General features: G+C 66.9%; 40 protein-coding genes and 2 pseudogenes (2 of these 42 cut by a window edge). 27 read left to right on the top strand and 15 right to left on the bottom strand.

Annotated elements, in window-relative coordinates:
* Together ACWPN8_RS01250 and ACWPN8_RS01245 are read right to left on the bottom strand one after the other, a co-directional pair.
* On the bottom strand, nt 1–1,687 hold the 5' portion of the coding sequence (locus ACWPN8_RS01250; protein ID WP_492239639.1) for a sensor histidine kinase. The gene continues 209 nt to the left of window position 1, outside the view; only the first 1,687 of its 1,896 coding nucleotides appear in the window; it begins with the start codon at nt 1,685–1,687; its stop codon lies beyond the left edge, outside the window.
* On the bottom strand, nt 1,668–2,348 hold the full coding sequence (locus ACWPN8_RS01245) for a chemotaxis protein CheX (RefSeq protein WP_247872810.1): 681 nt from the start codon (nt 2,346–2,348) through the stop codon (nt 1,668–1,670). The genes ACWPN8_RS01250 and ACWPN8_RS01245 overlap by 20 nt, the downstream gene beginning before the upstream one ends.
* A gap of 377 nt (nt 2,349–2,725) precedes the next feature.
* On the opposite strand from ACWPN8_RS01245, the gene ACWPN8_RS01240 reads away from it, so the two are divergent.
* Both ACWPN8_RS01240 and ACWPN8_RS01235 read left to right on the top strand, forming a co-directional pair.
* A complete protein-coding gene (locus ACWPN8_RS01240; RefSeq protein ID WP_492239638.1) occupies nt 2,726–3,526 on the top strand; it encodes a DUF2076 domain-containing protein in 801 nt (266 codons plus the stop codon).
* 297 nt (nt 3,527–3,823) lie between these two features.
* Nucleotides 3,824–4,021, top strand: a complete 198-nt coding sequence (locus ACWPN8_RS01235; protein WP_492239637.1) for a hypothetical protein — start codon at nt 3,824–3,826, stop codon at nt 4,019–4,021.
* A gap of 27 nt (nt 4,022–4,048) precedes the next feature.
* Here ACWPN8_RS01235 and ACWPN8_RS01230 read toward each other — a convergent pair whose 3' ends face one another.
* Genes ACWPN8_RS01230 through ACWPN8_RS01220 form a run of 3 tightly spaced genes read right to left on the bottom strand, consistent with a single transcriptional unit; the run spans nt 4,049 to nt 10,279 of the window.
* Nucleotides 4,049–5,179, bottom strand: coding sequence for an HD-GYP domain-containing protein (locus ACWPN8_RS01230; protein ID WP_492239636.1), 1,131 nt, complete (start codon nt 5,177–5,179; stop codon nt 4,049–4,051).
* Complete coding sequence (locus ACWPN8_RS01225) at nt 5,176–9,111, bottom strand: PAS domain S-box protein (protein WP_492239635.1); 3,936 nt, start codon at nt 9,109–9,111, stop codon at nt 5,176–5,178. The genes ACWPN8_RS01230 and ACWPN8_RS01225 overlap by 4 nt, the downstream gene beginning before the upstream one ends.
* 4 nt (nt 9,112–9,115) lie before the next feature.
* Nucleotides 9,116–10,279, bottom strand: coding sequence for an FIST signal transduction protein (locus ACWPN8_RS01220; protein WP_492239634.1), 1,164 nt, complete (start codon nt 10,277–10,279; stop codon nt 9,116–9,118).
* A gap of 366 nt (nt 10,280–10,645) precedes the next feature.
* Here ACWPN8_RS01220 and ACWPN8_RS01215 point away from each other — a divergent pair.
* Both ACWPN8_RS01215 and ACWPN8_RS01210 read left to right on the top strand, forming a co-directional pair.
* A pseudogene (locus ACWPN8_RS01215) lies at nt 10,646–12,292 on the top strand (methyl-accepting chemotaxis protein); the annotation flags it as partial.
* Between the two features lie 529 nt (nt 12,293–12,821).
* Nucleotides 12,822–13,112: pseudogene (locus ACWPN8_RS01210) on the top strand (methyl-accepting chemotaxis protein); the annotation flags it as partial.
* A gap of 273 nt (nt 13,113–13,385) precedes the next feature.
* Here ACWPN8_RS01210 and ACWPN8_RS01205 read toward each other — a convergent pair.
* On the bottom strand, nt 13,386–13,577 hold the full coding sequence (locus ACWPN8_RS01205) for a hypothetical protein (protein ID WP_109096229.1): 192 nt from the start codon (nt 13,575–13,577) through the stop codon (nt 13,386–13,388).
* 292 nt (nt 13,578–13,869) lie between these two features.
* Nucleotides 13,870–16,641, bottom strand: a complete 2,772-nt coding sequence (ppc, locus tag ACWPN8_RS01200; protein WP_492239633.1) for a phosphoenolpyruvate carboxylase — start codon at nt 16,639–16,641, stop codon at nt 13,870–13,872.
* A 280-nt stretch (nt 16,642–16,921) separates the two neighbouring features.
* Here ppc and ACWPN8_RS01195 point away from each other — a divergent pair, with 280 nt between their 5' ends.
* Entirely contained in the window at nt 16,922–17,854 is a 933-nt protein-coding gene (locus tag ACWPN8_RS01195) for a hypothetical protein (protein WP_492239632.1), read from the top strand.
* Nucleotides 17,855–18,186: 332 nt separating this feature from the next.
* Here ACWPN8_RS01195 and ACWPN8_RS01190 read toward each other — a convergent pair whose 3' ends face one another.
* Complete coding sequence (locus tag ACWPN8_RS01190; RefSeq protein ID WP_492239631.1) at nt 18,187–19,071, bottom strand: hypothetical protein; 885 nt, start codon at nt 19,069–19,071, stop codon at nt 18,187–18,189.
* A gap of 150 nt (nt 19,072–19,221) precedes the next feature.
* Complete coding sequence (locus ACWPN8_RS01185; protein ID WP_492239630.1) at nt 19,222–20,283, bottom strand: hypothetical protein; 1,062 nt, start codon at nt 20,281–20,283, stop codon at nt 19,222–19,224.
* A 630-nt stretch (nt 20,284–20,913) separates the two neighbouring features.
* Between ACWPN8_RS01185 and ACWPN8_RS01180 the strand changes: the two genes are divergently transcribed.
* The 11 genes from ACWPN8_RS01180 to uxuA all read left to right on the top strand — a co-directional run bounded on the left by ACWPN8_RS01180 (nt 20,914) and on the right by uxuA (nt 32,999).
* Entirely contained in the window at nt 20,914–22,104 is a 1,191-nt protein-coding gene (locus ACWPN8_RS01180; RefSeq protein ID WP_492239629.1) for an extracellular solute-binding protein, read from the top strand.
* Between the two features lie 101 nt (nt 22,105–22,205).
* Nucleotides 22,206–23,273 (top strand): ABC transporter ATP-binding protein, encoded by a 1,068-nt coding sequence (locus ACWPN8_RS01175; RefSeq protein ID WP_492239628.1) that lies wholly within the window; start codon nt 22,206–22,208, stop codon nt 23,271–23,273.
* A complete protein-coding gene (locus ACWPN8_RS01170) occupies nt 23,270–24,172 on the top strand; it encodes an ABC transporter permease (protein ID WP_492239627.1) in 903 nt (300 codons plus the stop codon). Before ACWPN8_RS01175 ends, ACWPN8_RS01170 begins: the two co-directional genes overlap by 4 nt.
* A gap of 12 nt (nt 24,173–24,184) precedes the next feature.
* Nucleotides 24,185–25,018, top strand: a complete 834-nt coding sequence (locus ACWPN8_RS01165) for an ABC transporter permease (protein WP_109096237.1) — start codon at nt 24,185–24,187, stop codon at nt 25,016–25,018.
* Nucleotides 25,019–25,301: 283 nt separating this feature from the next.
* Nucleotides 25,302–26,060: a GntR family transcriptional regulator gene (locus ACWPN8_RS01160; RefSeq protein ID WP_492239626.1), complete on the top strand. Its 759-nt coding sequence runs from the start codon at nt 25,302–25,304 to the stop codon at nt 26,058–26,060.
* 159 nt (nt 26,061–26,219) lie between these two features.
* Nucleotides 26,220–27,734: a mannitol dehydrogenase family protein gene (locus ACWPN8_RS01155; protein WP_492239625.1), complete on the top strand. Its 1,515-nt coding sequence runs from the start codon at nt 26,220–26,222 to the stop codon at nt 27,732–27,734.
* A 39-nt stretch (nt 27,735–27,773) separates the two neighbouring features.
* Nucleotides 27,774–28,802, top strand: a complete 1,029-nt coding sequence (locus ACWPN8_RS01150) for a Zn-dependent oxidoreductase (protein ID WP_109096239.1) — start codon at nt 27,774–27,776, stop codon at nt 28,800–28,802.
* A 72-nt stretch (nt 28,803–28,874) separates the two neighbouring features.
* Nucleotides 28,875–29,900, top strand: coding sequence for a TRAP transporter substrate-binding protein (locus ACWPN8_RS01145; protein ID WP_109096240.1), 1,026 nt, complete (start codon nt 28,875–28,877; stop codon nt 29,898–29,900).
* A 70-nt stretch (nt 29,901–29,970) separates the two neighbouring features.
* Complete coding sequence (locus ACWPN8_RS01140) at nt 29,971–30,474, top strand: TRAP transporter small permease (protein ID WP_109096241.1); 504 nt, start codon at nt 29,971–29,973, stop codon at nt 30,472–30,474.
* Nucleotides 30,474–31,748: a TRAP transporter large permease gene (locus tag ACWPN8_RS01135; RefSeq protein ID WP_109096242.1), complete on the top strand. Its 1,275-nt coding sequence runs from the start codon at nt 30,474–30,476 to the stop codon at nt 31,746–31,748. The genes ACWPN8_RS01140 and ACWPN8_RS01135 overlap by 1 nt, the downstream gene beginning before the upstream one ends.
* Nucleotides 31,749–31,796: 48 nt before the next feature.
* Nucleotides 31,797–32,999, top strand: coding sequence for a mannonate dehydratase (gene uxuA / locus ACWPN8_RS01130; RefSeq protein ID WP_492239624.1), 1,203 nt, complete (start codon nt 31,797–31,799; stop codon nt 32,997–32,999).
* Between the two features lie 27 nt (nt 33,000–33,026).
* On the opposite strand, the gene ACWPN8_RS01125 is transcribed toward uxuA, so the two are convergent.
* Entirely contained in the window at nt 33,027–34,505 is a 1,479-nt protein-coding gene (locus ACWPN8_RS01125) for a sigma-54 interaction domain-containing protein (protein WP_492239623.1), read from the bottom strand.
* Nucleotides 34,506–34,720: 215 nt separating this feature from the next.
* On the opposite strand from ACWPN8_RS01125, the gene ACWPN8_RS01120 reads away from it, so the two are divergent.
* From ACWPN8_RS01120 to ACWPN8_RS01105, 4 genes are all read left to right on the top strand, one after another.
* Nucleotides 34,721–34,936: a con-10 family general stress protein gene (locus tag ACWPN8_RS01120; RefSeq protein ID WP_109096245.1), complete on the top strand. Its 216-nt coding sequence runs from the start codon at nt 34,721–34,723 to the stop codon at nt 34,934–34,936.
* Between the two features lie 187 nt (nt 34,937–35,123).
* The gene (locus ACWPN8_RS01115) at nt 35,124–36,953 is read left to right on the top strand and encodes a sensor histidine kinase (protein WP_109096246.1); all 1,830 of its coding nucleotides are present in this window, start codon (nt 35,124–35,126) and stop codon (nt 36,951–36,953) included.
* A 79-nt stretch (nt 36,954–37,032) separates the two neighbouring features.
* Complete coding sequence (locus ACWPN8_RS01110) at nt 37,033–37,572, top strand: TRAP transporter small permease (protein WP_109096247.1); 540 nt, start codon at nt 37,033–37,035, stop codon at nt 37,570–37,572.
* On the top strand, nt 37,569–38,852 hold the full coding sequence (locus tag ACWPN8_RS01105; protein WP_109096248.1) for a TRAP transporter large permease: 1,284 nt from the start codon (nt 37,569–37,571) through the stop codon (nt 38,850–38,852). The genes ACWPN8_RS01110 and ACWPN8_RS01105 overlap by 4 nt, the downstream gene beginning before the upstream one ends.
* Here the strand turns inward: ACWPN8_RS01105 and ACWPN8_RS01100 are convergent.
* Together ACWPN8_RS01100 and norR are read right to left on the bottom strand one after the other, a co-directional pair.
* Complete coding sequence (locus ACWPN8_RS01100; RefSeq protein ID WP_492239622.1) at nt 38,849–39,115, bottom strand: DUF1488 family protein; 267 nt, start codon at nt 39,113–39,115, stop codon at nt 38,849–38,851. The genes ACWPN8_RS01105 and ACWPN8_RS01100 overlap by 4 nt on opposite strands.
* On the bottom strand, nt 39,112–40,719 hold the full coding sequence (gene norR, locus ACWPN8_RS01095; RefSeq protein ID WP_492239621.1) for a nitric oxide reductase transcriptional regulator NorR: 1,608 nt from the start codon (nt 40,717–40,719) through the stop codon (nt 39,112–39,114). Before norR ends, ACWPN8_RS01100 begins: the two co-directional genes overlap by 4 nt.
* Nucleotides 40,720–40,853: 134 nt before the next feature.
* Between norR and hmpA the strand changes: the two genes are divergently transcribed.
* Together hmpA and ACWPN8_RS01085 are read left to right on the top strand one after the other, a co-directional pair.
* Nucleotides 40,854–42,029, top strand: coding sequence for an NO-inducible flavohemoprotein (gene hmpA / locus ACWPN8_RS01090; RefSeq protein WP_492239620.1), 1,176 nt, complete (start codon nt 40,854–40,856; stop codon nt 42,027–42,029).
* A 504-nt stretch (nt 42,030–42,533) separates the two neighbouring features.
* Nucleotides 42,534–44,711 carry a methyl-accepting chemotaxis protein gene (locus ACWPN8_RS01085; RefSeq protein WP_492239619.1) on the top strand — a complete coding sequence of 726 codons (2,178 nt, stop codon included), beginning with the start codon at nt 42,534–42,536 and terminating at the stop codon, nt 44,709–44,711.
* A 67-nt stretch (nt 44,712–44,778) separates the two neighbouring features.
* On the opposite strand, the gene ACWPN8_RS01080 is transcribed toward ACWPN8_RS01085, so the two are convergent.
* Nucleotides 44,779–45,621, bottom strand: coding sequence for a fumarylacetoacetate hydrolase family protein (locus ACWPN8_RS01080; protein WP_492239618.1), 843 nt, complete (start codon nt 45,619–45,621; stop codon nt 44,779–44,781).
* A gap of 211 nt (nt 45,622–45,832) precedes the next feature.
* Here ACWPN8_RS01080 and ACWPN8_RS01075 point away from each other — a divergent pair, with 211 nt between their 5' ends.
* Nucleotides 45,833–46,759 carry a MurR/RpiR family transcriptional regulator gene (locus ACWPN8_RS01075; protein ID WP_109096254.1) on the top strand — a complete coding sequence of 309 codons (927 nt, stop codon included), beginning with the start codon at nt 45,833–45,835 and terminating at the stop codon, nt 46,757–46,759.
* Nucleotides 46,759–47,412 carry a bifunctional 4-hydroxy-2-oxoglutarate aldolase/2-dehydro-3-deoxy-phosphogluconate aldolase gene (locus ACWPN8_RS01070; protein WP_377807455.1) on the top strand — a complete coding sequence of 218 codons (654 nt, stop codon included), beginning with the start codon at nt 46,759–46,761 and terminating at the stop codon, nt 47,410–47,412. The genes ACWPN8_RS01075 and ACWPN8_RS01070 overlap by 1 nt, the downstream gene beginning before the upstream one ends.
* A gap of 35 nt (nt 47,413–47,447) precedes the next feature.
* On the opposite strand, the gene ACWPN8_RS01065 is transcribed toward ACWPN8_RS01070, so the two are convergent.
* The gene (locus ACWPN8_RS01065; protein ID WP_492239617.1) at nt 47,448–50,981 is read right to left on the bottom strand and encodes an ATP-binding protein; all 3,534 of its coding nucleotides are present in this window, start codon (nt 50,979–50,981) and stop codon (nt 47,448–47,450) included.
* An 88-nt stretch (nt 50,982–51,069) separates the two neighbouring features.
* Here ACWPN8_RS01065 and ACWPN8_RS01060 point away from each other — a divergent pair, with 88 nt between their 5' ends.
* Together ACWPN8_RS01060 and ACWPN8_RS01055 are read left to right on the top strand one after the other, a co-directional pair.
* A complete protein-coding gene (locus ACWPN8_RS01060) occupies nt 51,070–52,137 on the top strand; it encodes a transporter substrate-binding domain-containing protein (protein WP_492239616.1) in 1,068 nt (355 codons plus the stop codon).
* A gap of 211 nt (nt 52,138–52,348) precedes the next feature.
* On the top strand, nt 52,349–54,064 hold the full coding sequence (locus tag ACWPN8_RS01055; RefSeq protein ID WP_492239615.1) for an MFS transporter: 1,716 nt from the start codon (nt 52,349–52,351) through the stop codon (nt 54,062–54,064).
* Between the two features lie 89 nt (nt 54,065–54,153).
* Here ACWPN8_RS01055 and ACWPN8_RS01050 read toward each other — a convergent pair whose 3' ends face one another.
* Nucleotides 54,154–55,338 (bottom strand): calcium-binding protein, encoded by a 1,185-nt coding sequence (locus ACWPN8_RS01050; RefSeq protein WP_492239614.1) that lies wholly within the window; start codon nt 55,336–55,338, stop codon nt 54,154–54,156.
* A 262-nt stretch (nt 55,339–55,600) separates the two neighbouring features.
* Here ACWPN8_RS01050 and ACWPN8_RS01045 point away from each other — a divergent pair, with 262 nt between their 5' ends.
* A protein-coding gene (locus ACWPN8_RS01045) for a hybrid sensor histidine kinase/response regulator (RefSeq protein WP_492239613.1) crosses the window boundary here: on the top strand, nt 55,601–57,671 show its 5' portion. It continues 1,448 nt past the right edge of the window; only the first 2,071 of its 3,519 coding nucleotides appear in the window; the start codon lies at nt 55,601–55,603; its stop codon lies beyond the right edge, outside the window.

Genomic DNA, 57,671 nt, shown 5'->3' with positions numbered 1-57,671 from the left:
AGACGGTCAGGGCGAGCTTCTCGTCTTCGCGCCGGAAGGTCACCGTCACCCGTGCCGCACCGTTGCCGCGATGCTTGACCGCGTTGGTGATCAGTTCGTTGGCGATCAGGCCGAGCGGGGCGGCATGGTCGATGGGCAGGTCGACCACGTCCGACCGCACGACGATGTCGCACATGCTGTCGCCGCCGGATGCGCGCGCCAGATCCTCGCACAGCTCGTTCAGGTAGGTGCCGAACTCGATGGTCTGGAACTGGTCGGCCTGATAGAGGCGATTGTGGACGCGGGCAATCGCTTCGATGCGGCTGCGGGCATCCTGGAAATGCACCCGCACCCCCTCGTCGGGCAGGCTCAGCGTCTGCAGGGTCAGCAGGCTGGACACCAGCTGCAGGCTGTTCTTGACGCGGTGGTTGACCTCGCGCAGCAGCGTCGATTTCTGGCCGACCAGCTTGCGCAGCGCCGCCTCCATCGACTTGATCTCCGTCACGTCGATGTGCATCAGCACGGTGCCGCCGAAGGGGCCCGCCGGCATCGGGGCGGCGAGACAGCGGAACCAATGCTGGTTGTTGGTGACATATTCCGCCGACACCGGCGGCCCGCCTTCGCTCAGCAGCCTGCGCAGGTTGTCCATCACGGTGTCGGCGCGCGGGTCGACGGTTTCGCCCCGGCCGCAATGGTGGAGATAATCATCGCCGACGATGCAGCCCTGGCCGAGGAAGGTCGTTTCCGGCCCGGCTTCGCCCCAGGCGCGGTTGACCGAGACGATGTGGCCGGAGCGGTCGAGCACCGCGATGAAGGCGGGCAGTGCGTCCAGCGTCGCCTTGGTCTGCTCGGCCAGCTGGCGCATGGCGAGCGCGCTGGTCCGCAGCTCCTCTCGGGTGCGGCGGCGTTCGGTGATGTCGCGCAGGATGCCGGTGATGAAGCTGCGCCCTTCCGATTCCCAGCGAGCCATCGACAGTTCCAGGTCGATGTGGCTGCCGTCGCGACGCCGGCCGGACAGCTCCACCGGCGGCGCCGCCATATCGATGCCGGCGGCACCCGGCCCGCTGCCCTCCGCCATGGCGATCCAGTCGGGAGCATCCTCGCCCAGCAGCACCGCGACGCTCTGTCCGATCAGCTCGTCCGGCCGATAGTCGAACTGACGGGTGGCGGTGCCGTTCATCCACTGCACCATGCCGCGGGTGTCGGTGGTGATGATGGCGTCGGGGGCGGTGTCGACGATGGCGCGATAGCGCGCGTCGCGCTGTTCGCGCAGCACCCGTTCGCGGTTCACCGACGCGGTCACGTCGGTCACCTGGATCAGGCAGCGCGCCTCGTTGCCCGCGGATTGCGAATGGGGCGAGGATGCGTGCGACGGCAGGGGACGGATCACCACATTGTGGACCATCCGCCGCCCGTCCGGCAGGCGCAGCGGGAACAGCATGGGGTTCAGCGTGTGCGACAGGACGCCGGGTGCGCCGGTGGCCAGCGTATCGCGCACGGCGATGTGCAGACGCGATTCCCGCAGGTTGGGCAGTGCGTCGAACAGGTCGTGCCCGAGGATCTCCCTGGCCGTCAGGGTGGAGGCCTGCTCCATCCAGCCGTTCCAGTAGAGAACGCGGCAATGGCGGTCCAGAAGCAGGATGCCGGCATCCAGCGCGCCGAGGACATCCAGTGCCCAGGTGGGTTGTTCAGGCAATCTGGGAGCCATGAGACGACGTTCCAGCGGATGTGGGTTCTTCGGCGGCGATGCCTTCGATGAAGGCGTGGATCAGTTGCTTCAGGGACTGGAGGGACGAAACCCCCATCAGCAGGGCGATGTAGCCGCGGATGCTGCGGCTGCGGATGGTGAAATCGATGTAGAGGAACAGCACCAGCTCATCGCCGCTGCCGACCTTGTCCTTGAGGATGTTGGCGCCATCGCCGCGCAGCACCGCCGGCAGCGAGATGGTCAGCCGGTCCTTCAGCGCGTTGGCGACGACGACCAGGCAACCGTTGAGGATGATGTTGCCGATCTCAGCGAGGGCGTCCTGCTCCAGATCGACGATTTCCGCCAGGGTCAGGTCGCCGCCCAGAACCGCACGGGCCAGTTCCAGGCTGTTGGCCTCCGGAAAGATCAGCATGGCGCGGCCGTCGAAGGAGCCCTGGAACTGCTGCTCCACCGCCACCAGCCCGCTGCGCTCGCGCGCGGCCAGGAAATCGGAAGCCTCCTGCCGGCTGACGATGTCCACGGTCGGCACGGACAGCAGAACCTGGTCGTTGACCATGCGGCTGAGATGGGTGGCGGCGCGGCCGACCCCCATATTCACCAACTCGGTCAGCGCATCGCGCTCCAGGTCGGTCAGTTCCACCATCTCTCGGCGCCTGTTCATCTTGGTCTCGGCTTCTCAACCGGCGCCGCCGGGCGGTCGCATCACAAATGTGGCCTATCGATGGGAAAAAAGGCACCCCCGTCAATGTCATATGTTAATTCCGCGACGCCATAGCCGATATAGCCGCCCACTTCCCACAATGGTCAGCCCAGCAATCCACCATCCAAAGACCCAGCTTCGGAACCTTTGGCAAGTCGCTGGGATTTTTGCGCAATATTGCTTAAGACGCGAAACTAAATGACCGGCACGGTGTTGTGGGGCGGGACAGTCCCTCAAGGCGGGGATACCTCACAAGGGACTTGTCCTCGGGGGGATGGCGACTCCACATGTAGGGGCGGCGTCCGCCTGCGATGGGCGCCATGTCTTAGGAGACGTCGATGACCCCCGAGGAACGCACGCTTCTGTCCGACCTGTTCCGTCGCCTGCGCGATGTGGAGTCCCAGCAGACCTCCCAGCCGCGCGACGCCGAAGCGGAGGACTTCATCCGCCGGTCGGTGCAGGACCAGCCGCTGTCGTCCTACTACATGGCGCAGACCGTCCTGGTGCAGCAGCAGGCGCTGACCGCGGCACAGACCCGGATCGAGGAGCTGGAACGCCAGATGCGCGAGCGTTCGGCCCAGCCGGCCCAGTCCGGCGGCAGCTTCCTGTCGAACGCGCTCGGCATTGGACGCAGCCCGTGGGGCCGTGGGGCCGAACCTTCCCCTGCCCCCTCCTATCCGCAGGCGCCGCAGGGGCAGCCGCAGCAACAGCCGGCCGCCGGCCGCAGCCCGTGGGGAGCGGCGCCGGGTGCCGCATATCCGCAGCAGCAATACAGTCCCTCCCCCGTCCCGCAGCCGGGCATGGCGCCGCGCGGTGGCGGATTCTTCGCCGGTGCGGCGCAGACGGCGGCCGGCGTGGCCGGCGGCATGCTGGCGGCGAGCGCCATCTCCTCCCTGCTGCACCATTCGCCCGGCCCCTTCGGTACGGCGATGGCACAGCCGATGGCCGGCGAAACGATCAACGAGACGGTGATCACCAACAACTACTACGGCGACGACCAGGGTCTGCAAAGCGATGCGGGCGGCGACACGGCACAGGATGCCGCCTATGTGCCCGATCCGCCGCCGGCCGACGATGCATCGTACGACGATCCGTCCTTCGACGATGGCGGCAGCGGCGGGGACGATTCCTGGATCTGAGTCCACGGTTGCGGGCCAAGTCCGGTCCGGCCCGCGATTCCGCAGTCTGCGATTGCCTATTGCGTCGCAGACTGCGGCGTCGATGGATGGTCTCCTCCAGACGATCCGAGCCATGGTTAACAGGCCTGGGTTAACAGGTGCGCGATCCGTGAGCGGTGGACGGGGCCGATCACGGCCGCGTGCTTGTACAGTCCTTCACACGCATAAGGTCTTTCCCTGATCGAGAGCTTTACCGTCCTGCTTTGGTATGAGCCTTGCGCCCTTGGTCGCGGTTCAGTTCAAACGGAAACACCATCCATGGCCATCACCGTCACCATCGCCCCCTGCCGCGCCAACCGGTCGTCGAATGGCCGGATGCGGCTGCCGCTTCAACTGCTTGAGATCGCCCAGGCGATGTCGGACGATTGCGACGGGGATCCGATCCATATTCTGGACTCGGACGGCCAGGAGGCTGCGGTGATCGGCCGGCGCGAGGTCGAGATCGAGCTGTTCTGAGGATAGGCGCCACATGGTGCGCGATCCTCACTCCTCGTCCTTGTAACGGCTGGCGATGTCGGTGAACTCGTCCTCCAGGGCGTTGAAGGCGTCGACAACGGCGGGATCGAAATGGCTGCCGCTGCCTTCACGGATGATGGAGGCCGCCTGTTCGTGCGGGAAGGGCGGCTTGTAGCAGCGGCGGCTGATTAGCGCATCGTACACGTCGGCGACCGCCATCAGGCGGGCCGACAGCGGGATCGCCTCTCCCGCCAAGCCCTGGGGATAGCCGGTGCCGTCCCAGCGCTCGTGGTGGCCATGGGCGATCTCCCGCGCGATGCGCAGGAACGAGCTTCCGCCGGCGATGGCGAGGTCGGCCTGCCCTTCGGCGGCGAAGATGGCGTCGTGCCCCAGGGCCGCGTGGGTCTTCATCACCTCGAACTCGTCGTCGCTGAGCTTTCCCGGCTTCAGCAGGATCGAGTCCGGAATGCCGACCTTGCCGACATCGTGCAGTGGTGCCGATTTGTAGAGCAGCTCGATGGTTTCCTCGTCCAGCTGGCCGGCATAACGCGGGTCGCGGCTGAGATGGAGGGCGAGCGCCAGCACATAGTTCTGGGTCCGCCGGATGTGGTTGCCGGTTTCGTTGTCGCGGGTTTCCGCCAGCGAGGCCATGGCGCGGATGGTGGCGTCCTGGGCGCGCAGCAGGTCGCGGGTGCGTTCCGCCACACGATCCTCCAGCTGCCTGTTCTGGTCGGCGAGCGCGCGTTGCGCCTCGCGGAGCGCGATGTGGGTGCGGACGCGCGCCAGCATCACCGGCGGGGAGATCGGCTTGGTGATGTAATCGACGGCTCCCACCTCGAACCCGCGGGTCTCGTCATGGACCTGCCCCATTGCGGTGATGAAGATCACCGGCACGCCGCGGGTGCGGGCGTCGCTTTTGAGCCTCCGGCAGACCTCGACGCCGTCCATGCCCGGCATCATCACGTCCAGCAGGATCAGGTCGGGCAGCGGGTCGCCGGCCAGACGGGCAAGCGCCTGCGGGCCGTCCTTCGCCACGATCAGGCCGTAGCTGTCGCGCAACAGATCGGCCATGACCTTCAGGTTGATCGGCTCGTCGTCGACGATCAGGATGCGCGGCTTGTCGCCGTTCGGCTGTCCGACCGGGGGCGGCAGGCTCATGTCGCGGTCTCTCTCAAATCGCGCAGGCGTTCGCGCAGTTCGGTCAGGGCGGTGGAGGCGTCGTCGAAATCGAAGGCCCCCGCATGACGGTTTACACGCTCGGCTAGGGACGTCACCGGGCTGCCGGCCAGCAGGCAAGCAAGCGCATCGGCCAGATCGCCCGCTTCCGGATCTCCGGCGATCAGCAGGCCGCCCAGCCGGTCGGACAGCGATTGCGCCGCGCGCAGCATGTCGCGCGGAAGGCTGGCCGATGCCGGCGGTTCGGGCATCGGGGTGATGTCCGCAACCGGCCGGCCGAGGCTGCCGATTCCCTCCACCACCCGCGCAAGGGCGTCGGCAAGCCGGTCGAGCAGGCCGTCCTCGACAGCCGGCGGCACCGTCATCGCGCCGGCCTCCACCCGGCCCGCCAGACCGGACAGCTCCATGGCGCCGATGGTGGCCGCCGTGCCCTTCAAGGTGTGGGACAGCCGCAGCACGTCCTTCCAACGGTCCTCGCAAACGGCGGTGGACAGCCGCACCGCCTCTGCCTCATGGGTGGCGGCGAAATCGATCAGGATCCGGCGCAGCAGGGCGAGGTTGCCGTTCACATTGCGCCGGGCGACCGCGAGATCGAGCGGCGGCAGGCTCTCGGGCAGCGCCTGGGCGGCCGATACCGCGGAGACCGCCGGTATTGCGGCATTCCCGGTGGTGGCCGCGGCGGCGCCGCCGATCCCGCGCACCGGCTTCAGCCAGCGGGCGAGTGCGGCGTAGAGCGTCTCCGGGTCGATCGGTTTGGAGACATGGTCGTTCATGCCGGAATCGAGGCAGCGCTCGCGGTCGCCGGCCATGGCGTGGGCGGTCATGGCGATGATCGGCAGGCTCGACAGTTCCAGCTTTCGCCGGATCAGCCGCGTCGTCTCGTAGCCGTCGAGCCCCGGCATCTGCACATCCATCAGCACGAGGTCGAATTTCACCTCACGCAGGCATTGCAGGGCCTCCTCGCCGCTGCCGACCACGGTGGCCTCGATGCCGACCAGCTCCAGCAGGCCGCAGGCGACCTGCTGGTTGACCAGATTGTCCTCCACCAGCAGCACGCTGCGCCCGACCAGCGCCGACAGCTCCGTCGACTGGGCCGGATCGTGCACGCGGCGTGCGGACTCGCCGGGCCGGGCCGCAGCCCCGCCCAGCGCCATCATCACCGAATCGAACATGGCGGACGGCGTCACCGGCTTTTCCAGCACGGCGGTGACCGGCCGGTCGGGACCGGCCGCGCTCGTGTTTTTCAGCGCGCCGTCCAGCGCCCCCTGCACCCCGTCAGTGCCGTAGGCGGTGGTCATCACCACAGGCGGCTGGGCGCCCGGCAACGCGCGCAGGCGGCGCAGCGTCTCCACCCCGTCCAGTTCCGGCATGCGCCAGTCCAGCACCACCAGCTCCACCGGCGGCCTGATGCCGGTCTGTCCTTCCTCCAGCCGGCGCAGCGCCGACAAGCCGTCGCCGACCGATTCGACGGTCAGACCGAAGCGTTCCAGCATGTCGGTCAGAATCGAGCGCACGGCATCGCTGTCGTCGACCACCAGCACGCGGCGGTCCATCAGGTCGCGCGGCAGCCGGTCGTCGGTGGTGTCGCCGGCCGCGACCCGGCAGCGGATGGAGAAGCGGAAGATGCTGCCCTCGCCCGGCCGGCTTTCCACCGACACGGTTCCGCCCATCAGCTCCACCAGCTGCCGGCAGATCGCCAGCCCCAGGCCGGTGCCGCCGAAGCGCCGCGTGGTGGAGCTGTCGGCCTGGGTGAAGGGGCGGAACAGGGCGGCGGCCTGTTCCGGCGACATGCCGATGCCGGTGTCGCAGACCTCCACCTCCAGCCGGTAATCGTCGGCGGTGCCGATGCGCCCGCCGACCGTCACCGCCACCTCGCCCCGTTCGGTGAACTTCACGGCGTTGGAGACGAGATTCAGGATGACCTGACCCAGCCGCAACGGGTCGCCGACCAGCGTGCCCGGCACGCCGCCATGCAGGTCGACGATCAGTTCCAGCCCCTTTTCCCGCACCTTGGGCAGGACGACGGTCGCCACCTCCTGCAACACGTCGCCGATGTGGAAGGGGATCGCCTCGATCGTCAGCTTTCCGGCCTCGACCTTCGAGAAATCGAGGATGTCGTTGATGATGCCGAGCAGGCTGCGCGAGGAGGCATGGATCTTGTCGAGGTAATCGCGCTGTCGCGGCGTCAGCTCCGTCTTCATCATCAGGTGGCTGAGGCCGATCACCGCGTTCATCGGCGTGCGGATCTCGTGGCTCATGTTGGCCAGGAAATCGCTCTTCTGCCGGTTGGCGCGGTCGGCCTCCTCCTTGGCGCGGGCAAGCTCGTCCTCGGTCCGCTTGCGGTCGGTCACATCCTTGTGGATGCCGGTGATGCGGGTCGGCAGGCCGTCGGCGTCGCGGTCCGTCACCTTGCCGGCCGACAGGATCCAGACCCAGGCGCCCGATTTGTGGCGCATGCGGAACTCGACCTCATAGACCGGGGCGCGGCCGGCCACATGATCCTCCAGTGTCGCCAGCACGCGGTCGCGGTCGCCCTCGTGAAGCAGTGCCAGCCAGGTGGCGCCCCTTCCCGCCAGTTCGCCGGGCGCATAGCCGAGCATGCCGAGCCAGAGGTCGGAGAAATAGGCATGGTCCGTCACCGGGTTCCAGTCCCACAGCCCGGTGATGGAGGCGTCCAGCGCCACCGTCAGCCGTTCCTCGCTTTCCTGCAAAGCGGTCAGCATGCGCTGGCGCTCGGTGATGTCCTGGAAGACGGTGACCGAGCCGACGATGCGGCCATCCTCGCGCAGCGGCACCGCGGTGATGGCGATGGGGAAGATCGTGCCGTCGCGCCGGACGAAATGATCGGTTTCCGAGCGGTGGATCTCGCCGCGCCGGACGGTGTTGAGGACGGTGCAGTCCTTGCCCGCGACCGGCCGCCCCTGCCCGTCCTTGTAATGCACGGCATCATGCAGGGTGATGCCGTGCAACTCCTCCAGCGACCAGCCGAGCAGCCGTTCGGCTTCCGGGTTGAGGAAGGTGCAGAAGCCGTTGCGGTCCAGCGAGAAGACGCCCTCGCCCATGCTGTCGGTGATGCTTTGCAGGAAGCGGCGGCTGTCCTCAAGCTCCGCCTCCATCCGCTTGCGCTCGGTGATGTCGGTGCGGATGGCGATGTACTGGTGCGGCTGGCCGTTGGCGGTCAGCTGCGGGACGATGGTCGCCGCCACCCAGTATTCCTCGCCCGCCTTGGTGCGGTTGCAGATCTCGCCGTGCCAGACCTGCCCGTCCATGACGGTGTGCCACATCTCCGCGAAGAAGCCGGAGGGGTGGTGGCCGGAATTGACGATGCGGTGCGACCGGCCGAGCAACTCTTCGCGGGGGAAGCCGCTGATCTGGCAGAATTTGTCGTTGGCGTAGGTGATGATGCCGCGGTGGTCGGTGATGCTGACGATGGCATGCTGGTCGAGCGCGAATTTCTGCTGTTCCAGCGCCCGTTGCGCAGCGGAGCGTTCCTCCACCAGCCCTGCCATCAGCTGGCTCAGCCGTTCCAGGCTGTCGGTCGGGCTGCTGTCGGCCGCATCCGGCAGTTCGGGACGGCCATCCGCCCGCAGCAGGCTGTTGGCGATGCCGCGCAGCCGGCGGATGGCATGGGCCTGCGCCGCCGCCTCGCGCCGCAGGCGCTCGTTGGTGTCGGCCAGCTCCTCCGAACTCAGCTGCAGGCTGCGTGCCCTGAGCGTCAGGTCGCGGTCCGCCTGCTCATAGCTCTGGCCAATGCGGGTGAACAGCGCCGGCAGCGTCTCCAGCATCCGCGCCGCCTCCGCCGACAGACCGGCGGTGCCGGCGAGCGCCTTCAACTCCGCCAGGACGGAGTCTGCCGCCTCGGCGGTCGGCAGGCCCAGCACCCGCTTGAACTGGCTTTGCAGCAGGCGGTGCATGCGGTCAGCGTTCCGTCAGCAGAGCAACCGTCATCGTCTGGTTGTGCAGCCGGCAATCGACCAGATCACGCATCGGCCCGATCTCTCCATAGGAATAGAAGCCGGCCAGCACGGTGCCGGCCCCCATCCGGTCGGCCACCGCCTGCACCTCCTCCTCCACCCGGTCGCCCATCACCAGCTTGCGTCCGACGCAGCTGGTCAACAGGGCGAACCGGCCATCTGCCGCTTCGGCGGCTGGCTCGGCAGCCATTCCGGCAGTCGTGCCGACCGTCAGTGCGCCGGCACTGGCGGCGGAGGCGATCGCGCCGGCCTGCTCCGCCCCGTCGACCAGCCCATCGGTGCTGGCATGCATCAGCCGCAGATAGAAGCCTTCCTCCACCGTGCCGGCCAGGATCAGCCCGCCAGCCGCCTCGTCGATGCCGAGGATGGTGCGGATCAGCCCGACCGAATCATGGTTGCCGTTCAGCAGCTCGAAGGGGAACAGCAGCCCGGATGCCGGGAGGTCGCGGGCATAATCGCCGAGATAGCGCTTGTAGACGTTCAGTGCCGGTTCGCCGTCCAGCTGGAGCAGCAGGTTGCCGACCGCCTTCGTCACCTTGCGCGCCGGCCCGAACGGCTCCCACCCGCCGACGGAACCGAGGCCGAGATGCACGGAATCGCCGTACAGCCCGACTGCCACCGCCCGCGCGTCGGACACGCCGGACGGTCCCAGCACCAGCGTGCGGACGAAAGCACCGCCGTCGCCGGCCAGCCCGCCCGATACCGGCACGCCGGATGGCAGGCGCGACGACAGCCCGTCGATCAGCGCACTGCCATTGACGCCGACGCCGCGGGCGAACAGCAGCACCCCCGACAGGCCCGGCCGGGCGGTCAGCGCCTCCCCGAGCGCTTCGCCCGCGCGCTGGCTGTCGTCGGAGGATGCGATGCCGGCCTCCGTGGCGAAGACCGCGGTGCCCTTGTCGAAGCGGATGGCGGTCGCGATGCAGGAACCGTCGAGGACGCTGTCCCCGGCGATCTCACCCGCCGTGCTGCATCCCACCCTTATCGCCTCGGGGTAGGCGGCAGCCAGCCGGTTGGCGAAGCCTGGACTGTCGAAGATGTCGATGGAGCCGAAAACCAGAACGAGATCGGCGGTCCGCGGAGACAGAATCCGCCCCCGGGGGTGCAAACGCCGATTGCCAGACCCGCATGCCTCTCCCCATCGTCGATGACTTCCAGTCCGAGACTATCATGCAGCTGTGATCGCGAAGAGACTCTATAACGTTGGTGGGCTGCGGATGGTCATAATGACGCATGTTAAGTTCACCATCCGAACAGGGTTTGACGATTGGATTATGACCGGCAAAGGCAGAAAATGAGAGTTCCCCCGTAAGGATCTGTCAACCACACTGCGGTATGGTTGGGCGGCCAAGCAGTGTGGGTCGGAACAATCCCTGGGAGTGGGGGAGCGGTCCGCAGCCGGCGGGAACCAACGAATTGGGCAGAATGGGTGGAAAGCCCGGCCTAGACGCACTTTCCGGGGAGCAGGACGCATATGACGATGAACGCGCGCGACGATACCACCGTGCCCCACCACCCAACAGGTGCCGCAGGCGGCCGCAGGCTGGGCGTGCGCGGCAAGCTTCTGCTCGCCTTCGCCGGCATGGCCGGCATGACGGTCGCCGCCAGCATGGTCGGGCTGACCTCCTTCTCGGCGGTGGAACGGCCGCTGACGCAGATCGTCGGCACCGGCCTGCCGGAGATGGAGCTGGCGAAGCGCCTGTCCGGCGAGAGCAGCGGCATCGCCGCTGCCGCGCCGGTGCTTGCCGCCGCCGAAAGCCAGAGCGAGCGCGAGCGCGTCTATGGCGAGATCATGGGCAACGGCAAGGCGCTGGGCGCCCTGGTGGAGGAACTGGCCACCCACCGGTCCGGCGATCCGCGGATCGGCGAACTGCGCGCCAAGACCCAGGGGCTGATCGCGACGCTGGAACGCGGCAACGCCGCCGCCAACCTGCGCCTGTCCGTCCGCGGCACGCGCGAGACAATAGCGGTCGATCTGGCCAAGTCCTACGACGCCTTCCTCGCCAACCTCGCTCCGCTGACCGAGCGGGCCGGCGCCACGCTGCGCGGCAAGGGCGAGACGCTGGACAGCAGCACCGAGCGTGACATGAATTCGCTGGGCGATGCTATCCGCTCGCTGATCACGATGTATGAGGTGCGTGGCGACTTGGGGCTCGCATCGGAAGCGCTGACGCGCACCGGTGGTGCCGAAACCGCCTTCGCCGTCACCCAGTTCCAGCAGAATTATCTGGAAGCGGCCGCCCGCATGGTCAGCGCCACCGCCCAGATCGGCAGCCGGCTGAGCAAGGAGACCTCCGACGGGCTGGACGCCTTCTTCCTGCTGGGCGACGGCGCCGACGGCGTCTTCGACATGCGCCGCAAGGCGCTGGAACTGCCGGCCGGCAGCGCCGAGCGCGATGCTATCCGCCAGAAGACGACCGATGTCCTGGCCGATGCCGCCCGCCGGCAGGCCGCTCTGCTGGACCAGATGGAATCGCCGCTGATGCGGCTGAAGGCCGAGATCAAGCTGTCGAGCGTCAACATCCGGTCGCAGACCCGTGACTCGATGCAGGATCTGCTGGGGGACGGTCTGGCCCGCTTCCGCACATATCTGGAACTGTCGACCTACGCCGCCGCCACCGTCGGTGCGCTGAACGAAGCGACGCAGGCGCCCAGCGCCGACCGGCTCGCCATGCTGGAAACCCGTTTCACGGCCGCCGCCAAGGCGATGGAGGAGCGGCTGAAGGCACTTCAGGCAGCCGGCGACGACGGGCTGCCGAAGCTGGTGAAGAGTGCCGAGCTGCTGGCCGGCTTCGGCAAGGGCGACAACAGCCTGTTCAAGCTGCGCCGCTCCGAACTCGGCGCCGCCGCGGAGAACGAGAAGGTGCTGGCGGAGAACCGCCAGATCGCCCAGCAGTTCGCCGGCATGGTCGACGGCCAGATCGCCGCGATGAAGCAGGAGGCGGACACTGCCGCCGCCGGGGCCACCGACGCCCTGTCGGCCGGCCGTAAGATGCTGATCCTGTTTGCGGTCGGCAGCCTGATCGGCGCTGCGGCGCTGGCCTGGTTCGTGGTCGGCCGCAACATCGTCGCGCGCCTCAGCCAACTGTCCGATGCCATGCGGGCGATTGCCGCCGGCAACCTGAACGCGCCGATCCCCCCTGCCGGCTCCGACGAGATCGGCGATATGACCCGCGCCCTGATGGTCTTCCGCGACACCGCCAACGAGGCGAAGGCCGCCAATGCGCGGGCCGAGGCCGAACGCGGCCGTGCCGCCGGCGAGCGCCGCCGTGCCATGGTCGAGATGGCCGAGAACTTCGAGAGCAGCGTGCGCGGCGTGCTGGACCGCGTCGCCCGCGCCGCCGGCGAGATGCAGGACATGGCCCAGCGGATGAGCCGCAACGCCGAGGCCACCACCGGCGAGGCGGCAACCGCCGCCAGCACGTCCCAGCAGGCCGAAGGCAGCGTCAAGGCGGTCGCCGCCGCGACGGAGGAGCTGTCGGCCTCGATCCAGGAGATCGGCAGCCAAGTCCACGCATCCAGCCAGATCGCCCGCAAGGCGGCGACCGAGGCCGAGCGCACCGACCGCACGGTGGAGGGCCTGTCGCAGTCGGCCAACAAGATCGGCGAGGTGGTGCAGCTCATCAACGACATCGCCAGCCAGAACCAATTTGCTGGCACTGAACGCCACCATCGAGGCGGCCCGCGCCGGCGAGGCCGGCAAGGGCTTCGCCGTGGTGGCGAGCGAGGTGAAGAGCCTCGCCAACCAGACCGGCAAGGCGACGGAGGAGATCTCCAGCCAGATCCAGGCGATGCAGGCGGTGACCCAGGATGCGGTGGACGCGATCCGCTCCATCGCCGGCACCATCCGCGAGATCAACGAGATCGCCGCCACCGTCGCCGCCTCGGTCGAACAGCAGAGTGCGGCCACCCGCGAGATCGCCCGCAATGTCGGCGAGGCGGCCGACGGCACCCAGCATGTCCGGCGCAACATCGACAGCGTCGCCCGCGCCGCCGCTGAGTCCGGCGAGTCCGCCACCCGCGTGCTGACCGCCTCCTCCACCGTCGCGGATGAGGTGCGCTCGCTGGGCTCGCAGGTCGACAGTCTGGTCAACCGCATGCGGGCGGGCTGACCGGGCCGCCGGGACCGCAAATAGCCAAAAACAGAACCGAAAGAAAAAAGCCCCTCTCCCGTCAGCGGAGAGGGGCTTTTCTCATGCGGAGACCGTCGCTGGTCAGCGCCGGGTCCCGACCGTGATCGGGCGCCAGATCACCGCGGCGCCGGCACCGGCACCGCAGGCGCCGCCGCAGAATTCCTCATGGGTGTCGGTGGCGCCGCCCTGCGTGCCGCGGTTGCCCTGGGTACCGGTGGCCGTCCGCTCTTGATGCGGTTGGGCCATCTGTTGCTGCTGTGACTGAGTGGTCATACCATTTCTCCTCTCGGGGAGGCATGAGGTATCAAAATACTCACCGACGATCAACTGTGATTTTCGGCAGATCTGTCGTGACTTATTTTGGCCTCAACACCAACGGCCGAGTTTTGTTTTGCGATGCCGAAGAGTTGATCGTGCATCGCACAAGAAAAGGACAAGACGGACCAAGCCGTTCGTCCGCAAACATAAAACGCCCTTCCTCGCGGCGGAGGAAGGGCGTTTTTGTCGGAAACCATGCGGCGGAACGTCGCCCGCCGCTGCGTTGCGGCAAGAAAACGGCGGGAGATCAGCCGCTGTTGCGCAGGCCGGCGGCGATGCCGTTGATGGTCAGATGGATGCCGCGGGCGATCTGCTCGCCGCTGTCGCTGGTGCGGTGACGCTTCAGCAACTCGACCTGGACATGGTTCAGCGGGTCCAGATAGGGGAAGCGGTTGCGGATCGACCGCGCCAGCAGCGGGTTCTTCTCCAGCAGGGCCGACTGTTCGGTGATCGCCAGCAGGGCGTCGATGCTGTCCTGCCATTCCGCCCGGATGCGGGTGAAGATGGCGTCGCGCAGCGCCGGGTCCGACACCAGCCCGGCATAGCGCGATGCGATGGCGATGTTCGACTTGGACAGCACCATGTCCATGTTGGACAGCAGCGTGCTGAAGAAGCCCCAATCGCGGTGCATGGCGCGCAGCCGCTCGATCCCGTCGGGATGCTGGGCCAGATAGGCCTTCACCGCCGACCCGAAGCCGTACCAGCCCGGCAGCATCAGGCGGCACTGCGCCCAGCTGAACACCCAGGGAATGGCGCGCAGATCCTCGATGCTGGTCGATTTCTTGCGCGAAGCCGGGCGGCTGCCGATGTTGAGGTTGGCGATCTCGCCGATCACCGTCGATTCCCAGAAATACTTCTCGAAGCCCTCGGTCTCGTAGACCAGCCCGCGATAGGCCTTGAAGGCGTGCTCCGACAGTTCCTCCATGGTCTGGAGGAACTGGTCGGTGCAGGGGGCGGCCGATTCCGGGTGCAGCAGCGTGGCTTCCAGCGTCGCGGCCGCCAGCGTTTCCAGGTTGCGGCGGCCGACCTCCGGGTTGGAATACTTCCCGGCGATGACCTCGCCCTGCTCGGTGATGCGGATGGCGCCCTGCACGGCGCCGGCCGGCTGGGCCAGGATCGCCTGATAGCTGGGACCGCCGCCACGGCCGACCGAGCCGCCGCGGCCATGGAACAGACGCAGCCGCACGCCATGCTTGGCGAACACTTCGACCAGCGCGATCTCGGCCTTGTACAGCTCCCAGCCGGAGGTGAGGAACCCGCCGTCCTTGTTGCTGTCCGAATAGCCGAGCATCACCTCCTGCAGATTGCCGCGGCTCTCCAGGAAGCGCCGATAGACCGGGATCGACAGCAGCCGGTCCATGGTGGCGGCGCAGTTGCGCAGGTCGCCGATGGTCTCGAACAGCGGGGCGATGTTCAGCTCCAGCGCCTTGTCCTTCGGTCGCAGCAGCCCGGCTTCCTTCAGCAGGACGGCGACCTCAAGGATGTCCGACACGCCGTCGGTCTTGGAGATGACGCAGTTCACCACCGCATCAGTGCCGAAGCGGACGCGGGCTTCGGCGGCGGTGCGCAGGATGTCCAGTTCGGAACTGGTTTCTTCGGAATAGTCGGCGTAGCCGGAGGCCAGCGGGCGGTTGGTGTCCAGCTCGCGCACCAGGATCTCGATCCGCTCGTCCTCCGACAGCGCCGTGTAATCGACGTCGGCGTCGGCGAAGGACAGCAGCTCCGCCACCGAACGCTCATGCACGTCGGAGTTCTGGCGCAGGTCGATGCTGGCGAGATGGAAGCCGAACAGGTCGACGGCGCGGCGCAGGTGACGCAGCCGGCCCTTCGCCAGAGCCGCCGAGCCGTTGACGGTCAGCGAGCGGTCGATGATCTCGAGGTCGGCGCGGAACTCAGCCGGCGTCTGGTAGGGCGGCGCGTCGCCCACGGCGTGGCGCGGCGCCTCCAGCCCGTCCAGCGTCCGAAGCGTCGCGGCGACCCGCGCATAGATGCCGGAAATGGCGCGGCGGTAGGGCTCCATCTTGCGGTGCGGCGACGGGTCGGGCGAACGCTCGGCCAGCTGGCGCAGCGGCTCCGACACGTCGATGACGCGGGTGCTGAGCGACAGCTCCGACCCCAGCGTGTGCAGCTCGTCCAGATAGAATTGCAGGGCGCGGGTGCTCTGCATCCGCATCGCCTGACGCAGCACGGGGGCGGTGACGAAGGGGTTGCCGTCGCGGTCGCCGCCGATCCAGCTGCCCATCCGTAGGAAGGACGGCAGCTCCGTCGTCGTCCAGGACGGGTCGGTCTTGCGCAGATGGTCTTCCAGTTGGGCATAGAAGCGCGGCATCTCGCGCAGGAAGGTGTAGTCGTAGAAGGTCAGGCCGTTGGCCACCTCGTCCGTCACCGCCAGCTTGGTGGCGCGCAGGATCGCGGTCTGCCACAGCGTCAGCACGGCGCGCTGGAGCGATTCGAGGTTGGTGTCCTCCTCCTCCGGCGTCATCGGCCCGTGGTCGCGCTCGGCCAGCAGCTTGGCGACCTGCATCTGCACGGTCAGGATGCTCTTGCGCTGCACCTCGGTCGGGTGGGCGGTCAGCACCGGGCTGACCAGCGCGCCGTCGAAGAACTCCTTCAACTGCTGGGTTGTGACACCGGCTTTCGCCGCCTCGTCCAGCGCATGGGCCATGGTGCCGTCGCGCGCGGCCGACCCGGCGAGCGCATGGGCACGGGTGCGGCGGATGTGGTGCTGGTCCTCCGCGATGTTGGCGAGGTGCGAGAAGAAGCTGTAGGCCCGCACCACCCGCGCCGTCTGCGGCGGGGACAGGCTGTTCAGGATCGCCTCAAGCTCCTTGCGGGCGCCCTGGTCCTCTTCGCGGTGAAAGCGGATCGAGGTCTGGCGGATGCGCTCGACGATGTCGAACACCGCCTCCCCTTCCTGGCTGCGGACGGTGTCGCCCAGGATGCGCCCCAGCAGGCGGATGTCTTCGCGGAGCGGCTGGTCCTTCGTCTCGGAACTTTCCTGCAGCAGGATGGCGGACATGGGCGACGGTTTCCTGGTCGAGGATGGACGGATACGGGTCGATGCGCGAACGAGGATGATCATTTTTCGGGCAGGAGGTGCCCCCTGCACGCGAAGTGGTCAGACCATCGGCGACAGCATGCCGATTCTGTCGGAAGTTTCAACCGTCCGTGTGCTGGTGCGAGATAATTTCCATAAGTCGCAGCGCTGTGAAATGCGACGTCGCATATCCCATCTCTGTCCATCTCCCTCCCCAGCTTGGGGACACGACTCGAATGGGCGGTGTGCCGGAGCCAAGCCCATGAAATCCTTTCAATGGCCGGCGCCCGAACCATACTATGGTCCGGTGCCATTCCGAGGCGCCCGCTGTTCCCGTTGCGCCGACCTACAGACCGAAGAGCCAAGGCAAGCGATGAAACCCGTTCCTCCCTTCAAGGTCGCCGGGTTGTTCGTCTGTCATGTCCGTTCCGAACGGATCGAGCGGCATTTCCAGCGTCTCGTCGATCAGACCGGGCACATGATCGACTGGCATTTCATGTTCAATCCGGACAACCGGGCGGAACCGCAAGTCGATTTCGCCTATCGGCCGCCCGAGTCCTGCATGCCGGCCCGCTATCGGGAGATGGCTGCGCATGGCGGCGTGCAACGGGGCTATCTGGACGTGGCGATCATTCCCTGTGTCCTGTCCCTTGATGCCGATTTCGTGTGGATCGTCGAATACGACGTCGATTATTCCGGCGACTGGGCGCAGCTTTTCGATCAGTTCAGCCGGAACGCGTCCGATCTGCTGACGACGACCGTCCAGCCGCTCGCCGCAAGTCGCGATTGGTACTATTGGCAGTCGGCAGCGATGCCGGGGTCGGTCAGTCCTGACCACGTCCACCGGGCGTTTCACCCGATCATGCGCCTGTCCCGCCATTTCGCGCGGACCTATGGGCTGATCATGTCCATCGCCGGCTGGCGCGGCCATTACGAGTTCACCCTGCCGACCGTCGCATTCGCCGGTGGCTTCACCGTCGAAGACATCGGTGGGCAGGGGCCGCTCTGTCCGCCATCCCGGCGCGGAACCAATTACGAGAACACCCCGCAGGACGAATGCCTGCGACCGGGCACCCTGATCTGGCGCCCCTCCTGTCCGCGTTATTTTGCCGAGGACCCGAACGGCTTCGGCCGGAGCAACATGATCCATCACCCCGTAAAGCCCGACGTTGCGGATTGGGACATGCCTGCGTGACGAGAACGCCGCCAAAATTTCCGCCCGATCCAAAAGACACAATCTTGACGGGAACGCCTGGAGCTATGATTATCTTTGCCTCGAAGGGTGGTTCCGCTCAGCCTTCGTTTGAAATCGCCCTATAACTGTAGGAATGGAAAGCATGACTTTCTCCATCGAAACCGCTGCGCCTCTTGGTCCGCCCCCGCCGCCGCCGCCCCCTTCGCCGCTTTTTTCTTGATAACGCCGTTTTTCAACCTGATTTGCCTTGCGCACACAGGTTGAAGTTGTGGGCCATGGTTCGCCATGGCCCCGCAATGCCCGTCCATAGTGGAAGCATTCTCGACCGGCAGTCAGCACGGCGTGTCGATCGCCTGCATCGCCTCGCTCCAACGCCGTCTCGCCAGCATTTGAGCGTCACGGCGTTTCAGCCAGGGGTCCGGCACATAGTTGCCGAGAAACGGGTTGGTGTTGATCTCGAACACCACCGTCCCATCCGGTGTGGTGGCATGGTCCGCGCGGCCATACTCAATCCCGGCGATCTCGAACGCCGGCTTGAGCAAAGGCTCGAACCGATTGGTCGATACGGCATCGAATTCGTCTAAGACGATGCCTTCCGTAAGACAGTCATGCCGGCCATATTTGACCATCCACCGGTCTTCGACGGCGATGTGCTCCACGACGATCCGCTCGCCAATCCGCCAACTGCCCCATTTGGCCCACAGGGTGTCGTTGTACGTCGCATCGACCTTTTCCAGAACGAGAAGGCCGCGCAAAGGCACCCCATCCCGGCGTTGCACGGCAAGAGCCTCGTCGAGTTCGCTTTGGCTGTAGTAGAGCGTATCCGACGGCATCTCATGCTCGTCTTCAAGGCGCAGGAAGACGGGAAAACGCGACGGCCTCGGACGCATGTCCGCCCGATGGACCTCGATGGGATTGCCGGTTTTTTCGTTGAGATTGGTCAGAAGCTCCACACGGCTCATCGCGCAGGCAGGGTCGTTCAAGCAGCGCACGCCAAGATCGCGCAATTTCCGGTACAGGTCGGCGGCCCGTCTCAGGCGGGATGTCGAAAGCCGCTCGAGATCCGCGAAAATATAGGTGGCTCTCGGCAAGGTGGATGCCGCAAGAACCTGGTCGTAACTCAGGCTTTTGATGTCCGGAACCGGCACGCCGAACTGGCCTTCGGCAATGCTGCGAAGTGTGTATTGATGGTCCGGGGTCGTCAGGAGAATGATCATGGAAAAGCCGATGCTGCGTGCAGGAGGTCGGTTGGAAGCATGCCGCCAAGAAAATTACGCAGCCTGCTGACCCGAAGACTGTACATTCGCCCCAATAATAGAATGCCTTTTACCGAGAGACATGCTGCTTCTTGTAGTAACCGTTCCAAATCATGTCAAGTATATGTGGATTCCGCGCTCGAAGTCGATCCACACTCTTGAGATCGCTGTGCCCGGACGGAACAGACTGACCAGCCGATCTATTCTGTTGCGCAATCCGTGATTGTCGCGAGCGAACCGATGCCGGCGCACCACACCTTGCTTGCCGTCCCGGTCGAACAGCGTCAAGGCGCGGGTGTGGGCATCCGCAATACCGTCGACGGAATAGTTTTCCATCCGGACGATCGGCAAGGAGTGTTGATCATGGTGTGGAATCACCAGATCAAGATCGGGAAACTCAGGTGGAACGATGGGGATCAGACCACATGCCAGAGCATCGAACAACCGTTGTGAAATATCATTTTTCAATGGAAGAATTACACTGACCTTGTAGGAAGCCCAGTCGAGCAGCCTCTGTTCCTGGCTGAATGAGAAATACGCAGATCTTTTGTCGAGTCCGAGAGTGAACACATGATCATCAGGATATCGATCCCGATATGACGCGATCAATCCGTTTCTCTCTTTTGCATCCGCATGATTGAAGAAACCGCCATATAGTTTATCGCACCGCCCCGCGGAAACGATCTTCTCTTCCATCGAAGCCAGGAAGACACTGCTCCATTGCGTTATGCAAAGCGGAAGATGCGGCGCTATGAGGGTGGCTGCATTTGCCATGTCCTCATGCGCGAACCAATGAGCAGGGAATACCGCATCGGCGATCATAGCCGCCCGGTTGTTGAGGATGGGCTCATGATGATTGTCCCATGTCCAAAGCGCAACAAACGGCTGCCTTGGCATGTTTTGCAACTTCCAGGAAAATATCTCTTCGCTCTTTAGATGTCCGCACAGAATTACGACATCGAAATCAAATTTTTGATCATCAAAGATTGATCCATCACTGGAAATTTCTAATTTATAATAATGTTCGCGAAAGTCTTCGTCAAAATCACTGGGAAACAAGAATTTGTTTTCCGTGAAGAAAAGAATTTTTAGCTCTACTCTTTCAAGTATGGCCTTCAGTTTTCCAAGGGAGCCATCTATTTTTTCTTGGAATAATTTCGGTATCGTTGTCATTCTATCCCATCCAAACCATCAAGATTCCCCCTGCTCTATCAATTAAATATGGAGCGCGCGGAAAAATATGATATCACCCTCGCGAAAATTAGTTATCTTAATTTTTGGGATATTTTAAATAAGAAACAGAAATATTCTCATGTTTTATTTATATCTTTTCGATTTTATCAAAATATCCTCGACCTCTCTTTAAAATTCTCCACCGACAAACCTTCTGGATTTGAGGTTCTGTTATCGAAGCGAGACAGGACCTCAACCGATATCAAGCCATAGCATATCGGCAGATGAATTTGGAACGCTCATACGTCGACCTGCGGTCGTTTCCACAGCTTGACATTGTGGCGACAGTCCAGTGCAGGAGGCAAAGACAGTCAACGGTCATCGGACAAGGGCTTGCGCGCTCCCCCGCCCTACACGACACGACAAGCTACTACCATACGAGTTTCCGCTTGCGGAGCCGGGACTACCATACTAGCATTTGGCATAGGAACGAATTATCCGCATCTTCCGCGATCCTGCTCTCCGACCGGTTCCGTCAGGCCGCCAACCATGGCTTCCCGGCCGCTTCAGTATGTCCGCCGCAGCTCGAACCACCGCAATTTCAAAACACGCACAAACGGGAGGAAACCTATGATCGACCACGGGATTTCACGACGCGGCTTCCTCGCGGCGTCCGCCGGGACCGCCGGACTCCTGGCGACCGGCCGGCCGGTGTTCGCAGCCCTGCCGAAGCCGGCGAGCCCGGTCACGCTGAATGTGGTGGACGTCGCCGGCAATCTGGCGCTGACCCAGAAGGCCATCGAGAATTACCGCAAGGCCAAGCCCGACTGGGCTTCGCGCATCGTCTTCTCCAAGGCGCCGGCGCCGGAACTCCCCGGCAAGCTGAAGGCGCAGCAGGACGCCAACCGGGTCGACATCGATCTGGTCCTGACCGGCACCGACGTGCTGTCCGCCGGCATCGACCAGAAGCTGTGGGTCAATCTGCTGCCGGACCGCGCCGGCGACCTGCCGAAACTGTCCGATATCTATCTGGAGCCGGCCGCCCGCATGCAGGGTCTCGCCGAAGGCCAGGGCGTGGTCGTCACCTACTACCCGTCGGGCCCGCTGTTCGAATATGCGCCGGAACGGGTGAAGCAGGTGCCGAAGACGGCCGCGGAACTGCTGGCCTGGGCGAAGGCCAATCCGAAGCGCTTCGCCTATGCCCGCCCGGCCAACTCCGGTCCTGGCCGCACCTTCCTGATGGGGCTGCCCTACATCCTGGGCGACAAGGATCCCAAGGATCCGGTCAACGGCTGGGAAAAGACCTGGGCCTATCTGCGCGAGCTGGGCGAGACCATCGAGGCCTATCCGGGCGGCACCACGCCGACCATGAAGGCGCTGGGCGAAGGATCGCTCGACATCATCGTGTCGACCACCGGCTGGGACATCAACCCGCGGGTGCTCGGCGTGGTGCCGAAGTCGGCCGAGGTCTTCGCGGTGGAGAATTTCCGCTGGGTCGCCGACGCCCATTACATGTGCATCCCCAAGGGCGTGTCGGCGGAAAAGCTCGCCGTCCTCCTGGACCTGATGAACCATCTGCTGACCCCGGCGCAGCAGGCCTACACCTATGACGAGGGCTATTTCTATCCGGGCCCGGCGGTGAAGGGCGTGACGCTCGCCATGGCGCCGAAGGAGAGCCAGGACGCCATCGCCGAGTTCGGCCGCCCATCCTATGACAAGCTGATCGCCGACCACCCCATCGAACTGCCGCTCGCCGCCGACAAGCTGGTGCAGGCCTTCCGCCGCTGGGACGAGGAGATCGGCGGGCGCAAGGGCAAATGACGGCGCTCCAGCCGACGACGTGAAACGGAGGGGTCCTCCGCCCGGCAGCGGGCGGCGGGCCCCTCCGAAGACAGCGCCCCATCCAGCCACAGGACCCCGGAATGACCGTCGGAGCCACCACCTTCAAGCAACTGCACCTTCAGGGAGTGAGGCGGGAGTTCGACGCCTTCACGGCGCTGAAAGGGCTGGACCTCACCATCGAACGGGGCGAGTTCATCGCCCTGCTCGGCCCGTCGGGATGCGGCAAGACGACCGCGCTGAACTGCATCGCCGGCCTGCTGCCGGTCAGCGGCGGGCGCATCATGCTCGACGACCGGCGGGTCGACGTGCTGCGGCCCGAAGAGCGCGGCTTCGGCATGGTCTTCCAGAATTACGCCCTGTTCCCGCACATGACCGTGCGCAAGAACATCGGTTTCGGCCTGCGCATGCGCAGCGTGCCGAAGCCGGAACTGGAGAAGCGGGTCGATGCCGCCCTGGCGGCGGTGCGGCTGGAATCGCAGGCGGAGAAGCTGCCGGGCCAGCTGTCGGGCGGCCAGCAGCAGCGGGTCGCCATCGCCCGTGCCATCGTGGTCGAGCCGCCGCTGGTGCTGATGGACGAACCGCTGTCCAACCTGGACGCCAAGCTGCGGCTGGAGATGCGCCAGGAAATCCGCCGCATCCACCAGTCCCTCGGCTCCACCACCATCTACGTCACCCACGACCAGGAAGAGGCGCTGTCGCTGGCCGACCGCATCGTCGTCCTGCGCGACGGCGCCATCCGGCAGGTCGGCACACCGGCGGAGCTTTACGCCCTGCCCGCCCATCTCGATGTCGCCGACTTCATGGGGTTCCGCAACCGCGTCAACGGCGAACTGGTCGGGATGGAGGGCGAGGACGCCCTGCTGAACATCGAAGGCACGGTGATCCGCGGCCGGATGCGTGCCGCTTCCGCCAGCAAGGCGGCAGTCGCCGCGATCCGCCCCGATGATCTGGAGCCGACCGGCACCGACAGCGGCATTCCGGTGCGGGTGGAGGCGGTGGAGTATCGCGGGCGCGGCTTCCACGGTGTCGGCGTCACCGCTTCGGGCACCGAGCTGCATTTCGCCTCCCCCTATCCGTTGCAGCGGGGCGCCGCCGTCCGGCTCGGCGCCGATGCCGGCCGCGTGCTGGTGTTCGGAGACGCGCGATGAGCGCCGTCCTGGAAGGCCGCGCCGAGGGGCCGACCCTGCGCCAGCGATTGGCCGCCCGCGGCATCGACGGGGCGACCCTGCTGGTGCTGCCCTGCGTGGCGCTGATCCTGGGGCTGTTCATCTACCCGTTCCTCTACGGGCTGATGCTGTCCTTCGAGCCCAAGGACGGATCGCTGTTCGGCAATTATGCCCGGTTCTTCAGCGATCCTTTCCTTTACGGCACCATCTTCAAGACGCTGCGTCTGGCTTTCCCGGTGACGCTGCTGAACCTGCTGATCGCCATCCCCATCGCCTTCCGCGTCCGGCTGATGCGGCGCCAGCGTCTGCTGACCACCCTGCTGGTGCTGCCGATCACGCTCGGCACCGTTCTGGTGGCCGAAGGCATGCTGTTCTATTTCGGGCCGCAGGGCTGGTTCAACCGCGCCCTGATGGCGGCCGGGCTGCTGTCCACCCCGATCTCCGTGTTGAACGGCTATTGGGGCGTCTTCATCTCGCTGGTGCTGACCGGCTTCCCCTTCACCTTCCTGCTGACGCTGTCCTACGTCACCGGCATCGATCCGTCGCTGGAGAATGCGGCGGCGACGCTGGGTGCCGGCCCGGCCGCCCGCTTCCGCGAGGTCTTCCTGCCGCTGCTGATCCCCGGCCTCGCCATCACCTTCTGTCTGTCCTTCGTCCAGGCCTATTCGGTGCTGCCGTCGGCGGTGCTGGTCGGCGATCCGGCCGGCGCCACGCGCGTCATCTCCATCGCCGCCTATCAGGCCGCGTTCGAGGAGTACGACTACTCCATGGCCTCGGCCATCGCGATGATCATGGGGGCGGTCCAATTGCTGGTGGTCGTCGCGGTTCTCGGCTGCCGCTCGCTGTTCTACCGCGGCCCCGCCGCGGGCGCCAAAGGCTGAGGAGAGGCGGCAATGCAGAAATCCATCATGTCCCGCCTGTGGGTCTTCGCCGTCTGGGCGGTGATCGGGCTGTTTCTGATCAATCTGATGGGGCTGATCGCCTCGGTGGTGACCTCCTCCTTCGGAACCCGCTGGCTCGGCACCTGGCTGCCGGCGGGCTTCACCACCCGCTGGTACTTCGCCGCCTGGGACGAGTTCCAGCTGGGCGACGTGCTGTGGGTCACTTTCCAGGCGGTCGGGGCGGTGGTCCTGCTGTCTGGCCTGCTCGGTGTCCCGGCCGCCTATGCGCTGGCGCGGCGCGAGTTTCCGGCCAAGCGGGCGGTGATGCTGTTGCTGCTGCTGCCCCTGCTGGTTCCGCCCATCACCTACGGCATCCCGCTGGCGACGGTGCTGTACAAGGCGGGGCTGGGCGGCACGCTGACCGGCGTCATCCTGGCCAATCTGGTGCCCACCGTGCCCTTCGTGGTGCTGGTGATGATCCCCTTCATCGAACAGATCGACCCGCGCACCGAGGCGGCGGCCCGCGTCTTCGGCGCCAACATCTTCCAGATGTTCGTCCATGTGCTGGTGCCGATGCTGATGCCGGGTGTGCTGGCGGCGCTGCTTCTGGTGCTGGTCCGCACCATCGGCATGTTCGAGCTGACCTTCCTGGTCTCCGGGCCCGGCAGCCAGACCCTGGTGGTGGCGCTCTACTACGCTGTGTTCGCCTCCGGCGTCCGGGCGGTGCAGTCGATCGACGCCATGGCGGTCATCTATATGGTGACCACGCTGGTCTGGCTGATCGTCGCCCTGCGCTTCGTCAATCCGACCCAGATCGTCGGCCGCGGCAAGCGTCCGGCGGCATAGGTCCACTGTCCATGCCTGCCCCGTTCAAGGATGCACTGCCAACATCATGATCCTGAACGGGGTTCCCATAATTTCCGTCGGTACTGGCCGGCAGTTTGTTTGTGGAACTCTGGAGGGGTCTCTTTGATCCGGGTGAGCTTTCGTTGAGAAACCCGCCTTGGGCCAAGAGGGTTTGGCGGGAAATACTCTTGCCGACCGCTTGGTATGGTAGTATCCTGATAGACCAGTCATCCGCTCCGGCCCTTCGGGCAGGTTTCGAGGCGCCATAAACCATGACGTGCCGATGCTGAACAAGATCGACGTGGAATCCGGCGAGCCGATCGCGCGGCGCGTGTACCGGGTGCTGCGCCAAGCCATCGTGACGATGCAGTTCCGCCCCGGCCAAGCCCTGTCCGAGCAGGAGATCGCCGACCAGCTCGGCGTCAGCCGCCAGCCGGTGCGCGAGGCCTTCATCAAGCTGAGCGAAGCCGGCCTCCTCACCATCCGGCCGCAACGCGGCAGCTTCGTCGTCAAAATCTCGGTCAAGCAGGTGCTGGACGCGCGCTTCGTGCGCGAGGCGGTGGAGACCGCCGTGGTGCGCAAGGCCTGCGAGACCATCACGCCGGCCGGCATCGCCGAGCTGCGCGACAATCTGAAGGCCCAGTGGGACATCGCCGACGAACCGGTGCCGGTGCGCTTCCTGGAACTGGACGAAGCCTTTCACCGCGCCATCGCCATCGGGGCGGAGTGCGACTATGCCTGGCGCATCGTCGAGGAGACGAAGGCGCAGATGGACCGCGTCCGCTATCTCAGCGTTCCCTATGCCACGCCGATCCGCCGCCTGATCTCGCAGCATCAGGCGGTGCTGGAGGCGATCGTCGCTCGCGACCCGATCAAGGCGGAGGCGGCGATGGGATTGCATCTGCGCGAGATCCTGACCTCGCTGCCCGAACTGGAAGGTAAGTTCCCCGACCTGTTCACCCTTGAGGAGGCCGGAGCCCCGCCGGCAGCGAAGACCGCCTCCAGAAACAGCGGCCGGTCACGGGTTGCCGCCCTGCGCTGACCGCCGCCGCCTGTCCAGTGCTGGCCGCAAGGGAGGACGGCAGTAGCAGGGCTATATGGTTCGACAGGATGACAATCCGGGTTGCCCTTCTCTGCGCTTCTTGACATACTACCATACAAGAATGTGAGCCAACCGCTCGCCTGGAAGGAAATGCTCTCCATGCAATCGCCTGCGTCCACCGTCCCTCCGTCCGGCGCCCCGTCGCGGCGCCTCGGCGCCTCCGGCCTGTCCGCCCTGCCGGCGACGGTGGCCCGGCCCGGCTACGACCGCAACGGCCTCGACATCGGGATCGTCCATCTCGGCGTCGGTGCCTTCCAGCGCGCCCATCAGGCGGCCTACACCGACGCCCTGCTTGAACGGCAGTTCGGGCCCTGGGGTATCGCCGGCGTCAGCCTGCGCAGCCCCGACACCCGCGACGCGCTGGAACCGCAGGACGGGCTCTACACCGTCGCGGTGCGCGATGCGGAGGGGGAGCGGCTTCGGGTGATCGGCTGCCTGCTGGACCTGCTGGTCGCGCATGAGGACCCGGAAGCGGTGCTGGAGCGGATGTGCCGCCCGTCGGTGCGCATCGTCACCCTGACGGTGACCGAGAAGGGCTATTGCCACGATCCGGCCACCGGCGCGCTGAACGAGAGCCATCCCGACATCCGCCACGACCTGGACAACCCGGACAAGCCGCGCACCGCCATCGGTTTCCTGGCCGAGGCGCTGGCCCGCCGCCGCGCTGCCGGGCTGGCGCCCTTCACCGTGCTGAGCTGCGACAACCTGCCGAGCAACGGCGACACCGTCGCCCGCATCCTGCGCCGTTTCGCGGAACTGCGTGACCCGGCCTTTGGCGCCTGGGTGGCCGAGACCGTCGCCTGTCCGAACAGCATGGTCGACCGCATCGTCCCCGCCACCACCGAGGCCGACCGCGCCCGCGTCTCGCAGGCGCTCGGTGTGCAGGATGCCTGGCCGGTGGTGACGGAGCCCTTCACCCAATGGGTGGTCGAGGACCGCTTCCCCGCCGGCCGGCCGGCCTGGGAGACGGTCGGGGTGGAACTGGTCGCCGATGTCCATCCCTATGAGACGATGAAGCTGCGGCTGCTGAACGGCAGCCACTCCACCATCGCCTATCTCGGCTATCTGGCGGGCTACGAGACGGTGTCGGACACCATGGCCGATTCCGCCTTCGCCACGCTGGTCCGCAACCTGATGGACCGCGAGACGGGGCCGACGCTCCACATGCCGCCCGGTGCGGATATGGAGCAGTACAAGGACGCGCTGATCGCCCGCTTCCGCAATCCGGCGCTGCGCCACCGCACTTGGCAGATCGCCATGGACGGCACGCAGAAGCTGCCGCAGCGGCTGTTGAACCCGATCCGCGACCGGCTTGCCGCCGGCTTGCCCATCGACCGGCTGGCCTTGGCCGTCGCCGCCTGGATGCGCTACGTCGCCGGCTCCGACGAGAAGGGACAGCCCATCGACGTGCGCGATCCGCTGGCTGCCAAGCTGGCGGAGATCGCAGCCGCCACGGCCGGCGATCCCGACCGGCTGGCCGAGGCGCTGCTCGGGCTGACCGCTGTGTTCGGCGAGGATCTGCCGCGCGACCAGCGCTTCACCGCCCCGGTCACCGTCGCGCTCAAGCGCCTGTTCGCCGAAGGCGCCCGCGCCGTCGTGGCCGCGTCTGCCTGATCCCGTTTCACCGCTTTCTCTTCAGTAGGGAGTAGTCCCGTGGTTGCCCTGACCGTTGAAAAGCCGCATGTGCTGGCGCTCCGTCCCGAGAACACCCCGTCTGCAGGGCCGGTCAAGGCCGGCGAGGTGCTGGTGCGCGTCCAGCGTGCCGGCATCTGCGGGTCGGACCTGCACATCTACCACGGCTCCAACCCCTTCGCGGTCTATCCGCGCGTGATCGGCCACGAGTTCGCCGGCACGGTCGAGGCGGTCGGCGATGGCGTGACCAACGTCGTTGCCGGCGACCATGTGGTGGTGGATCCGGTGGTGTCCTGTGGCCGCTGCTATGCCTGCCGGGCCGGGCGCACAAATGTCTGCGCCAATCTGGAGGTGTTCGGCGTCCACCGCGACGGCGGTTTCCGCAACCATGTCGTTGTGCCGGCCGCCAATGCGGTCAAGGTGCGGTCCGACCTGCCGATCTCGATCGCCGCGCTGGCGGAGCCTCTGTCCATCGCCGCCAATGTGCTGTCGCGCACCGGCATCGCCGCCGACGACACGCTGCTGGTCTATGGCGCCGGCACGGTCGGGCTGACGATTGTGCAGGTCGCCAAACTGCACGGCGCCCGCTGCATCGTCGCCGACCTCGACGACAAGCGGCTGGAGCGGGCGAAGGAGTTCGGCGCCGATGTCGTCCTCAACTCGTCGCGGGTGTCGGTTCCCGATGCGGTGCGCGACGAGAATGACGGGCTCGGCCCCACGGTGGTGATCGACGGCGCCGGCGTGCCTGCCCTGCTGGAGGAGGCCTGCCGCCTCGCCAGCCCGGCGGCGCGCATCGGCCTGCTCGGCTTCTCTCCCGCCCCCTGCAACATCAGCCAGCAGGAGATCGTGAAGAAGGAGCTGACGCTGGTCGGCTCGCGCCTGAACCGCCGCCTGCTGCCGCAGGTCATCGAATGGCTGGAGAGCGGCAAGCTGAAGCCGGCGGCGATGATCACCCAGGTTTTCCCGATCGCCGATGCGGCGAGCGCCTTCTCGCTGATCGAGACCGACCCGTCCAGCACCATCAAGGTTCAGCTCGACTTCGAAAGCTGATCGCGTGCCCGAGGGCAGCCACCAATCGAAGCAACGGCGGACCCGATCCGCCCAAAATGGAGGGACACCAGGATGAACAGCAAGACCCCGATCTCGCGCCGCACGCTGGCCAAGAGCATCGGCCTCGGCGCCGGCATCGCCGCCGGTGCGACGCTGCTGGGCGGGATCGCCGCCCCGGCCATCGTCCGCGCCCAGGCCAAGACGACGCTGAAGCTCGGCCACCTCGCCAACGAGGAGAATGTCTGGCACAAGGCCTCGCTGGTCTTCGCCGAGGAAGTCGCCAAGCGCACCAACGGCGCGGTCGAGGTCAAGGTGTTCCCCAACGAGCAGCTCGGCAAGGAAACCGACCTGATCAAGGGCATCCAGCTCGGCACCATCGACTTCACCATCACCGGCGAGTCCCTGCAGAACTGGGCGCCGGCCGCCGCACTGCTGGCCGTTCCCTACGCCATCCGCGATCTCGATCACCTCGACAAGGTCGTCACCGGCGAGCCGGGCAAGAAGATCGCCGACGCCATCGAGCAGAAGACCCAGCTGGTCCCGCTGACCTACTTCGCCCGCGGCCCGCGCAACCTGACCAGCAAGCGCCCGATCAAGTCGCCGGACGATCTGAACGGCCTGAAGATGCGCGTCCCCAACGTGCCGCTGTTCGTGTCCTTCTGGCAGGGGCTGGGTGCCAAGCCGACGCCGATGGCCTTCTCGGAGGTGTTCACCGGTCTGCAGAACGACACCATCGAGGCGCAGGAGAACCCGTTGGCGTTGATCAAGTCGGCGAGCTTCTACGAGGTCCAGAAATACGTGAACCAGACGGAGCACGTCATCAGCTGGATTTATCTGGTCGGCGGCTCGAAGAAGCTGAACAAGTTGCCGGCCGAACAGCGCGCCGCCATCATGGAGGCCGCCAAGGCTGCCCAAGCCGCCGAGCGCAAGCTGTTCATCGAGGACGAGGCCAAGCTGGCCGCCGACCTGAAGGCCAAGGGCATGGAGTTCATCGCCGTCGACAAGGCCGCCTTCGCCGAGAAGGGCCGTCCGGCCGTCGTCGCGGCGCTGTCGCCGGAGATCAAGCCGATCTACGACGAAATCCTCGCGGTGAAGTGAGCGGCAGACAAGGCCCTCTCCCGTCCCGGGAGAGGGCGCCCGTCTTCTCCCGAACCGCAAGAGTCCTTCCATGCGCAACGCCTTTGCCGCCCTGGTGTCGGCCGTCTCCGCCCTTTGCCGTTGGGGAACCCTGGCGGCCATCGGCGTCCTTATCGTCGTGGTGACCATCCAAGTGTTGGGCCGCATTCCCGGCTTTCCCTCGCCTCCCTGGACCGAGGAGGTGGCCCGCTTCGCGCTGGTCCATCTCGTCGCCTTCTCCTGTGGCCTCGCGCTGTTGCGCGGCGAGCTGGTGAACGTCGACATGTTCATCCTGCTGCTGCCCAAGCCGATGCAATGGGCCGTCGCCCGGCTGGTCGACGTGGCCATCCTGGTCTTCGCCGTCGCGATCATCCCCGGTGCCTGGGACTATGTCGTCGGCAGCCTGGGTGAGCGGGCACGGTCCATCAACGTCCCGATGATCTGGGTCTATGTCGTGACGCTGATCATCCCGGTCTCGCTTGCCTTCTTCTCGATTGCCCGGCTGGCCGGGCTTGGGCGCGACTCCGCGCCGCCCAGCCATGGGGAAACCGTCTGATGGTCACCGCATTGTTCGTCACCTTCGCCGTCCTGCTGATCCTGGGCGCGCCGGTGGGCATCGCCCTGGGCGGCGCGTCGGCGGTCTATCTGGTCGGCAGCGACATCGACCTCGCCGTGGTCCCGCAGTTCATGTATGCGGGCATGGACAGCTTCGTCCTGCTCTGCATCCCCGGCTTCGTGCTGGCCGGCAACCTGATGAACGGCGGCGGCATCACCGACCAGATCGTGCTGTTCAGCAACCGGCTGGTCGGCCATATCCGCGGCGGCCTTGGCCTCGCCAACGTCACCGGATCGATGGTGTTCGCCGGTATCTCCGGTACCGCGGTGGCGGAAACCGCTTCCATCGGCGCCGTGATGATCCCGGCGATGCGCAAGTCCGGCTATGACGCCCCCTTCGCCGCCGCCGTGACCGCCGCCGCCTCCACCGTCGGCCCGATCATCCCGCCCAGCGTGCCGATGATCATCGTCGGCACCCTGACCGGCCTGTCGGTCGGCAAGATGTTCATGGCCGGCGCCATCCCTGGTGTGCTGCTCGGCCTCGGCATGATGCTGACGGTCTGGATCCTGGCGCGGGTTCGCAATTACCCGCGTGAGCCGTGGCAGGGTTTCGGCGCGCTGGTCCGCGCCAGCCGCGGCGCCTTCTGGGCGCTGCTGATGACGGCGATCATCCTGTTCGGCATCGTCGGCGGCTATTTCACCCCGACCGAGGCCTCCATCGTCGCGGCTCTCTACGCCTTCGTCATCGGTCTGTTCGTCTACAAGGGTTTCAAGCTGCGCCAGCTGCCCGGTATCCTGCTGGAAAGCGCCATCGGGGCGGGCGGGCTGATCCTGCTGGTCGGCCTCGCCAACGTCTTCGGCTGGATCCTGACCAGCGAGCAGATCCCGCAGGCCATCGCCGCCTCGATGCTGGCGCTGACCACCAACAAGTATCTGATCATCCTGCTGATCAACATCCTGCTGCTGATCGTCGGCACCTTCATGGAGACGATTGCGGCGCTGATCATCCTGTTCCCGCCGCTGCTGGCGGTGGCGACCCAGGTCGGCATCGACCCGATCCATTTCGCCACCTTCGCCGTGCTGAACCTGATGATCGGCCTGACCACCCCGCCGGTCGGCGTCTGCCTGTTCGTTGCGGCGAACATCGCGAAGATCTCGCTGGGGGCCATCACCAAGGCGATCTGGCCCTTCCTCCTCTGCAACATCCTGATCCTGTTCCTGGTCTCCTACATCCCGGCCCTGTCTCTGTGGCTGCCGAGCCTGCTTTTCCGCTGATTTTTCCAGATTTCCAAAGCCCCCTCTCTATCCAAGGAGTTCGCAGCCATGGAACAATCCTGGCGCTGGTTCGGTCCCGAAGACGCGATCAAGCTGAACCACATCCGCCAAGCCGGCGCCACCGGCGTGGTCACCGCCCTGCACCACATCCCCTACGGCGTCGTCTGGTCGGTGGAGGAAATCCAGAAACGCAAGGCGATGATCGAGTCCGACAAGGAACTCGGCCTCAGCTGGACGGTCACGGAAAGCCTGCCGGTGCATGAGGCGATCAAGATCGGCGAAGGCGACCTGACCGAACTGTTCGACAATTACCGTCAGTCGATGCGCAACCTCGCCGCCTGCGGCGTGACGACCATCTGCTACAACTTCATGCCGGTGCTGGACTGGACGCGGACGGAACTGGCGGCGGCCCTGCCGGGCGGCGGCACCTCGCTGCGCTTCAACGCCCATGAACATGCCGCCTTCGACGTCTATATGCTGGAGCGTCCGGGTGCCGAGGAGGACCATTCTCCGGAGGTTCTCGCCAAGGCCAAGGAATGGTTCGACCGCTCGTCGGAAAGCGACCGCGCCAAGCTGCTGACCAACATCATGGCCGGCCTGCCGGGTGCGTACGACCGCTACGACATCCCCGGCCTGCGCAAGATGATCGCGCGCTTCAACGGCATGAGCGCCGACGGCCTGCGCGAGACGCTGGCCCGCTTCCTGCGCGAGGTGATCCCGACCGCGGAAGAGGTCGGCATCCGCATGGCGATCCACCCCGATGACCCGCCCCGCCCGCTGTTCGGCCTGCCCCGCATCGTCAGCACCGAGGACGACCTCGACCACCTGATCAATGCGGTGAAGTCGCCCAACAACGGCCTGACCTTCTGCACCGGCTCGCTGGGGGCCGGACAGACGAACAACGTGCCGGCGATGGCGAAGCGCTTCGTCGAGGACATCCACTTCGTCCATCTGCGCAACGTCGCCAAGGATCCGGACGGAATCCTTCGAGGAAGCCGACCATCTGGGCGGCGACGTCGACATGGTGTCGGTCGTCACCACCCTGCTGGAGGAACAGAAGCGCCGCCAGGACGCCGGCAACGACAACTGGCGCCTGCCCTTCCGCCCCGACCATGGCCACGAGCTGCTGGACGACGTCGGCAAGCCGACCCACCCCGGCTACCCGATGATCGGCCGCCTGCGCGGCCTGGCCGAGATCCGCGGCGTGATGACCGCCGTCGCGGCGATGAAGCAGTTGCCGGTGTGATTTGACCTGTCTGAACTGAATGCGCGCCGGCCTCACCCGCCGGCGCGCATCCCCAGACGGGCGAGCTTCTTGTAGAAGGCGGCGCGGGAGATGCCGAGCGCCTGTGCCGCCTCCACCGCACGGCCGCCGCTGGCCGCGAGCGCCCGGCCGAGCAGTCCGCGCTCGAACTCGTCGAAGGCCCGGTCATAGTCCGGCAGAGGCAGCGCTTGCGGTTCCGCCCGGACTGCCGTGCCGGTCGGCACGGAAGGACGTTCAAGCGGAGCGGCCTCACCCAGATCCGGCAAGGCCTCCGCAAGGTCGGCGGCGGTCAGGCGGCGGTTGTCGGTCAGCAGGCAGGCACGCTCCAGCACGTTGCGCAGTTCGCGCACGTTGCCCGGCCAGCGATGTCGGCCCAGGGTCTCGACCGCCTCCGGGGTCAGGCCGCGCAGGGGAAGTCCGGTGCGGGCGGCGATCTCCTGCAGGATGGATTCGGCGATGGCCTCCAGGCCGCCGCCCATTTCCGCCAGGGCCGGCAGGCGGATCGGCAGCACATTCAGACGGTAATAGAGGTCGGAGCGGAAGCGGCCGTCGCGGATCCGCCGTTCCAGATCGACGTTGGTCGCCGCGATCACCCGCACATCCACCTTCACCGGCCGGTCGGAGCCCAGAGGCTCGATCTCCTGCTCCTGCAGGGCGCGCAGCAGCTTGGCCTGGAGCCCCAGTGGCATGTCGCCGATCTCGTCCAGGAAGAGCGTGCCGCCGTCGGCGGTCTTGAAGCGCCCCTCGCGCCCGCGGCGGTCCAGCCCGGTATAGGCGCCGGGCACCGCGCCGAAGAACTCCGCCTCCAGCAGCGTTTCGGGGATCGCCGCCACGTTGACGCCGACGAAGGACCGTCCGCTGCGCGCCGACAGGCCATGGATGGCCTGCGCGATCAGTTCCTTTCCCGTGCCGGTCTCCCCCAGCAGCAGTATCGGTGCATCCGTGCGGGCGGCGAGACGGGCCTTGCGCTTGACCTCCAGGCAGACCGGGCTGTCGCCGACATAGCTTTGCAGCGTGTAACGCGGCTGCCGCCCCTCGTCGAGCCGGCGCTTGGTCGCCGCCAGTTCCGCCTCCAGCCGCGACAATTCGGCCAGCAGGGGTTTCAGCCGGTGCAGGCTGTCGTAGAGAACGAAGCCGACGGCGCCGATCACCGTGCCGGCATCGTCGGTCAGCGGAAAGCGCGAGACCACCAGCCGCTGGGTCCCGAACAGCATCAGGTCGAGAAGGATCGGCTGGCCGGTCGCCAGGATCTGGCGCATCTGCGAATGGGGAATGATCTCCTCCACCTCGCGGCCGATGGCCTCGGCGGGGTCGGAGATACCGAGCATCCGGGCGTATTTCTCGTTGATCCACACGACCCGGGCGTGGCGGTCGACCGCCACAGTTCCTTCGGACTGGGTTTCCAGCGCCTCGAACAGCGAGGGAATCGCCCGGCTGCGCAGCAGCGCCGCGTCGCCCTGCCCCACCTCGGAGAACCGCTCCCGATCACTCACACCCGCCGTCCCCGTTCCATGTCAGAGCAGGCTTACCTTATCGGCCCCTACGTCCGAATCCGCAACCGGCTGGGGCTTGCCACTTCCGGTAAGGCCGCACTGAACCGATGGCGGGGGCGGCGCGACCATCCCACCGACGCCCTGTTCTGATCTGCACCGTTGCGGTTCCGCACGGTGACGACCTTTCGATCATCACACAGGATGGAGAACACATCATGGCGAACCAGAACGAAGGGCGCAGCGCAGGCGGCCAGCACTCCGGCGGCAACTTCAAGAACGATCCGGAGCGCGCGGCCGAAGCCGGCCACAAGGGCGGCCAGGTGTCGGGCGGCAGCTTCAAGAACGATCCCGAACGTGCGTCCGAGGCCGGCAAGAAGGGTGGCGAGCACAGCCACGGTGGCGGCGGCAACAGTGGCGGCAACAAGGAATAAGGAGTGACCGGCTCCACGATCCGGTGAGGTCCGGGCAAACAGCCCGGCTGGGAAAGCGCGCCGATTGCGGCGCGCTTTTCCTTTTTGGCGGAGAAGCTTGCGCAGCTTCGGCGGAAAGGTTCATTCTCTGCACTTCCCATCTGCCGCAACGACCACGGCCGAAGCCCCGACCCATGCACGCTCCGCGATGACCCTTCCGTCAGCCCTGCTTCTGGCCGCGGTCGTCGCCACATTGTGGATCGCAGCGCGCAGTTGGACCCTTCCCGCTTTCCCCGGCCGCACCGATTTCGTGCTGATGCAGTTGTCAGCCGCCTGGTGGTCGACGGCCGTCGCCGTCGAGAGCATGGTGCCGGCGCCAGCCGACAAGCTGTTGTGGGCGGAAATGGCGTGGTTGGGCATTGTCTGCACACCGAGCCTGTGGGCGTTCTTCCTCTGGTCCTACACCAGGGGGGAGCTGCCGGCACGCTGGCGGCTGGTGCTGGTGACGATCGGATTGGCGACCTGGGCGGTGGCCCTGACCAACGACGTCCACCACCTGTTCTACACCGCCATCCAGCCGATCAGCGCGGAGCCGGGCGCCGCCCTGGTCTACAGCCATGGGTTGCTTTTTTACGCCGTCACCATCTACATCTATGCCTTCATGGTGATGAGCATCGTCGTCACCGCCAGCGGCATCCACCGGGCGACGCCGGCCTACCGCACCCATTACCTGGGTTTCCTGGTGGTGATGGCCGTCCCGTGGGCCGCCAATGCCGGTTACGTCTTCGGCAACCTGACCCTGTTCGACCTGGACCCCACCGCCTTCAGCTTCCTGATGATGGACGGGATTTTCTATTGGTTGATCACCCGGCGTCGCCTTTTCGAGCTGTTGCCGGTGGCCCGCGATGCGCTGCTGGACGCGGTGCCGGATCCGGTGCTGGTGCTGGACGGCGACGGCACCGTGGTGGAAGCCAATCCGGCGGCACAGGCGCTTGCCGGCGATCATGCCGCCATCGGACGGCGGCTTGCCGACCTGCCCGGGCTGTCCGCCCTGTCCACCATGGTCGGCGCCATGCCGGCGACTGTACCGGGTCCGCTGACGCTGGACTGCGGCGGCTCTCCGCGCAGCTTCGAGGTGACCTGGGTGCCGCTGACGGCGGGCAGCGGCGGGCGCGAGGTCGGCTGCCTGCTGATGCTGCGCGACGTCACCCACCGCCGCCGGGCCGAGATGAGGCTGGAGGACACCGTGCGCCGCCTCGACCTCGCCCGGCTGGAGGCGGAAGAGCGGCTGATGGCGGAGCAGGAGGCGAAGCGGGCGCTGAACGGCTTCCTGTCGATGGCGGCGCACGAGTTCAAGACGCCGCTCGCCATCATCGATGGGGCGGCCCAGCTTCTGCTGATGGATGCGGAGGTGAAGGCCCCCGGCATGCTGCCGCGGCTTGAGAAGATCCGACGCGCCGTGCGCCGGCAGATCAACATCTTGGAAACCTGCCTTGCCGACGACCGGCTGAACGATCCCGCCTTTGCGTTGCGCCGGGACCGGCTGGCCTTGCCGGCCCTGCTGCGCGCCGCCGCCTCGGCCCAGGGCGACGCCGCACCCGGCCGACGCATCGAACTGGATCTGGACGGCTGCCCGCACTGGGTGGTGGGCGACGGTCCGATGCTGGAGTTGTGCGTCCACAACCTGCTGAACAACGCGCTGAAATACTCCCCCTCCGGCACGCCGGTCGGGCTGCGGGTCCGGGAAGAGGAAGAGGCGGATGGACCGTGGCTGGCGCTGTCCGTTGCCGACCAGGGCATCGGCATTCCGGACAGCGAGCGGAACCGGGTGTTCGACCGCTTCTTCCGCGCGTCCAACACCGGGACGGCGGCGGGGAGCGGTGTCGGGCTGAACATGGTCCGCCGCATCGCAGCACTGCATGGCGGAACCGTGACGGTGGACAGCCGGCTGGGCGAGGGCAGCGTCTTCACCCTGCGGATCCCGCTGTCAAAAGAGACGCTCTGCGAAGAGGGGATGGCCGGCATGCCGGCGGAGTAATCCGGGCGGGAGATCGTTTCTTGCATTGATTGCCCGGTGAAGGGAATAATCCCGCTCCCTTTATCTGGACCCTGGCAATATGAGCGATCACGACCCCACCGTCGTCCGGCCGGTGCCGAAACCCCGCGTCCCCCTGGGCATCGAAGAAGTGCTGGTCGCCATCACCATGGCGGCGGTGGCCCTGATCACCTTCGCCAACGTCGTGGTGCGCTACCTGACCGACGTTTCCTTCGCCTTCACCGAGGAGTATTCGATTGCGCTGATGGTCATCCTGACCTTTCTCGGCGCGTCGGCCGCGGTGGTCAAGGACCGGCATATCCGCATCACCTTCGTCACCGACAAGATGTCGCCCGTCAACCGCCGCCGGGCCGAGCAGTTCGCCATGGCCTGCGTCGCGCTGATGTACGGGCTGCTGACGGTTTACGGCGCCTGGGCCACCTGGGACGATTACCGGTTCGAGGTGACCTCGCCGGCGCTGGGTCTGCCGCAATGGATCTACACGATCTGCCTGCCGGTCCTGTCGTTCGTGGTGCTGGCCCGCACCGTCGGCCGCATGGTGCGCATCCACAAGGGCACGGAGCCGCTTGAGACCGGACATATCCCGGAGGGCGAGCCGTGATCACCACCCTGCTCTTCGGCTCTTTCCTGGTGATGATGGTGCTGGGCGTGCCGATCGCCGCCGCCCTCGGGCTGGCCGGCACCGCCGCCATCGCCTTCGCCCATCTCGGCGTCATCTCGGTGCCGACCAGCGTCTATACCGGCATCGCCAAATATCCGCTGCTGACCATCCCGATGTTCGTACTGGCCGGCACCATCTTCGACCGGTCGGGCGTGGCGCAGAAGCTGGTGCGCTTCGCCACCGCCATCGTCGGCCAGGGCAAGGGAGCGCTGGCGGTCATCGCCGTCGTGGTGGCGATGATGATGGGCGGCATTTCGGGGTCCGGTCCGGCCATCGCCGCGGCGGTCTGCGGCGTCATGGCCCCCAGCATGATCCGCGCCGGCTATCCCCGCCCCTACATCGCCAGCGTCATCGCCGCCGCGGCGGCCACCGACATCCTGATCCCGCCGTCGGTCGCGCTGATCATCTACAGCGTGCTGGTTCCGGCCGCCCCGACCACCTCGATGTTCGCTGCCGGCATCATCCCCGGCACGCTCGCCGGCCTTGCCCTGATCATTCCGGTCTTCTGGCTGGCACGGAAACACAATCTCGGTTCCAAGCTCTCGCACGAGCCGCGCCCGCCCTTCTGGCGCAGCCTGTGGGACGCGTCGTTGGGCCTGTTCGCCAAGGTCATCATCCTGGGCGGCCTGCGTCTCGGCATCTTCACCCCGACGGAAGCGGCGGTGATCGCCGTGGCCTACGGCCTTCTGCTGGGCATGGTGGTCTACCGCACCATCCGTTTCCGCGATCTCTATTCCATGCTGGTCGAGGCGGCGGAAATTTCCGCCATCATCCTGACGGTGATCGCGCTTGCAAGCGTGTTCGGCTGGGCATTGAGCACCCTGTCGGTGATCGACCCCATCGCCGATGCCATCATCCATTCCGGGCTGGGCGAATATGGGGTGATGGCCCTTCTGGTGGTGCTGCTGACCATCGTCGGCACCTTCCTGGACGGCATCTCGATCTTCATCATCCTGCTGCCGCTGCTGATCCCCATCGCCACCGCCTACAAGTGGGACCTGACCTGGTTCGGCGTCATCCTGACCCTGATGATCGCCGTCGGCCAGTTCACCCCGCCGATGGCCGTCAACCTGATGGTCGCCTGCCGGATGACCGGCTGCACGATGGAAAGCACCCTGCGCTGGGTGATGTGGCCGTTGGTCACCATGCTGCTGGTGGTCGTCGCGGTGATCGTCTGGCCGGATCTGGCGCTGTGGATGCCGCGGCAGATGGGGTTCTAGAGGAGGCGGGCGACATCGCGGCTGGTCAGATGCAGGCTGGCCGCGGCGCCGTAGCCGCGCCGGGCGATCTTGCCCGCGGCCGCAGCCTCGAACGAGGCGCGGTGGGCGGCAGCAAAGGCGAGACAGTCTTCCGGCGTCGGTTCCCGCCGGTCCAGCAAGGCACGGAAGGCCAACCGGTGAACGGCGCACCAGCCGCCGTGCCCGGCCGGCCGGAAGACCAGCGCATCGATGTCCGCGTGCCAGGACAACCCCTCCCTGCTCATTCCCGCAGCCCCAGCCGGCGGGCGAGGCGGAACAGGTTGCTGCGGTCGAGCCCAAGCGACCGTGCCGCCTGCGCCCAATTGCCGTCATGGCGGGCCAGATGCTCACGGATCATCCGGCGCTCCAGTTCCTCCACCGCATCGCGCAGCGGCAGTTGAGGCAGGTCCGGCAACGTCGGCTGCTCCGTCGGGCGAGCCTGCTGCACGGACATCGTCGCCATCACGGCGCTCCCCTCCTCTTCCAGCCCCAGATCGGCGGGGGTCAGGGTCAGCACCCCGCCGTCCGTCGGGCGGGCCACGCGGGCGCGGATGGCGCCGCGGCCGATGGCGTGTTCCAACTCACGCACATTGCCGGGCCAGGGATAGGCCAGCATGCGCTGCTCCGCCGCCACCGACAGGCGCAGGTTGCGCAGGCCCAGCCGCGCCCGGTTGCGCTCCAGGAACAGGCCGGCCAGCCGCAGGATGTCGGTGCCGCGGTCGCGCAGCGGCGGCACTCGCAGCGGATAGACGCTGAGCCGGTGATAGACGTCGGCGCGGAAGCGTCCCTCGCGTACCTCCGCCGCCAGATCGCGGTTGGTGGCGGCGATCACCCGCACATCGACGGTGATGTGACGGTCGGAGCCGACGCGCTGAATCTCGCCGTTCTGCAAGGCCCGCAGCATCTTCGCCTGCGCCGCCAGCGGCAACTCGCCGACCTCGTCCAGGAACAGGGTGCCGCCGTTGGCCAACTCGAACTTGCCGCGCCGGTCGGCCACCGCACCGGAAAAGGCGCCGCGCACATGGCCGAACAGTTCGCTTTCCACCAGCGCATCCGGCAGGGCGGCGCAGTTGACGTGGACCAGCGGCCCGGCGGCGCGAGGGGACCGGGTATGCAGCCGTCGCGCCACCAGTTCCTTGCCCACCCCGGTTTCGCCCAGCACCAGCACGACGAGGTCGCTGGCCGCCACGGTGTCGATCTCCGTCAGCAGGTTCGCCATCGCCGGGCTGACACCGATGGGATCGAAGTCGAGGCCCTGCGGCGGATCGTCGAGAATCCGCAGGGCGGTGCCGCCATCGCCAGCCAGGGCGGCACGCCGCTCCGTCGCCGCCGCAAGGTCGGCGGCGAGCCGGGCCCAGGCGGCAATCGCTCCCTCCCACCCTTCAAAACGCCCCTCGTTCAGCGCATCCAGGGTCAGCATCCCCCACGGCCGCCCATCGACGCCGAGCGGCGCACCGACGCAGTCATGGACATGCAGCCGCTGGCGCAGGTCGGGGATCAGCCCGTCATAGGGGTCGGGAAGCTCGCAGCCGGCGGGAAAGCGCAACAGCCCGCCGCCAGCCTCGGCAATCGCCTTCAGGCGGGGATGCTCCTCCAGCTCGAAGCGCCGCCCCAACGTGTCGGGACTGAGACCGCGGGTGGCGAGCGGCACCAGCAGCCCCTCCCCCGCCCGACCGGTTCCGCCGCGGTCGTCACGCCGCAGCAGCGCACAGGCATCGCAAGGCAGATGGCGCGCTATCAGGTCGAGCAGCAACGGCCACAGCCGTGCCGGATCGTCCAGCGCCTGCACCAGCGCTCCAGCCTCTTCCAGCGGGAGCGATAGTGTCGAAATGACCGCATCGTTGTCCATCCGACATCATACCGTGCGCAGTCACTTTGACAACGCAGCTTCCGTGCAGCGCGGATTTCCGCGCTGCGTCGCTTTGGCACAGGGCTTGCCATCTGATTGCGACATCGTGACGCGCAAAAGGATTGCCCCCTCCCATGCTGACGCCTGCCCAGATCGCCGTCATCAAGGCCACCGCTCCCGTCGTCGCCGCCAACGCCAACACGATCACCGGCACCTTCTATCCGCTGATGTTCGAGCGCTTCCCCGAAGTGCGCGCCGTCTTCAACCAGAGCCACCAGCGCAGCAGCGCCCAGCCGGAAGCGCTGGCCAACGCCATCATCGCCTATGCCTCCAACATCGACCGGCTTGAGGTGCTGGGTCCGGCGGTGGATGGGATCGTGCAGAAGCACGTCTCGCTGAACATCACCCCCGACCAGTACAAGATCGTCGGCACCTGCCTGATGGAAGCCATTGGCAAGGTTCTGGGCGATGCTGTGACCACCGAGGTCGCCGACGCCTGGGGTGCCGCCTATTGGCAGTTGGCGGAGCTGCTGATCGCCGCGGAAGAGAAGGAATATGCCCGCAAGGCGGCGTTGACCGGCGGCTGGCGCGGCGCCCGCCGCTTCCGCATCGCGGAGAAGACGCCGGAGAGTGCCGTCATCACCTCCTTCCGGCTGGCACCGGTCGATGGCGGGACGGTAATGGACTTCCACCCCGGCCAGTATCTCGGCCTGCGGCTGACCATCGACGGCGAGACCGTCCACCGCAACTACAGCCTGTCGGCTTCGCCGAACGGCAAGGACTACCGCATCTCGGTGAAGCGGGAACAGCAGGGGCTGGTTTCCGGCTTCCTCCATGACCGCGTGCAGGTCGGCGACGAGATCGACGTCTATCCGCCCGCCGGCGAGTTCGTGCTGCGCGAGGGCGCCGGTCCGCTGCTGCTGATCACCGGCGGCGTCGGTCAGACCCCCGCCCTGCCGCTGGCCGAACAGGCGCTGGCCGCCGGCCGCAAGGTCATCTACGTGCACGCGGCACTCAACGGCTCGGTCCATGCCTTCCGCCGGCAGGTCGACCAGCTGGCCGCCCTGCACGATGCGCTGAAGCCGGTCTACTGCTATGCCGACCCGCAGCCGGGCGACACGCCGCACATGGTCGGCCTGCTGGACGAGGAGCGGCTGGGCAAGCTGCTGCCGCAGGAGCCGGGGGTCGCCGCCTATGTCGTGGGTCCGAAGCCGTTCATGGCTGCGGTGGTCAAGGCGCTGACCGCGCTCGGCCTGCCGGAGTCGGCCATCGTGCATGAGTTCTTCGGCCCGCGCGAGGCGCTCGCCTGACGCACCGCCGACACCGCCTTGCCTCCGACTGGATGGGCCGGCCTTTCCGAAGGCCGGCCTTCTTTCTGCCGGTCCGGCGGACCGCAAGGTCCATGGGGGCCGCATGCGCCCGCCGGTTGTGAGTAAATCTGTTATATCACTAGTTTTATATATGCCGACGACCGGCCTAGATCATCATTCCGGCTTGCGACGGCCAGGCAATGCGCGCTTTTAGTGAAATCCAAACGGGGCCCGACTGGCCGATCATTGCGCTGCGGCATGTTTCGCAGGCCATCACGGAAGAATCGTGGATTCTCCTTATTTCTTTCTTAAGCGGTTTGGCGCTTTCCTAGTCACGGAACGGTCAAATTATTTGCAATTGTTCCTTTTCTGCGACATCGCCCGCCAACCGCCCGCGACCGTCGCAGGCAGGTTCGGTGGAATGAAGGTGCGGCGAGAGCCGGAACGGCCAGCCGCAATGATTTATGGAGCGTCGGTGTCCGAGCACCGAAGGGGGAGGATGGGATGTCGAAGGGTAGCCAGAGCATGACGCGCCACGGCGCACCCGCCAAGGGCGGTGCATGGTATTCCGGACTGCGCGCCAAGCTGATGATCGCCATCGGCGTGGTGCTGTCCGGCACGCTGGTCGCCGCCGCGGTGGCGCTGATCGGCTATGCGAACGTGCGCACCACCATCGACGCCATCGTCGGCGAAGCGGTGCCGGCGATGACCGAGGGCATGGCGGTGGCGCAGCAGGCCGAACGGCTGGTGGCGCTGGCCCCGGCCCTGACCTCCGCCGACACCGCCGCCGCGCGCGAGGCGGTCTCCGCCCGCATCGCCGCCGCGAAGGATGAGTTCAACGTACGCCTGTCCCGGCTGCGGGCCACCGGTTCCGCCGGTGCTCAGCTTGCCGCAATCGAGGAGGCATCGCAGGGGCTGCTCGGCAATCTGGCGCAACTCGACCAGGCGGCTGCCGAACGGGTGGCGCTCGGCGCCGAACGCATGGCGATGATGCCGAAGGTGATGGCGGCCGAAGCGGAAATCCAGAAATTCGCCGCCCCCTGGACCTCCGTCCTCAACAATGACGAGGAGCAGGCCCGCTCCACCCTGGCGGAGCCGGATGCCGCCCCTGCGGCGATGCGCGAGGCGGCGGACACCCTGAACAAGGTGATGGCGCAGAAGAAGCCGCTGGCCATCGTCACGGCGGAAGCCGCCAACATCCGCAACATGCTGATGGAGGCGTCGACCACCAGGGACGACCAGCGGCTGGCGATCATCGAAACGCGGGTGGGCGTGTCGCTCGCCGGGCTTTCCAACAACGCGGAGACACTGCCGGAACGGCTGGCCGCCGTGGCCACCAAGCAGGCGGAACTGCTGAACGGCTTTTCCATCGGCGAAAACTCCATGGTCACCCTGCGCCAAAAGGAACTGACCATCGAGGGCTATTTCACCCAGCTGCTGGAGAGCAACCACGCCCTGACCACCACCCTTGCCAAGGGCATTTCCACCTTGGTGGAGGGCCAGAAGAGCAGCATTGCGGAGGCCAGTACCGCCACCACCCGCATGCTGGACAACAGCCGCCTGACCCAGCTCGCCGTCGCGGTGGCGAGCATCCTGGTGTCGATCCTGGTGGTCTGGCTCTATATCGGCCGGATCGTCATCCGCCGCATGATGGATCTGAAGACCGGCATGGACCGCATCGCCGCTGGCGATTTGGATGCCGAGATCGCGCTGACCGGCAAGGACGAGATCGCGGAGATGGGCACGGCGCTGCTGGTCTTCCGCGACACCGCGCGCGAGGTGGAGACCGCCCGCACCGCCGCCGAGGCCGAACGCCAGCGGGCTGCGGGCGAACGCCGCCAGACCATGCTGTCGCTGGCCGACCAGTTCGAAAACGGCGTCAAGACGGTGGTGGAGACGGTGTCCGCCGCCGCCACCCAGATGCACCAGACCGCCGCCGGCATGGTGGCGACCGCCGACGACACCTCGCGCCGGGCCGGCAATGCCGCCGAAGCGGCGGAGACCGCGTCGGTCAACGTGGATGGCGCCGCTTCGGCCGCGCATGAGCTGTCGCAGTCGATCAGCGAGATCGCCCGACAGGTGACCGAATCGGCGACCATCGCCGCCAAGGCCGCCAATGAGGCCGAGCGTACCGACAGCACCATGCGTGAACTGAACGACGCGGCCAGCCGCATCGGCGCCGTGCTGGACCTGATCTCCGACATCGCCGGCCAGACCAACCTGCTGGCGCTCAACGCCACCATCGAAGCGGCGCGTGCCGGAGAAGCCGGCAAGGGCTTTGCCGTGGTGGCGAGCGAGGTGAAGCAGCTGGCCAGCCAGACGGCGAAGGCCACCGAGCAGATCGCCGGCCAGATCGGCGCCATGCAGCAGGCGACCGGCGAGGCGGTGGGCGCCATCCGCAGCATTGGCCAAACCATCGGCCGCCTGAACGACATCGCCGCCAGCATCGCCGCGGCGGTGGAGGAGCAGGGTGCCGCCACCTCGGAGATCGCCCGCAACGTCCAGCAGGCGGCGGGCGGCACCGCTCAGGCTTCCCATAACATCGGTCAGGTGCGGACCGCCGCCGGCCAGACCGGCCAGTCGGCCCAGGAAGTCCTGTCGGTCGCCCAGGAGGTGTCGAGCCAGACCGGCCGCCTCCAGCAGCAGATCGACCGCTTCCTCAGTCAGGTGAGGTCGGCATGATGCCAGCGAAAGGCCCCTCTTCCCCGCGGGGAAGAGGGGCCTTTCGTTTCTCAGCCCCGAAGTGGCGTCAGCCCTGGACCACCGTCTGGCGCTGGGTGCCCAACCCTTCGACGCCCAGTTCCACCACGTCGCCGGCCTTCAGGAAGACCTGCGGCTTCTGGCCCATGCCGACGCCGGGCGGAGTCCCGGTGGAGACGATGTCGCCCGGCTGAAGGCTCATGAAGCGCGACAGGTAGGACACCAGATAGCGCACGCCATAGACCATGGTGGCGCTGGTGCCGTCCTGATAGCGGTGGCCGTTGACCTCCAGCCACATCTTCAGCGCCTGCGGATCCTCGATCTCGTCACAGGTCACCAGCCAGGGGCCGGTCGGGCCGAAGCTGTCGCAGCTCTTGCCCTTGGTCCACTGGCCCTGCCGTTCGATCTGGAAGGCGCGCTCGGACACGTCGTTGACGATGCAATAGCCGGCGACATGGTCCATCGCCTCGTCTTCCGAGACGTATTTGGCCGTCTTGCCGATGACGAAGGCCAGTTCGACCTCCCAGTCGGTCTTTTCCGAGCCGCGCGGCAGTTCGATGGGGTCGTTCGGGCCGACGATGGCGCTGGTCGCCTTCATGAAAATGATCGGCTCCGGCGGCACCGCCATGCCCGTTTCCGCCGCATGGTCGGAGAAGTTCAGGCCGATGCAGACCATCTTGCCCACCTGCCCGACGCAGGGGCCGAGGCGCGGGTTGCCCTCCACCAGCGGCAGCGAGGCCGGGTCGATGGCCCGCAGCCGGTCGAGCGCGTCCGGCAGCAGAGTGGCGCCGGCGATGTCGTCGACATGGGCGGACAGATCGCGGATGCGGCCGTCGGCATCCAGCAGGCCCGGCTTTTCCTGGCCCGGCGGGCCGTAGCGCAGCAGTTTCATGAAAAACCTTTCCAGATAAGGAGGTTGTCTCCGACAGGACGGCGGTGTTGGCCGATCCTGCCCGGACGGCGTGGAAAGTAAAGGGGGGAGCGAACGAATTGTAGCATTGCTTCACAGATGGGTCGACAAAGCGGCCTGACTGTAGTAAAACTACATTCGGTTCCGATACGCCTCACTTCGCTGCCCCTTCGGCAGCCACTCCGGTCCTCCCATGCTGGACAGCATCGCTTCCTCCCTCGACAGCCTGCGCCGCGCGGAAGCCGCGGTGGCGCGCAGCGTTCTGGCCGATCCCGGTGCGGCGGTGCGCGACAGCCTGGCCCAGCTTGCCGGCAAGGCCGGGGTCAGCGAACCGTCGGTCCTGCGCTTCTGCCGCTCCGCCGGTTTCGGCGGTTTCCAGGAATTCAAGATCGCGCTGGCCCAGCATCTCGCCGCCTCGGCGGCGCGGGAGGAGGCCGGCGACCGCCCGACACCGCTGGTGCGCGATCTTTCCCCCGGCGACAGCGTCGCCAGTGCGGCTGAGAAGGTGCTGAACCGCTCCATCGACGCGCTGGTCCGCCTGCGGGGCCGGCTCGACGCCCTGGCGTTGGAAAAGGCGGCCGGGGTGCTGGCACGGGCGCGGCGGGTGCAGATCGTCGGCGTCGGCGCGTCCGGTGCGGTGGCGCTGGACGCCCATCACAAGCTGTTCCGGCTGCTGCCGCAGGTCACCGCCAGCACCGATGCCCATCTCCAGGCGATGGCCGCCGCGACGCTCGGCCCCGGCGACGCGCTGCTGGCGATCTCCAAGACCGGAACCAGCGACGAGATCTTCGACGTCGCCGCCATCGCCCGCGACGGCGGAGCGACGGTGATCGCCATCACCGCATCGGCGACACCGCTGGCCGAACGCGCCGACATCCGCCTGACCGTCGATGTGGACGAGGACACCGCGGTCCATACCCCGATGGCCTCCCGTCTGGCACAGCTGGCGCTGATCGACGTGCTGACCGTCGCCGTCGGCCTGCAGGCTCCGCCCGGCCTCGACCGCCGCTTGGCCCGCATCAAGGCAGTCCTGGCCGGGCATCACCGCGCGCCGGAGCGGCCGGCTTCCGTTTCAAACTCCGCGTCTTCCGCCACCCGAAGAAAAACCGAGGAATCCTGATGTCCACCACGCAGACCCCGAATGAAATCCTGGACCAGCTCGTCGCTTACGGCGTCGTTCCGGTCATCCGCAACAGCTCCGCCGATCTGGCGCGCACCGCCGTGACTTGGCTGCGCGAGGCCGGTTACGGCACCTTCGAGATCACCATGACGACCCCCGGCGCCGTCGGCCTGATCGAGGAGCTGTCGGCGGAAGGCGGCGCCCTGATCGGCGCCGGCACCGTCCTGACCCCGGCCGCCGTCGCCGACGTGGTGAAGGCCGGCGCCAAGTATGTGGTGTCGCCCTGCGTCGTGCCGAAGGTGGCCGCCGCCTGCCGCGACCATGGCGTCGCCTGCCTGATGGGCGCCCTGACCCCGACCGAGGTGCATGCCGCCATCTCCGCCGGTGCCGACGCCATCAAGATCTTCCCGGCCTCCACCGTCGGTCCGGCGCACATCAAGGCGCTGAAGTCGGTCTTCCCCGGTGTCCGCTTCGTCCCCACCGGCGGCATCGACGCCACCACCGTGGCCTCCTATGTCGCGGCCGGTGTCGCCTGCGTCGGCGCCGGCGGCAAGCTGGTCGATGAAACGCTGGTCAAGAAGGGCGACCGCGAGGGCATCCTCGCCGCCGGCCGCCAGCTGATGGACGCCTATCGCGCCGCCAAGGGCGCGTGAGCGAACCGGCATGAGGCGGGGAGCGAACCCCCGCCTCAAACCCCTTCCAGCACCCCGCGCACCGCGTCCATTGCGGCCAAGCCGCGGCTGAAGGCCGATTCCGCGGTTACGGCCAGGTCCTGCGCCTCCACCCGGCGGCCTTCGCGCATGCCGTCCTCCACCGCCCGCATCAGCCCGACGAAGGCGGTCAGGCCGAAATGGCTGGCGGCACCGGCAAGGCGGTGGGCGATGTCCTCGATTTCGTCGTCGGGGGTGTCGGCGGCGGTCAGGCGGGGCAGCCCCTCCTGGGCCGATTCCAGCAGTAGGCCGCGGATGGTGGCGAAGCGGGCGGGACCGAGGGAGCGGATGTAACGTTCCAGAATCTCCTCGTTCACATCGTCCTCGACCACCCGCGGGCGGGGCGATGCCTCCGCCAAGCTCATCCCAACCTGCTGCTCCTCCTCATCGTCGGCACGCGGGGCGACGGCGTTCGACAGCAGGTGCATAAGCCGCTCCGGGAAAATCGGCTTCTCGATCACCGCATCGATGCCGGCGGCGATATAGCGGGCGCGGTCGGCGGCGAAGACGTTGGCGGTCACCGCGACGATGGGCACCGCCGCACGGTCGGAATCCTCCAGGGCACGGATGCGGCGCGCCACCTCCGGCCCGTCGATGTCGGGAAGGCGGATGTCCAGCAGGATGGCGTCGAAACGCCGCCGGGTCGCCAGTTCCAGCGCGCTTTCGCCGGTTTCGGCAACGGTGATGCGGTGGCCAGCGTCGGACAGCAACCCCAGCGCCACCTCCCGGTTGATCGCGTCGTCCTCCACCAGCAGCAGGGCCAGCGACCGCACCCGGCTGATTGGCAGCAGCCGTCCGGGCCGCGCCGGCAGCGCCGGCTCCTCCACCCGCAGCAAGGGGATGGTGACGGTGAAGACGCTGCCCAGCCCCTCCACACTGTCGACACGGATGCTGCCCTGCATGGCGTCCAGCAGGTGGCGGACGATGGCGAGCCCCAGCCCGCTGCCGCCGAACCGCCGGGCGATGGTCGGATCGGCCTGCTCCAGCTTCTCGAAGATGGCGGCACGGCGGTCGGCCGGCACGCCGATCCCAGTGTCGCGCACGGCCAGACGCAGCATCTCTCCGGCACCGGAACGTTCCGGCCCCGGTTCGATGTCGACGCGCAGAACCACCCCGCCGCGCTCGGTGAACTTCACCGCATTGCCGACTAGGTTCACCAGGATCTGCCGCAACCGTTGACGGTCGACCACCACCAGTTGCGGAACCTCCGGCGCGATGTCGAGGTCGAGGTAGATCCCCTTCTCGTTCGCCAGTCCTTCCACAGTCGCAACGACTTCCTCCAGCACCGGCAGCAGGGCGCAGGGAGCCGGGTCGAGGTCCAGCTTGCCGTCCTCGATCTTGCGCAGGTCGAGGATGTCGTTGACCTGATCGAGCAGCCCATGGCCGCAGCGCATGATCGACATGGCATAGCGGCGCTCCCCGGCATGCAGCTGCCCGGTCAGCAGCAGCCGGCACAGCCCGAGGATGCCGTTCAGCGGCGTGCGCATCTCGTGGCTGACGGTGGCGAGGAACTCCGTCTTGGCGGCGTCGGCGCGCTCTGCCCGGTCCTTGGCCTGGCGCAGCTCCTCACGCGCCCGGCGCGACGCGGTGATGTCGTTGGCGACGCAGATGATGCGGCAGCGCCCGTCGCCCGACCATTCGAAGGGATGGCGCTGCAACGCGAAGACGGTGTTCTCGCCGTTGCGGGGAAGAACCAGTTCCTCCACCCCCAGCGAGCGCATGGATCCCGGATCGCCGCCGGCGAGCGCCCGCCCGGTCTCCGGACCCAGCACCTCGGCCAGCGTGCGGTCCTCGATGTCGGCGCGGCGGGTGCCGAAGCAATCCTCCGCCGCCCGGTTCCACAGCACGACACGGCCGCTGTCGCCGTCCAGCACATAGAGGACGCTCGGTACATTGTCGATCACCGCGTCCAGGAAGGCCTGGGTCCGGCGCAGCAGCTCCTCCGCCTCGCGGCGGCGGGTAATGTCGACGACCGAACTCAGAAGCACCTCCTCGCCCTGGAATTCAAAGGCGATGCCGGACAGCAGGCCCCACAGCCGACGGCCGGAGCGGGTCACCAGTTCGGTCTCCACATCCAGTGCCAGCCCGCTGGTGAAGACGTCGCGGACGAACTCGTCGCGCACCTGCGGGACGTACCAGACGCTGGCGGCGGGGCGGCCCAGCAACTCACCGGCCTCGTCCACCTCGAACAGGTCGGCGGCGCGGCGGTTGACGAAGCGGATCTGGCCATCGGCGCGGCCGGAGATCACCAGCGGGACCGGTGCGGCCTCCAGCACCGTGCGCAGCCACTGCTCGTTGCGGCGCAGCGCCTCGCTCTTGTCCTCCGTCTCCTGGATGTAGAAGCGCAGGGCGCGGGCAAGCTCACCGATCTCGTCGGCGCCGGTCACCGGCACTTCGGCCCGGCCACCGCCGGTGCGGTCGCGGATCGCCTCGCTGACCGCCCACAGCCGGGCCAGCACCTTGCGCCGCACATACAGCACCGACAGCACCATCCCCAGCACCACCACACCGACCGAGGCGAAGAACAGGCGGGTGTAGGTGGTCGACACCTCGATCACCTGCTGGCGGCTCTCTTCCGCCGCCTTGGTCTGCTCGACGAAGATGCCGGTGTTGAGGCCGGTGTTGACCAGCGACACCTGATTGGCGCGGTCGACCAGCCCGTTCAGCATCTCAGATGCCTGCAACTCCGCCTGCCGCTGGCGGAAGACGGAGCGGTCGCCCTCCACCACCGAGCGCATGCCCTCCGCCAGCCGGGCGAGCCGGTCCGCCACATTGTCGCCTGAGCCGTCCGCCGGACCGACCGGGGCGGACCCGTCCAGCGCCGACAGTTGCGCCACCGCGCTGTCGGCCAGCCGGGTGAGCGCGAAGCTGTTCTCCGCCTGATGGACCGAGGCGATCAGGAACAGCAACCGTTCCGCCATCGCCAGCCAGCGCTGTACGCCGGCATCGTCAACCCCGCGCAGGGCCGGTTCGGCCAGGGCATCGGCCATCCGCCGCACGTCGCGGTTGCGTTCGGCGAGGGCGCGGCGGGCGGTGATGCGGGCGGTCACGCCGCGGTCGATGGCGTCGCGCAGTCGCAGAATCTCGTCGCGTTGTACTTTCAGTCCGGTGATCCGCTGGGTCTGCCGGCCGTCGGAGGAGTCCATCTCCGCCAGCAGCCGGTCATAGCCGTCCAACTGGTCGGCCAACCCCTGCTTGATCGTTTCGCGTCCGAAATTTTCCTGCGACAGGGCCAATTGTTCCAGGGTCCGCATGATCCGCTGGTGCTGGCGCTCCAGCTTGGCGGAGGCGACGACCGCCGGGAACTGCTCGGATGTGACCTTGGTGATGCCGGCATGGAGCCCGTCGAAGGCGATGTAGGCGCCAAGCCCGATCAGGAAGGCGACCAGACCGTTGAAGGCGAGAGCGCCGAACAACCGCGCGCCGACACCGATCCTGACCACCCCGGCCTTCGCCGATCCCGAACCGCCCGATTTGGAACCGCTTGGCCCCGCCTTGCTGTCGCCCGCCATGCCCGTTCCCGCTTCCCTCGGCCGCGCATCGTTTGCGTGGCGGCGCCGGCAGCGTATCATAGCGCGGCCGTCGGATAAGGGGAGAAGGATGGGGTCGAAGCCTGTTGCCGCCACTGTCGGCCTGCTGCTGGCGCTGCAACCGCTGCTGTCCGCCGGAACCGCCGCGGCGCAGCCGGACGTCGCCGCACGCAACGGTGACCGCCCGGTCCTTGCCGAGATCGAACGGCGCGGGGTCGTGCGCTGCGGCGTGTCCTTCAATCCCGGCTTCGCCGCCAACGACGATGGCGGGCGCCCGGTCGGCTTCATGGTCGACCTGTGCCGGGCGCTGGCCGCAACGGTTCTGGGCAAGGCCGACGCCATAGAAATCCGCCGTCTGTCCAAGCCGCAGGAATTCGCCGCAGTGGCCACCGGCGAGGTCGACGTCTCCTTCGCCCAGACATCCTGGACGCTGACGCGCGACGCCACCTATGCCGTCGATTTCGGGCCGCCGATCTTCTACGACGTGCAGGGGATCGCCGCATGGCGGCTGCCGGACGGCCATTCGGCGCTGGACGGCGACCTCACGGTCTGCGTGCCGGCCGGAACCACCACCCAGGCCGAGCTTGAAACCCTGATCGGCGGCGGCAAGCGGCCCTGGAAGCTGCGCAGCTTTCCCGGCTGGCCCGACACGCTGGAAGCCTTCCTCAGCCGCGACTGCGCGGCGATCAGCGCCGACCGCGCGCTGCTGACCACGGCGCTGCACATGCTGGAAACGCCGCAGGACGCGGTGGAGATCGCCGACATCCCATCGTCCCCGGCCTCGCGCGAGCCGCTGGCCCCGCTGACGCCGAACAGCGACCGCAACTGGATGGCGGCGGTTCGCTGGACCATGTTCGCCCTGTTCCTGACCGACGATGCCGGGGTGTCCGGTGCCAACGCCAATTTCCAGCGCATCACCGGCACCAGCGAGATGCGCCGCCTGCTGTCCGGCATGCCGGAGGTCGCGGCGAAAGCGGGATTGCGGCCGGACTGGGCCTATCAGGCGGTGGTGCAGGTCGGCAATTACGGCGAGATCTTTGAACGCAATCTCGGGAGCCGCTCGCCCTTCAAGCTCGATCGCGGCCTGAACCGGCCCTGGACCCAAGGGGGGCTGCTCTACGCGCCCGTGTTCCAGTAAGCCCGGTATCCGTCCAAAAGATTAGCGTAACCCATTACCGTGCCCCCGATACCCCCGACCATGGTCGGGGGTGACGCGCACTGTTCGTGCACGCAACTATCAGTGACATAACAAAGGCGCGGGCTCGGTCATCAAATCACGCGACCGACAGGCCCCGCATGCCAGAAAACCGACCAAAGTTGTGGATTATTCACTTGGGAGGGTGAAGACCATGGCCTATGCGGCTTCGACATCGGACGCCGTCCGACCGATGACGGGCGAGGAGAAGAAAGTCATCTTCGCGTCCTCGCTCGGGACCGTCTTCGAGTGGTATGATTTCTATCTTTACGGATCGCTCAGCGCGGTGATCGCCGCGCAGTTCTTCTCCGGCGTCAACCCGACCGCAGGCTTCATCTTCGCGCTGATGGCGTTCGCCGCAGGCTTCGCGGTCCGTCCCTTCGGCGCCCTGGTCTTCGGCCGCCTCGGCGACATGATCGGCCGCAAATACACCTTCCTGGTCACCATCCTGATCATGGGCCTGTCGACCTTCATCGTCGGCATCCTGCCCAACTACGCCTCCATCGGCATCGCCGCCCCGATCATCCTGATCGGGCTGCGCCTGCTGCAGGGGCTGGCGCTCGGCGGCGAGTATGGCGGAGCCGCGACCTATGTCGCCGAGCATGCGCCGCACGGCCGCCGCGGCAACTACACTTCCTGGATCCAGACCACCGCGACGCTCGGCCTGTTCCTGTCGCTGCTCATCATCCTGGGCTGCCGCGTCGCCATGTCGCCGGAGGACTTCAATGCCTGGGGCTGGCGCATCCCGTTCCTGATCTCCATCGTGCTGCTCGGCATCTCGGTGTGGATCCGGCTGATGCTGAACGAGTTGCCCGCCTTCAAGAAGATGAAGGAGGAAGGCAAGCATTCCAAGGCGCCGCTGACCGAATCCTTCGGCGAGTGGAAGAACCTGAAGATCGTCCTGCTCGCCCTGTTCGGCCTCGTCGCCGGCCAAGCGGTGGTCTGGTACACCGGCCAGTTCTATGCCCTGTTCTTCCTGACCCAGACGCTGAAGGTCGATGCCCAGGCGGCCAACCTGATGATCGCGGCGGCCCTGCTGATCGGCACTCCCTTCTTCGTGATCTTCGGCACGCTGGCCGACCGGATCGGCCGCAAGCCGATCATCATGGCCGGGCTGCTTCTCGCCTGCCTGACCTATTTCCCGCTGTTCAAGGGCATCACCCACTACGCCAACCCGGCGCTCGAGGAGGCCATCGCCACCGCGCCGGTCGTGGTCCTCGCCGATCCCAACGAGTGCTCGTTCCAGTTCAACCCGGTCGGCACCAGCCAGTTCACCAGCTCCTGCGACATTGCCAAGAGCGCCCTGGTGAGGCGCGGCATTCCCTACACCAATGAGGTGGCGCCTGCCGGTACGGTGGCGTCGATCAAGGTCGGCAGCACGGTCATCCCGAGCTATACGGCCGTGCCGCAGGCCAACACCACCGTGTCGCTGAGCCACGGCCCGGCCACCGCCGCCACCCCGACCGACGCCAAGGCCGCCGGTGCCGCCTTCGACAAGGGTCTCGGCGATGCGCTGAAGACCGCCAACTATCCGGCCAAGGCCGATCCGGCCCGCATCGACACGGTGATGGTCATCGCCCTGCTGACGGTGCTGGTCCTCTACGTGACGATGGTCTACGGCCCGATCGCCGCGATGCTGGTGGAGATGTTCCCGACCCGCATCCGCTACACCTCGATGTCGCTGCCCTACCACATCGGCAACGGCTGGTTCGGCGGCTTCCTGCCGACCACCTCCTTCGCCATCGTGGCGGCCACCGGCGACATCTACTCCGGCCTCTGGTACCCGATCATCATCGCCGCGGCGACCCTGGTGATCGGCCTGCTGTTCGTCCGCGAAACCAAGGACGTGGACATCTACCAGCACGACTGACCGCGGCCGCATCGACGCCTGACAAGGAAAACGGGCGGAGGGGATGACCCTCCGCCCGTTTGCCGTTGAGAGCGCCTGCCCGCTCGCCGTCAGGCGATGGTCAGCGTCGCGTTGCGCTGGGCCGCGTCGTCCAGGGCGAAGGCAGCACCGGCGGCGGGGGCAAGCGGAGAGGCGACGCGGCCTTCCTCATAGCCCTCGGCGACATAGTGGGCGGTCGCCGCCTGCAGGTCGCTGCCGAAGGCCGCCTGCAGATCCGGGTAGCGCGCCAGATAGGACTGCGCGTCGAAGCCCAGGCTCCGCCCCTCGGTCCGGCCGATGGTGGCGTAATGCAGCGCCGCCGCCGTCGGGTCGTTGCCGAAGGCCTGGATCAGGTCGGGATTGGCGGCCAGATAGGATTCCGCATCGAAATCGAACCGGCGATTCTCGTTGCGGCCGGTCTCGATGTAATGGCGGGTGGCGTCGGCCGTGTTGGTGCCGAAGGCCGCGGCCAGATCGGGGTTGTCGGCCAGATAACCAGCGGCGTTGAAGGTCAGCGACCGCCCCTCGCTCCAGCCGAAGGAGCGGTAATGGTCGAAGGCGGCCTCGCTGTCCATCCCATAGGCGGCGGCAAGGTCCGGATTGGCGGCGAGATAGGACAGGCCATCGAACACCGGGGCCGAGGCGCCGGCCACCGTCTGGTCGGTGTACTGGATGAACTCGACGTTGGTCAGCCGGTCATAGCCGTTGGCGTCGATCACATAGATCTCGCCATTATATTTGACGGCACCGCTGTCGGCCAGCGAAGCGTGGCGGACGACCGTGTCGTTGCTGCCGTCACCGCCATCGATGACATTGACGCCGCTGCCGCCATCCAGCAGGTCGTCGCCCATGCCGCCCTTGATGGTGTCGTCGCCGGCATAGCCGCGCAGCGTGTCGTTCAGGTTCGACCCGGACAGGCTGTCATTGCTTCCCAGCAGGGCGGCGCGGATCGCCTCCGGGCTGGTGCCGGTGCTCGCCCAGTTCAGAGCCGTCGCCACCGGCAGGTTCAGATCCGACACCGCCACGTCGAGAACGCCATTGCTCGCGTTGGTGACGCTGGTGATGGTGCCCCCGGTCAGGGCCTTGGTGAGGGGATCGTAGGTGAAATTGCCGCGCAAATCGGTGAACCGGTTGCCGGGATAGGTGATGACGAGCTGGTCGGGCGTGGCACCGGTGATCGTGCCGCCCTGGATGTTCGTCACATCAAGCGCGTCGGTGTTGAGGCTGGACTGGGAACCGGCGCTGACCGAAACCATTCGGACTCTCCTTCACCTTTTCGTGTTCGACCAAAGGCTTTGCAGCCTTGCAGGAAGAACACCAAAGGAGAGGAAGTGTCCCGACGCGGCCGGGCGGGCGGTCGGGCGGCTCCCTTTGCTCCCCGCTCCACCGGCCGCATCCTTTTGCGTCCCGCCAAAAGTGGAAAGCGGATGCGGATTGCAAGCGCGGCGACAATGACGGGTTTGTGATAGGCTGTTGCCCGCAGGGAGCGAAAATCAAAAACCGGAGGCGCAAAGCCCCATGGAAAGCTGGTTCATCCTGGCCGCGTCGCTGGCCTATCTGCTGTCGCTGTTCGCCATCGCGTGGTACGGCGACCGGACCGGCACCCATGGCAGCGAGCGGCGCACACCCTGGCTCTATGCCCTGAGTTTCGGCGTCTATTGCACGTCCTGGACCTTCTACGGCGCGGTCGGGCGGGCGGCGACCGGCGGCTTCTACTTCCTGCCCATCTATATCGGACCCATCCTGATGATCGGGCTGGGCTGGCCGGTGCTGGCCCGCATCGTCCGGGTGGCGAAGTCGGAAAACGTCGTCTCGATCTCGGACTTCCTGTCGGCGCGCTATGGCAAGAGCCGCAGCCTCGCGGCACTCGTCACCGTCGCCGCGGTGATCGGGCTGCTGCCCTACATCGCCCTGCAATTGAAGGCGATCAGCGTCAGCTTCGAGATCCTGGCCGGGGCGTCGCTGGGCGCCGACCTCAGCCAGATGCCGGGCGGGACGGCGCTGATGGCGGCGCTGCTGATGGCGGCCTTCGCCATCCTGTTCGGCGTGCGCAGCGTGTCGGCCAACGAACATCACCGCGGCCTGATGATGGCAATCGCCGCGGAATCGGTGGTGAAGCTGGCCGCGGCGCTGGGCGTGGGCGGGGCCATCGCCTTTTCCGTCTTCGGCGACCCGGCGACCTTCTTCGATGCCGCCGTCCGCCACCCGGGCTTTCTGGAGCTGATCCGGATGGACAGCATCGGCACCGACTGGTGGGTGGCCTGCCTGCTGTCGGGGCTGGCGATCCTGTGCCTGCCGCGCCAGTTCCATGTGGCCGTGGTGGAAAACACCCATGGCGGCGACGTGCGGTCGTCGGCGAAGCTGTTCCCGGCCTACCTGGTCGCCATCAACATCTTCGTCCTGCCGGTGGCGCTGGCCGGGCTGATGCTGTTCCCGGACGGCACCACGAACGCCGACACCTTCATGGTGTCCATCCCCTTGAGCCAGGGCTGGCCGTGGCTGGCGCTTGCCGCCTTCATCGGCGGTCTGTCGGCCGCCACCAGCATGATCCTGGTGGAGATGGTGGCGCTCAGCACCATGATCTGCAACGACGTCGCCGTCCCGCTGCTGATGGCGCTGCGCCCGGACGACCGGCGGCTGCGCGACGATCCCGCGGGGATCCTGCTGCTGGTGCGGCGGTCGGCGGTGATCGTGCTGGTTCTGCTGTCCTACGGCTGCTACCGGCTGATCGGCCCGGCCTTTCCGCTGGCGACCATCGGGATGATGAGCTTCACCGCGGTGGCGCAGTTCGCCCCGGCCCTGCTGGGCGGGCTGATCTGGAGCCGCGCCAGCCGCAGCGGCGCCTTCGCCGGCATCTGCGCCGGATTCGTCGGCTGGGCCTACACCATGCTGCTGCCGTCCTTCGCCGATGCCGGATGGCTGGCCTCCAGCGCCTTGCGCGAGGGCCCCTTCGGCTTGACCGGCCTCAGCCCGGTGGCGCTCGCCGGCATCGCCGGCATCGACCCGCTGACCAACGCCGCCCTGTGGAGCCTGGGGCCGAACCTCCTGCTGTTCGTCGTGGTCTCGCTGCTGACCCGTCCGTCGACTCTGGAGCGCCAGCAGGCCGCCCGCTTCATGAGCCTGCGCCGCGCCTCCGATGGCGAGCCGCATGGGCCGCGCGGCGCCACGCTGGCCGACCTGCACGATCTGGCCCTGCGCTATGTCGGGCAGTCGCGCGCCGATGCCGCGTTCCGCCGCTTCACCGGCGTGGCCGACGGCGATTTGCGCACAGCACTGCTGATGCGCACCGATGGCGAGGCGATCCAACTGACCGAGCGTCTGCTCGCCGGCGCCGTCGGGTCGGCGTCGGCCCGCGTCGTGGTGGCTGGGCTGCTGTCCGACCGCCGGCTGTCGCGCACCGATGCGCGCTCGATCATCGACGAAGCCTCGCGCGCCATCCTGAAGCAGCACGAGCTGCTCCGCGCCACCGTGGAGAATGTGCCCCAGGGCATCGCCGTGTTCGACGAGGACTGGCGCGTCGCCACCTGGAACAACCAGTTCGTCGTCCTCCTGGAACTGCCGGACGGCTTCGTCCAGGTCGGCACCTCGT

The organism is Azospirillum sp. UENF 112521 (genome assembly GCF_058780665.1).
This window is presented reverse-complemented; position numbering and strand designations above follow the sequence as displayed.

What these genes read in the sequence shown, in the direction of transcription:
- ACWPN8_RS01245 (WP_247872810.1), bottom strand. Translation starts at nt 2,348, where the DNA reads ATGAACAGGCGCCGAGAGATGGTGGAACTGACCGACCTGGAGCGCGAT.
- ACWPN8_RS01240 (WP_492239638.1), top strand. Translation starts at nt 2,726, where the DNA reads ATGACCCCCGAGGAACGCACGCTTCTGTCCGACCTGTTCCGTCGCCTG.
- ACWPN8_RS01235 (WP_492239637.1), top strand. Translation starts at nt 3,824, where the DNA reads ATGGCCATCACCGTCACCATCGCCCCCTGCCGCGCCAACCGGTCGTCG.
- ACWPN8_RS01230 (WP_492239636.1), bottom strand. Translation starts at nt 5,179, where the DNA reads ATGAGCCTGCCGCCCCCGGTCGGACAGCCGAACGGCGACAAGCCGCGC.
- ACWPN8_RS01225 (WP_492239635.1), bottom strand. Translation starts at nt 9,111, where the DNA reads ATGCACCGCCTGCTGCAAAGCCAGTTCAAGCGGGTGCTGGGCCTGCCG.
- ACWPN8_RS01205 (WP_109096229.1), bottom strand. Translation starts at nt 13,577, where the DNA reads ATGACCACTCAGTCACAGCAGCAACAGATGGCCCAACCGCATCAAGAG.
- ppc (WP_492239633.1), bottom strand. Translation starts at nt 16,641, where the DNA reads ATGTCCGCCATCCTGCTGCAGGAAAGTTCCGAGACGAAGGACCAGCCG.
- ACWPN8_RS01195 (WP_492239632.1), top strand. Translation starts at nt 16,922, where the DNA reads ATGAAATCCTTTCAATGGCCGGCGCCCGAACCATACTATGGTCCGGTG.
- ACWPN8_RS01190 (WP_492239631.1), bottom strand. Translation starts at nt 19,071, where the DNA reads ATGATCATTCTCCTGACGACCCCGGACCATCAATACACACTTCGCAGC.
- ACWPN8_RS01185 (WP_492239630.1), bottom strand. Translation starts at nt 20,283, where the DNA reads ATGACAACGATACCGAAATTATTCCAAGAAAAAATAGATGGCTCCCTT.
- ACWPN8_RS01180 (WP_492239629.1), top strand. Translation starts at nt 20,914, where the DNA reads ATGATCGACCACGGGATTTCACGACGCGGCTTCCTCGCGGCGTCCGCC.
- ACWPN8_RS01175 (WP_492239628.1), top strand. Translation starts at nt 22,206, where the DNA reads ATGACCGTCGGAGCCACCACCTTCAAGCAACTGCACCTTCAGGGAGTG.
- ACWPN8_RS01170 (WP_492239627.1), top strand. Translation starts at nt 23,270, where the DNA reads ATGAGCGCCGTCCTGGAAGGCCGCGCCGAGGGGCCGACCCTGCGCCAG.
- ACWPN8_RS01165 (WP_109096237.1), top strand. Translation starts at nt 24,185, where the DNA reads ATGCAGAAATCCATCATGTCCCGCCTGTGGGTCTTCGCCGTCTGGGCG.
- ACWPN8_RS01160 (WP_492239626.1), top strand. Translation starts at nt 25,302, where the DNA reads ATGCTGAACAAGATCGACGTGGAATCCGGCGAGCCGATCGCGCGGCGC.
- ACWPN8_RS01155 (WP_492239625.1), top strand. Translation starts at nt 26,220, where the DNA reads ATGCAATCGCCTGCGTCCACCGTCCCTCCGTCCGGCGCCCCGTCGCGG.
- ACWPN8_RS01145 (WP_109096240.1), top strand. Translation starts at nt 28,875, where the DNA reads ATGAACAGCAAGACCCCGATCTCGCGCCGCACGCTGGCCAAGAGCATC.
- ACWPN8_RS01140 (WP_109096241.1), top strand. Translation starts at nt 29,971, where the DNA reads ATGCGCAACGCCTTTGCCGCCCTGGTGTCGGCCGTCTCCGCCCTTTGC.
- ACWPN8_RS01135 (WP_109096242.1), top strand. Translation starts at nt 30,474, where the DNA reads ATGGTCACCGCATTGTTCGTCACCTTCGCCGTCCTGCTGATCCTGGGC.
- uxuA (WP_492239624.1), top strand. Translation starts at nt 31,797, where the DNA reads ATGGAACAATCCTGGCGCTGGTTCGGTCCCGAAGACGCGATCAAGCTG.
- ACWPN8_RS01120 (WP_109096245.1), top strand. Translation starts at nt 34,721, where the DNA reads ATGGCGAACCAGAACGAAGGGCGCAGCGCAGGCGGCCAGCACTCCGGC.
- ACWPN8_RS01115 (WP_109096246.1), top strand. Translation starts at nt 35,124, where the DNA reads ATGACCCTTCCGTCAGCCCTGCTTCTGGCCGCGGTCGTCGCCACATTG.
- ACWPN8_RS01110 (WP_109096247.1), top strand. Translation starts at nt 37,033, where the DNA reads ATGAGCGATCACGACCCCACCGTCGTCCGGCCGGTGCCGAAACCCCGC.
- ACWPN8_RS01100 (WP_492239622.1), bottom strand. Translation starts at nt 39,115, where the DNA reads ATGAGCAGGGAGGGGTTGTCCTGGCACGCGGACATCGATGCGCTGGTC.
- norR (WP_492239621.1), bottom strand. Translation starts at nt 40,719, where the DNA reads ATGGACAACGATGCGGTCATTTCGACACTATCGCTCCCGCTGGAAGAG.
- hmpA (WP_492239620.1), top strand. Translation starts at nt 40,854, where the DNA reads ATGCTGACGCCTGCCCAGATCGCCGTCATCAAGGCCACCGCTCCCGTC.
- ACWPN8_RS01085 (WP_492239619.1), top strand. Translation starts at nt 42,534, where the DNA reads ATGTCGAAGGGTAGCCAGAGCATGACGCGCCACGGCGCACCCGCCAAG.
- ACWPN8_RS01080 (WP_492239618.1), bottom strand. Translation starts at nt 45,621, where the DNA reads ATGAAACTGCTGCGCTACGGCCCGCCGGGCCAGGAAAAGCCGGGCCTG.
- ACWPN8_RS01075 (WP_109096254.1), top strand. Translation starts at nt 45,833, where the DNA reads ATGCTGGACAGCATCGCTTCCTCCCTCGACAGCCTGCGCCGCGCGGAA.
- ACWPN8_RS01070 (WP_377807455.1), top strand. Translation starts at nt 46,759, where the DNA reads ATGTCCACCACGCAGACCCCGAATGAAATCCTGGACCAGCTCGTCGCT.
- ACWPN8_RS01065 (WP_492239617.1), bottom strand. Translation starts at nt 50,981, where the DNA reads ATGGCGGGCGACAGCAAGGCGGGGCCAAGCGGTTCCAAATCGGGCGGT.
- ACWPN8_RS01060 (WP_492239616.1), top strand. Translation starts at nt 51,070, where the DNA reads ATGGGGTCGAAGCCTGTTGCCGCCACTGTCGGCCTGCTGCTGGCGCTG.
- ACWPN8_RS01055 (WP_492239615.1), top strand. Translation starts at nt 52,349, where the DNA reads ATGGCCTATGCGGCTTCGACATCGGACGCCGTCCGACCGATGACGGGC.
- ACWPN8_RS01050 (WP_492239614.1), bottom strand. Translation starts at nt 55,338, where the DNA reads ATGGTTTCGGTCAGCGCCGGTTCCCAGTCCAGCCTCAACACCGACGCG.